Origin of the sequence: Paraburkholderia elongata (assembly GCF_013177735.1) — a bacterium.
In the GTDB taxonomy this organism is placed as follows: domain Bacteria; phylum Pseudomonadota; class Gammaproteobacteria; order Burkholderiales; family Burkholderiaceae; genus Paraburkholderia; species Paraburkholderia elongata.
Map to the genome: position 1 here is coordinate 1 of NZ_WOEZ01000117.1, position 57,671 is coordinate 57,671.

Here is a 57,671-nt window from a genome sequence, read left to right on the forward strand (position 1 = left end):
CGCGCGGGTACGCCAGCTTCAAAACCATGCGGACTGTGCTGTTCCTCATCGCCGGAAAGCTCGACTTCTCAGCCTTCAACCCACATGCCTCGTAAGCCGCATTACCCACTCCACTTTTGAAATAGCCATATTTTAGTTCGATCCGTATTCCATGAAACGACAGATCGGTAATTCCGCCGGCTGCCCTCGGGTGCTCTTCTAATTCCGACCCGATAGCGGGGATGCGTCGAAGCTCATTACGCACATCCGCCTGAAAGTCAGCTTCGCTGCAAGTTCGGCGGAACAAGGCGTCTTGGAGTGCCCGGCCCGCAAGACTGGCGAGCGGTGTTAGTACTGTCAAGACGTCAGAAAGCTCGACTGCCGTAATCAACGGCCGACCTCGTAGTAGATCCCTTACCTGTATCAGTTTCCTATCAATTCCCGCGTACCCAGTGATGGGCGCTTGGCGCAGGTCGAACCCCTCGATGCGCAGCGTCCTTTGTCCTACAACCGCTATAGGTTGCTCAGTCGCAATAGGGCTAAAGGAGGCGGTGTATCGAAACTCGAAGGGGCGAGCTTGCAGGCTCTGCGGCACTTTTAGTACGGCACGACCACGCTGCAACATCCGGAAGGGCGGATCGCCGGAAGGGCGGGTGAATTGAAATACAGGAAAATCGTAGTTCGATTTCGGCTCAATAGTCACGGGCGATAGGCTCAGAGAATCTGCGCTATCTGGCCATCGGGATACGCGAACCTCGATCTCAAGATCGTGCGCATCACCCGGCGAGAGAAAGTGCGTTTCGTCTGCAGGAACACCATCAATAACGAAACGCAGAAATGCGACGGCCAGTTCTGGCGGATCATCCATCTCCTCGGTCCGCTCTTCGTTCCGCCCGAGGAGACGTGAACCTACTTGCGCCTCAGCAAATACGCCGATTGGCAGCGGTGTGCATGCGACGCTGCGGCAAACTGCACCTACATTTTCGATTGAATCAATTTTGTCGACATCGGAGGCGGCTTCAAGCAATCGAGTTATGGCGTCCGTGCCGCTATATTCAGTGACCCACAATTGGTGTCGCGCCTTAGCCCCACGTAGAAAGCGGTCTGCATCGACGTCGGCGTTCAGGACAGCGGCACGCCACTCCACGAGCATCGCGACAGTTCTGAGCAATTCTGCGAAAGCTGCATAAACCACCGCTGTGGACGCTCTGCCGTAAAGGGGGCCCGCGCGATCTAACTCGCTTGCCGCGTCGCGCAGGTTTGCTGCGTTGTTTGTCCGGGTTTGAACCGCTTGAATTAGCGCCTCAACCGCGCTAATGCGCGCCGGGTAGGTCCGTGAAAGGACTGCGACGTTCTGCATGATTGGTCCGGTGCTCCTCGATTTGAGCTTCTGTCTGTCGCCATTCCTGTGCCAGCTCCGGTAGGATTGCCACCTTGCCCGAAGCAATGGCTTCTTCGTACTTTGTCGCGATACGGTTAAGGTTCGACCGCAGCTTCTGTGCACGCCTCTCCACAGTGTCCGGAATCCGTGAATAGATGGTCTCGTTAATCCGGGCCGCCTCTTCCCACGCACCGGCACCCGTGAGCGTCTCCACCAGAGCGTCGGAAAGGCTTCTGTCGATGGCTGGCGTAGTAGCAATCGCCTCGAGCTGCGCTTTGTGCTGTTGGATCGTGGAAACAGGGAGTTCGTTCAGAGCATTTAGTATCTCGTCTTGTCGATAGTGCGTTACATCCGGGTCAGCTAAAATCCGCAAAACTAGTTCGGCAAAGCCCTCGGCTGCACGCAAGTCGTGTCGAAGCCAACTGATCTTCTCGGCGACGACGTCGGACTTCATTCTCTCCATCAGTGCAACAAAATTTTTTCCGACATTCGTCTGCTTCTGTAGATCGGTCGAAAATCTGCGCAAATATATCTGAATGCATTGTAGGAGGAACCTGTCATCCATGCGGCTCACGGCATAGCTATCTATCCACGCAGCGACCGCGGCCCTAGATCGTTCGTTCAGCCAGTCGGGCAGGGTCAGGTGCTCGAGTGTGTCCACGGCGACACGGTGAACCATTACGTAGGGATCAAAAAGTAGGGACGTAAAGGCTTCATATAATAGTTCAGGCACATCCTCGAGCCCCCGGCGAGTCAACTTGCCGATCGCTTCGGCGGCCGAGCTCCGCGTACGAACGGACGTGCCGACCATTGCCGAATAGAGCGCGGGCAAGGCCGCATTCAAACCGCTTGGCGTTTGCATGAGCCTGTGTGCACTCCTGACCAGAACGCTGCGTAGCTGATCTTGGCCTTCGGGTAGCCTGCCGAGAATTTCGATGTATTGCTCAGTGGCGGAGTCGTCACCACTAGCTGCATTCGCGGCCCACTTTACGAGATCGCTCTGCAAGTTCACCAAAACGCCCAGACGATTCCGATGTTCCAGGCGGCTCAGGAAGTCGCCGTTTTCGATCGGCCCCGCGTCGAAGCGCTGAATCCGATCACCGAGCAACATCGCAGCCCCCAGCAGACCATTCAGTTCGCCACGCGCAACAGGAGTAAGCTCGCTTCCGATGAACGACAATGTATCGTGTATCTCACGCAGAACCCGCTCGTCGTCCGAGATGGAGGCAGCGCTGATTAACCGCTTTAGGGCCACCCTAGCGGTTGTGATCGAAACTGATCTTCCGTCGTCCCGATCGCGCCTGTTGTGCAGAACGTTGCCGTAAGCTTTGTAGATGCGTACTTCGCCCTCGCTCGCGGCGCTCGCAATAAATTGGGCTACTAACGCGTCAGTTTCCTCTGGACAGGATTCCAACGCCAATGCAAGGGCGTCCTGAAGTCGGTGAATAACTTCATCTTCACCGCTATAGCCAGTCTCGCGGGCGTCGATCAGCAAGTGAGCGCGGGCAAGCTTTGCTAGCAGGGAACGGGAGAAGTGACTGGCAATGGCCTTGTTCTCCGTCACAAGGGCCTGGATGGCGCGTGCGCCCGACGAAACTAGGTAGGGCGCTCGCTGATCCAGAAGCTTGCCGATTCCGGCCTCGACAGCGTCGGGCTGAGCCCGATACACAACGATCAGTGGAACCGGAACACGATCTCGCTCGCCCCCCCAAAAATGCATATGTTCAGGATTCGCGAGATCGATCAGCGCCGGCAGGGCGGTGTCTATCAACGATTCGTCAATGAGCGCGCTATTTACCTCTACGATCGCAGCTGCGACTCTGATGGAACGACGTTCGCCGAGGCTGCGGAGGGCGCAGCAAGTAAGACGCCTTTGATCGGCCTGCAATTTCTGCAGAAGGAGCAGGCCTGTTTCGTCGAACCAGCCCTCCCGACCTTCCAGAAGTGAAAAGCAGTGTTCGACGATGGTTGCCGTAAACGTCTCGGGAGCAAGTTGTGCCGCCCCGAGCAGTTGTGCCTCCGCGTCCTTTGAGGTGCCCTGATCGATCTCTTCCAAGTGATCGACTATGGCAGCGGATAAGGGACTAAGTTTTGCCCGTAGAGTTCGACGAGCGAACTGCCGCGCAGCCCGCTGGCCCGCCACCCTTTCCTCTCGTGCCTGGGTATCGTCCGCAGCGCGCTTCCGGTCGATGTCTCTCTGCTGTAGCAGACTCGTCAAATTCGGCAGTCGAACGGGCACGCGATGAGGGCAAGTAACGCAGTTTCGATCGTGAAAATCTAGCGCCGCGTCGGCGAGATCCCAAGTTGCTGAACCGCCTGCAGGAGCGTGGTCGCAGGCCATGTAGTGGTGACCGATGGGAAGCCCGGTTTCCATCTCGACTATCCCAGTGCCTCCATACTTCTCGACACGCGCGTGTGAGCACCAGTTGTGAACGAGCTCCATTACCTGCTTGTTTCTTTCACCGCTAGCGATGGCACGTTGAATGTGTCGGTCAGTGTCCACGGGGCGTCCTGTACACCTATCTCTTTGGGGGCACCCGCAGTTTATCCTACCTTTTTCATTGGCCCAATGCGCCGCCGGCCTTGGACTGTCAGTTCCGAGCTTTTACCCGATGCGCCCATAGGCCATTCATGCGGTCTGGCGAATTTGGCATTTCGATGCTTGACGCATAATTAATCTCCGTTCGCGTGAAGTCGGAACGCGGTGACACTGCGTTACAGTGCAAACATGCAGGTATATGACAATCGGCCTCAATACATTTTATGATGCGGTGTCGGACGCATCCGGGGGAAAAGTAATGATCGAGTCAATTGAGATCTGCGATGTCGCAACCTATGTTGAAGCACAGTCGCTCACCGGTTTGTCAAAATTTAATTTTATATACGGGTCTAATGGCTCGGGAAAGACCACCGTTTCGCGCGTCATTGCCGATGAAGGTGCATATCATAGCTGTCGGGTGAAGTGGAAAAGTGGCGCAAAAATGCAGGCGATGGTCTACAACCGAGACTTCGTCGAAAGGAATTTCGGCCCGTCGACCGAACTCAAGGGCATCTTTACTCTTGGAGAGAAAAACGCCGAGACCCTCGACAAGTTAGCAGCCGCGAAAACGGACCTCGACAAATTCGGAAAATCGATCTCGGAGCTGACTGAGGTTCGCGACGGCACTGATGGACTCGGGGGAAAACGAGGCGAGTTGACGAAGGTTGAGGATGACTTTAGAGATGCATGCTGGGCGCAAAAGAAGAAGCACGAGAAAACGCTCAAGAAGGCGTTCGAGGGCGTGTTGAACAGTTCAGAAAATTTCAAATTGCGAGTGCTCCGTGAAAAGCTATCGAACAACGCCCCTCTGCGGCAGTTGGACGAGCTTGAGGCACACGCCAAGACCGTTTTCGGACCGACTTCGTTGACCGAGCTTTCGGTTCCGATTGTTTCCGGTTCAAACCTGCTGGCCCACGAATCAAATGAGATATTGAAGAAACGCGTGCTTGGAAAGCAGGATGTCGACATCGCGGACATGATTAGAAAACTCGGCAACAGCGATTGGGTCAGACAAGGCCGGGCGTTTTACGAAGTGAACGATAGCACTTGTCCGTTTTGCCAACAGCGCACGGACGATGCGTTTGGCAAAAGCCTCGAAGATTACTTCGATCAAACGTTCCTCAACGACAGCGCGGCGATCGACGACTTGACAGCTGATTACGCGGTAGACGCCGAACGCTTTCAGGCGCAATTAGCGGTGATTCTCTCGAATCCATCCAAATTCCTAAACTCTGATGCACTTAGAATCGAGGCCGAATTGGTCGATTCAAGAATTATGGTCAACAAGCAACTCCTTGCGCAAAAGCAGCGGGAGCCAAGCCGAGTAATTGAACTCGAGCCGATGGGTCCGGTATTGGGGACGATCTCGACGCTGATCGCGGAGGCGAATAAAGCGGTCGCGACCCACAACAAGACGGTCACCAACATCGCACAAGAGAAGCAAGACCTGATCAGCCAGAGCTGGAGATATATTCTCGACGTGGAACTAAAAGCATCGCTACAGGACTACGAAACGAAGCGGCAAGGCCTGACAAAAGCCATCGACGCCATCGGAAAGCGGATCGATGAAGCGACGGATAGTCAGAAGTTAAAGGTAAAGGAAATCGCTGAGCTTGAAAAGCAGTCAACAAGCATTCAGCCTACGGTGGACGCGATAAATTCGCTGCTTACTTCGTTCGGCTTTCGCGGCTTCACGCTTGCTAAAGCGCAGAGTGGCAATTGCTACACGCTAAGGCGAGGGAACGGATCTGACGCCAAAGACACGTTAAGCGAAGGCGAACGGACTTTTGTCACCTTCCTGTATTTCATTCATCTTCTCAAGGGAAGCGAATCCGAGAGTGGGATGACTAGCGACCGTGTAGTTGTGTTCGATGATCCAGTGTCGAGCCTCGACAGCGACGTCCTGTTCATCGTCGCGAGCTTGATCAAGGGTGTGCTGCAGGAAGTTCGAGACGGAAAAGGCCATGTCAAACAGGTATTCGTGCTAACCCACAACGTTTACTTCCACAAGGAGGTGACTTTTAACGCTCGCCGCAACGACCGCGAAGCGATGCGCGGTGAGGAAACCTTCTGGGTAGTCCGAAAATCAGGAGCCAAGTCTAAGATCGAGTCGCACTCAAAGAATCCAATCTCAACGTCCTATGAGCTTCTCTGGACCGAAGTGCGACAGTCGGGGCGAACAAATCTCTCCATCCAGAACACATTGCGCCGGATCCTCGAAAACTATTTCAAGATTCTCGGCCGCATTGATCCCGACGAGATTTGCGACAAATTTGAAGGTGGCGAGCGCCTCATGTGCAGGTCGCTTTTCTCATGGGTAAACGACGGATCGCACTTCGCTCACGACGATTTATATATCGCCATCGACGAGTCGATGGTGGAGCGCTACCTCATAATATTCAGGGCTATTTTCGATAGATCCGGACACGGAGCGCATTACAAGATGATGATGGGCGATGCCTATATCGATCAGCCAACTGCTGCACTAGTCGATGAGACAAAAGGTGCTTCCAAGACCGCGTGAGACTTTCGGCGAACGGCGGGTCTCAAGCAGTGACCGGGCGTATCAACGTCGATTGACGAACGACCGCTCTGGCCGACCGGCGGTCCTCTGAAGTCCTACTATTATGCCCTGCACGTTGCAAAATCGCGCCAACGGCGCTTAGGGCACCCTGCTCCGCAACGCCTCGGCGAGCTTTGCCGCGATAACGGGTGTTATCACCGCGGCCCGACCATTCCGCGGTGGATTTCCCGCTGGCACGGTACCCTTTTAGGGACGTCGAAACCGGCATTCGCATGACCGGGGACCGACTGCCCCGTCGTTCAAGAACTTTGCATAAAAGAAATTTTCAACAACAAAGAACGGGCGCGCTTTTTCTATGTTTATTAGGCACACATTGACGCGACCGTCATCCTCAGCCAACGCTCGGTTACCGGGTCACGAAGTCGTTAACAGTCCGTCAACGACGAGTTGCGCGCCTTCTTCCACGCCACTGGCGATGTAGCCTTCGATGCGCTCCAGCGCCTAGCGGCTAGCGCCTGACAATCGGGCCCATTTCCGCGTCAACTTCGTTGCTGCCTCCGTACCATTTGGGATGCCGGAAATGTCATGGTGCTATCAATACTGCAGGTCTGCGACGAATTCAGGCACGACCGTGAACAGATCTCCAACGAGACCATAGTCCGCGACGCTGAAGATCGGCGCTTCGGGGTCCGTGTTGATCGCGACGATCACCTTCGAATCCTTCATGCCCGCGAGATGCTGGATCGCACCCGAGATGCCGACCGCCACGTACAGTTGCGGCGCGACGATCTTGCCGGTCTGGCCCACCTGATAGTCGTTCGGCACGAAGCCCGCATCGACTGCTGCGCGCGATGCGCCCAGCGCCGCGTTCAGCTTGTCGGCCAGCGGCTCCAGCACCTTCGTGTAGTTCTCGCCGTTGCCCAGACCCCGGCCACCCGACACGATGATCTTCGCTGACGTCAGTTCCGGACGGTCCAGCTTCGTCACTTCACGGCTCACGAACTGCGAGAGGCCGCTGTCCGCCGCCGCTTCGATCTTCTCGACTGCAGCGCTACCGCCTTCGGCCTCCACGGCGTCGAAACCGGTCGTGCGCACCGTGATGACCTTGATCGGGTCAGCCGATTGCACCGTTGCGATGGCGTTGCCCGCGTAGATCGGGCGCTCGAACGTGTCGGCCGAATCCACGGCCGTGATGTCGCTGATCTGTGCGACGTCGAGCTTCGCCGCGATACGCGGCGTGATGTTCTTACCCGAAGCGGTCGCCGACGCGAGGATGTGCGTGTAATTCTTCGCCGGGTCTTGCACAAGCGTCAGCACCGTCGCTTCGACGTTTTCCGCGAGACCCGCTTCGAGTTGCGGCGCGTCGGCGAGTAGCACCTTCGACACGCCTGCGATCTTCGCTGCCGCATCCGCCGCAGCCTGTGCGTTGTGGCCGGCGACCAGCACGTGGATATCGCCACCAATCTTTTGCGCGGCTGCAATCGTATTCAGCGTCGCGGCCTTGATCGACGCGTTATCGTGTTCCGCAATTACCAGATTCGTCATTTCGTCCGTCTCCTCACAGCACCTTGGCTTCGGTCTTCAGCTTCTCGACCAGCGTCTTCACATCCGGCACCATCACACCGGCGGAGCGCTTCGGCGGCTCAACGACTTTCAGCGTCTTCAGGCGCGGCGTCACATCAACACCGAGGTCTTCCGGCTTGATGACTTCCAGCGGCTTCTTCTTCGCCTTCATGATGTTGGGCAGCGTCACGTAGCGCGGCTCGTTCAGGCGCAGATCGGTCGTGATCACAGCGGGCAGCGTCAGCGACAGCGTTTCAGCACCGCCGTCCACTTCACGCGAAACCGTAGCCCTGCCGTCCGCCACGACAACCTTCGACGCGAAGGTAGCTTGCGGCAGGTTCGCCAGTGCAGCCAGCATCTGGCCGGTCTGGTTAGAATCGTCGTCGATGGCCTGCTTGCCGAGGATGACCAGTTGCGGCTGTTCCTTGTCGACCAGCGCCTTGAGCAGCTTGGCGACCGCCAGCGGCTGCAGTTCTTCGCCCGACTCGATCTGGATCGCGCGGTCCGCGCCGATTGCCAGCGCCGTGCGCAGCGTTTCCTGCGCTTGCGTCACACCGGCCGACACGGCGATCACTTCAGTCGCCACGCCCGCTTCGCGCAGACGAACGGCTTCTTCAACCGCGATTTCGTCGAACGGATTCATCGACATCTTCACGTTCGCGATGTCGACGCCCGTGCCGTCCGATTTCACTCGAACTTTCACGTTGTAATCGACCACTCTCTTGAGCGAAACCAGAACCTTCAAACTTTCCTCCCATAAGTTGTCACAGATTCTCTGGCCCTGTCTCGCAAGGCCACTGCAACAGGACCCATGATGACGACGCGGATGACTCTCCCACCACCAAGTCACCGGACCGTAGCCTGGCACACAGTTGCCGCCAGCCTCCAAAAGGCCTCGATCTTGCCTGTCACGACTTGGTACGAAGCCGCGACATCGCAAAAAAATTCGGCCGGCTTGTCCGGAACCGCTTTAACGCAACTTCGATTTTGAAGCGAAGCTGCGTCTCCCGTCGAGTCATCGAGGGACCTGACATACCTTGATTCAAAGCGGTGTACTACAGCGTCCGAGCGATCAACTCTTTCATGATTTCATTCGAGCCACCGTAGATTTTTCCGACTCGCGAGTTGACATAGAGTTTCGCGATTGGATACTCGGCCATGTAACCGTATCCACCATGCAGCTGCAGGCACTCGTCAATGATCTCGCAGCTTCTCTGGGTGCACCACCATTTCGCCATGGCGGCCGTCTCCGGATCGAGTTCACCACGCAGCACCTTTTCCATACAGCTATCGACAAACGCACGCGCAACGGTCGCATTCGTCTTGCATTCCGCCAACTTGAAGCGCGTATTCTGCAAACTGATAAGCTCCGCGCCAAACACCTTACGCTGACGCACGTAGGCGATGGTATCCTCAAGCGCCCGCTCCATTGCCGCCAATGCGGCTATGGCAATGATCATCCGCTCTTTCGGCAATTGCTCCATGAGTTGGGAGAAACCTTTGCCCTCTTCAGTGCCCAGCAAGTTCTCGGTCGAAACTCGTACATCGTCGAAAAACAGTTCCGTCGTGTCCTGTCCCTTCAGGCCGATTTTCTCCAATACGCGCCCTCGGCGGAAGCCCGGTAGATCTTGGGTCTCGACGACAACAATTGAGACACCCTTTGCCCCCATCCCCGGATCCGTTTTGGCGACGACGCAAACAAGATCCGCGTGCAGACCGTTTGAGATGAACGTTTTCGAGCCATTGATCACGTAGTGATCTCCGTCACGGACAGCCCTTGTCTTGATCGACTTCAAATCGGACCCCGCGCCGGGTTCCGACATCGCGATGGCGCCGATCATCTCCCCCGTGGCCATCTTGGGAAGCCAACGTTGCTTTTGTGCTTCCGTCCCGTACCTCAGGATATAGTGCGCGACGATGCCGCTATGCACACTGTTACCGAGGCTGCTCGCCAGCGCTTTCGCTTGCTCGAACATGATAATCGCTTCATGAGCAAACGTTCCTCCGCCTCCCCCATATTCCTCGGGAATGCTTGCGCATAACATGCCAACCTCGCCGGCCTTGCGCCATGCTTCTCGATCGACGTGGTGCTGCTTCCACCAGCGCTCTTCATTTGGTACGAGTTCGCGTTCAATGAATTTTCGGATCGCGTCCTGGAAGATCGCGAGATCATCCGTGATCCACGGGCTTCGACTTTCCGACATAGAATCCATCCCAGGTTAAGTACAGTTGTGGCTAGATACTCGGCCGTCGCTCAACGCGGATGCTGGCCGTCGTCAACCTTCAAAAATGTGCCGGTAACGAAATCAGACGATGGCGACACGAAGTACAGCAGCGTACTGTCAAGCTGCTAAGGGTCGCCCATCCGACGGCGCGGAAATCGATCTGTCACATCGCCGACCCGTTGCAGCATTTCACCCATCATCTCCGACTCAAACATACCAGGCGCAATGGCATTCACGTTAATACCGAACTTTGCCCATTCGACAGCCAATGCCTCGGTCATCCTTACAACCGCTGCCTTGCTGATTGAATATAGCGCGACCCCGTTCCCATCAAGAATCGCCGCGTCATGCCGTCGCTGTTGGATCCCGGCGTCCCCTTTACCAACCTTCCCAATCTCGTGGCGTACGACAGGCATCTATGATCAATGTGTCCCGCATCTCCTGTCTCCGTTGAAAACTACGGGTGACCAACGTTTCGCTTCACGAATCGTCAGTCTCGCTCCCAATCAATCGGAGTAGCAGACAAGTCGGTACATCTGGATGGCACTTGAACCATTCGTCACAACTTGCAAGATTCTACTTGCAGCTTCCCAGCGTGCCCGGATCGATACATTCCAACTATGGCGCCCGGCAGATTCTCGAAACCTCTACCACATCGCTAATGAGTTTTAGTCTTCCCTCATTTATCAGACGGGAACGATCGTCTTCCGCCCGCTGGCGATCGTGATAGAACGCATCGACAATCCACGCCTCCGATTTGATGTTGCGTCCGCGAAGAATGACTTCGATATCTTTTGTAATTCCGACCGCCTGACGCGGTGTCGCGGGTGCCCCGCCACTGTTCAGTTTGTCAGCAAATAGCGTGGCGGCCGCCCTGTAGAACACGATAATCCCGGTGCAATTCATCAGCCCAAGCACGGTTTCGGTCAGGGCGCCCACCTACACCGTCATAATTGACATCAATCCCATCTGGAAATGCGTCTGCGATTTCGGCCTTGAGGTTACCCGAGCGATAGTCGATGAAACCGTCCACGCACAGAAACCTCTGACGAGCGGGTACGTACAGCCATCACCGACTGTCGCCACGTGTGGTTAGAGGTTCGGCGTCGCCTCTCACAGACATGCATACAATGCGTCGATCAAGCCACGTCGACGCGGGTAAAAGTCAATTTGGTCGCTCATACGATTCATGGCGTAACCAACAGCTAGATCAGCGACCGGGTCGGCGAACGTTTGTCGAACATGATCAGATCTCGAAGAAAAAAAACCTTGTATATCAACGACAACAAAATTTATTCGCGTCTACCGTAAGATGAAATCTGATTTTCTGGCGAAAAATGGCTTGGAGAACGTTTCCTGGCCCTTTCGCCTAATGCACGACCGTCAATTCGCTTCTTATAACTACGTTTAATGATTTGACACCCTCGTGCGCTACCCTCGTGGAGTTCATACCCATGAACGCAAAGCATGAACTCGAAGCGCGTATGCAAACCCTGTCGATCCGCACCTACGATCTTCCCTTTACGTACCGGCCGATCTCGGGCGGGAATACACACCAGTTGCCGTCCTCGTGGTGAAAGAAAGCAATGGTCAGAGGGCCAGCGAGCCGCGCTACCTCGACGCACACATAGCGCACACCCTTGGTTGTGCGCCCAATTCTTGTGACGCGCAATGGACTTGCCTGCGTAGGCGCAAGCGCAAGCCATTTATCAACCTGCGAGCGTAAAGTTCTTTTACCTGTATCCATGGCCGAATTCTCATGCTACGCATTAACGAATATCTCAGTAGTTACTTTGTTATACGAATTATGTAGAACCAGCTTCGATCAGCTATCAAAGTCACTCGACGAACGTCACATTGGTAACTCCACCTTCCTCGCACATCGCCTGAAAACTGAACCTGCCTCGCCTTCGACGGAGGCCGTGCACCACAGTAATCATCCGATTTGGTCCCGATGCGCCGAGAGGATGACCAAGCGCGTTAACGCAACCACGGACATTCATACGGGCCGAGTCCGCCCCAACGGGTTTCAGCCATGCCAGTGGAATCGGGCCAACTCACCAACCATGACCAGCGAGTCCGAGAGAAAGGAGCATAGTCAACTAGATGCGGAGCTTTCCGCGCCCAATTCCCGTAGACACTCATTGTGTGCGCCGCCGATGCGTTCCCCTCGGATCACCAACTAGGACTAACGTGGCGCCATTCGAAGGGCGCCGTCCAAGCGAATAGTTTCACCATTCAGCATTGAATTCACGATGATATGTTCAGCGAGCATTGCATACTCTTCGGGACGGCCTAATCGCGCAGGGTGCGGGACGGATTGCCCAAGGGCTTCCCGTACCTGAGGAGCCACGCGCGCCAGCATCGGTGTATCGAAGATGCCGGGGGCAATACTGCATACGCGAATCGCCCGGTTCGCCAGGTCGCGTGCCGCAACGAGCGTCATGCCGACGATGCCAGCCTTTGCGGACGCATACGGGATCTGGCCAATTTGCCCTTCGTACGCCGCCACCGATGCCGTTAGAACAATTACGCCTCGTTCTCCTTCGATTGGATCCGCCTTTGCCATGCTGGCCGCAGCAAGACGCAATACATTGAAGCTGCCGACAAGATTTGTTGCTACGATCGCCGCATACGTCTCGAGCGATCCCGGTCGCCCATCCTTATCAAGCGTCCGCAACGCTCCACCACGACCCGCACAGTGAACCGTCGCCCGGAGCGGTCCAAACACTTCTGCGGCTGCGAACGCAGCCTCCATCTGACTCTCAGACGTGACGTCGGCTGCCACGAATGCCACCGCTCCGATTTCCGTCGCGACCTCTGCCCCATTCGTCCCTGGTAAATCGACGATTACCACCTTTGCACCGGCCTGAACAAGACGCTCGGCCGTAGCCCGACCGAGTCCCGAGGCTCCGCCGGTGACGACGGCAGTCTCCGTAATCTTCATGTTATTTCCTTTGCTCAAACGGTCTAAAAGAGATCCACACAGTCCAAACAGTCACCTCAACTTCAGGATAGACTCAACATACGTATATGTCAATGCATATGACCACGCGGGATTTTCATGCGACCGATCGGTAGACCGTTGAACGCGTACGAATCCGCTCATGCAGACTGCTTTCGCAGGCAAACGGCCGCCCCCGCTGAGCACTCCAGCGTGACGAAGCTCGCCGTGTGACGAGCCGAAGCTAGTTCGAATCATTCATCGACGACGCATTCGTAGACTTCATCAAACCTGGATTATCAGTAGGTATCGTCGAAAGTTGGGGATTGGCGCTGCACGAATCGTTCGCGTGTCGCATTGATCGTGTCCAGTTGCCAAGGCGCGGCTATTTTTCCTCGTTGGAGTGAAGACGACGCTTCGCGAATGCGTGCCTTCCGAATCGTTGTCAAGGTCGTAGGGAGTGGCCTCGGCAAAGCTGACGAATGAGCACGCAGGCGTTATCAGGCAGCATAGTCGGCCGCGATGCAGTTGTAGTTTCTCCTTTATTACCCACAGCCCCGGAAGACCTCAGTCTCCAGACTAGGGATGAAAGGCGGATGCCGCCTGTGCAGCAGGAGTCTTGTGATTCTCAGAGATGATCGATCAAGCACTCGTTGCGACTGTACCGGTGCCTACGTATTCAGGGAAAGGCGCAAAGCCCGCCCTCGCTCAGCCTTGACGAGACAGCAAGAGACGCCGCTTGCAACACGGGTCACCGACCAATGCCAGAGTTGCGGGCCCGCCCAGATGCAAACGGATTTGTCGCATGTCAGCTTCGTCGCGTAGCCCGGCGGTGCCGGCATGAACATCGAGAGATATCTGAATAGTAGGCCGTGCGATGGTGGCTGCGGATACCGATCGGCATATCGGCCGATCCGTGAATTAGTCGGCCCTTCCTAATCATCAAACATCCGAAATTACTGACCTTCAGACTACGTCAAACCTAGTCCAAGTTTTTCAGCGGTGGCCTTGGCCTGACGAATGGCGAGATCAAACGTGCCTTCTTTTGCCACACTCACGCGGTCGACACTCACCTGCCAACAATCGAACTGGAAGCGCCACCGAATGCGCCGCTCCTCTAACAACTCCGAAAACCATCGCCAGATGGACGCATCTTCTGCGTTTGCGGCCGCAGCAGCTTCGAAACGTACCTGTTGCATTACATCCATAAACAGCGCATTCGACATTCACATTTTAATAGTTACTACAGCTCTCGGCGAAGGTCCCTGAATCTGTCAATCGTCGCCCGCATCGGACCACACCGTGGCTCCGCGGCTTGCAGAGTGGTCACTCTAATATCGCAAGAACCGACTGCAACACCGCTGTGCCCAAGCTTGAACTTCTGAGCTTACGACGGCTCACACGCAGTCCGCGCCCCGTGGACCTGGCCCCGCAAGCCCTGAGTCGCCTAACGCGTAGCGTCGCGTACCATATTGCGCGCAATCACCAGTTGCTGGATCTGCGTCGTGCCTTCGTAGATGCGGAACAGGCGGACGTCCCGATAGAAACGTTCGACAGCATACTCGGACACGTAGCCCGCGCCGCCGTGAATCTGCACCGCGCGATCTGCGACGCGGCCACACATCTCCGACGCGAACAGCTTGCAGCACGACGCTTCCGTCGACACATCCTGCTTGTTGTCGCGGCGTCGCGCGGCATCGAGCACCATCGAACGCGCCGCGTAGATTTCCGCGCGGCTGTCGGCGAGCATCGCCTGGACCAGCTGGAATTCGGCGATCGGCTGACCGAACTGCTTGCGCTCCATTGCGTAGCGAAGTGCATCGTCAAGCATGCGCTCCGCCGCACCGACGCAAATCGCCGCAATATGCAGACGGCCTTTGTCGAGCACCTTCATTGCCGTCTTGAAGCCGACGCCCTCGTTGCCGCCGATGATGTTCGCCGCAGGCACGCGGCAGTTCTCGAAGATTACATCGCAGGTATGCGCACCTTTCTGGCCCATCTTCTTGTCGATCTTGCCAAGCGACAGACCGGGCGTGCCCTTTTCGACGATGAACGCCGAAATCCCGCCAGAGCCCTTGATGTCCGGATTCGTGCGCGCCATTATCGTGTAGATGCCGGCTTCCGGCGCATTGGTAATGAAGCGCTTGGTGCCATTGATCACGTAGTGGTCGCCGTCGCGCACGGCCGTCGTGCGCAGCGACGCGGCATCCGAACCCGAGCCCGGCTCCGTCAACGCAAACGATGCGATCAGTTCGCCCGAAGCGAGCTTCGGCAGATAGTGGCGCTTCTGCTCGTCGGTGCCGTCGATGATGAGGCCCTGCGAGCCGATGCCGTTGTTCGTGCCGATCAGCGAGCGAAACGCTGGGGAAGTCTTCGCTATCTCGAACGCGGCGAGCACTTCTTCTTCCATCGTGAGGCCAAGGCCGCCGTATTCCTCGGGAATCGTCAAACCAAACAGGCCGAGCGCGCGCATCTCGCTGACGATGTCGGCGGGAATCTCATCCGTTTCGGCGACCTCATTTTCGGCGGGAACGAGCCGCTCGCGTACAAAGCGCGACAGCGAATCGACAAGTAGTGTGAGTGTTTCGTTATCGCGAATCATCAGGTTTCCTGCATTGCCGTGGCGCGCGACCAGTGTATCGTCGTACGTTGCGCCGATTGCTCATGGCCGTCCTATGCCGACGTCAATCCGTGTCGCGAAAGGACTCTCGTGTATCAATACTTTTCCAACCTATCGTGGACTAGCACGCTTCAAGGGTACATTTCATCAATATGAACCTCAGCACCATGAACCGAAAAGAGGGCGTGACATTGAAAGAGGCACACCTGGTCATTGAGTGATCGGATGTACCTTAATTTCAAGAGGTGTACTACAGCGTCCGAGCGATCAACTCTTTCATGATTTCATTCGAGCCACCGTAGATTTTTCCGACTCGCGAGTTGACATAGAGTTTCGCGATTGGATACTCGGCCATGTAACCGTATCCACCATGCAGCTGCAGGCACTCGTCAATGATCTCGCAGCTTCTCTGGGTGCACCACCATTTCGCCATGGCGGCCGTCTCCGGATCGAGTTCACCACGCAGCACCTTTTCCATACAGCTATCGACAAACGCACGCGCAACGGTCGCATTCGTCTTGCATTCCGCCAACTTGAAGCGCGTATTCTGCAAACTGATAAGCTCCGCGCCAAACACCTTACGCTGACGCACGTAGGCGATGGTATCCTCAAGCGCCCGCTCCATTGCCGCCAATGCGGCTATGGCAATGATCATCCGCTCTTTCGGCAATTGCTCCATGAGTTGGGAGAAACCTTTGCCCTCTTCAGTGCCCAGCAAGTTCTCGGTCGAAACTCGTACATCGTCGAAAAACAGTTCCGTCGTGTCCTGTCCCTTCAGGCCGATTTTCTCCAATACGCGCCCTCGGCGGAAGCCCGGTAGATCTTGGGTCTCGACGACAACAATTGAGACACCCTTTGCCCCCATCCCCGGATCCGTTTTGGCGACGACGCAAACAAGATCCGCGTGCAGACCGTTTGAGATGAACGTTTTCGAGCCATTGATCACGTAGTGATCTCCGTCACGGACAGCCCTTGTCTTGATCGACTTCAAATCGGACCCCGCGCCGGGTTCCGACATCGCGATGGCGCCGATCATCTCCCCCGTGGCCATCTTGGGAAGCCAACGTTGCTTTTGTGCTTCCGTCCCGTACCTCAGGATATAGTGCGCGACGATGCCGCTATGCACACTGTTACCGAGGCTGCTCGCCAGCGCTTTCGCTTGCTCGAACATGATAATCGCTTCATGAGCAAACGTTCCTCCGCCTCCCCCATATTCCTCGGGAATGCTTGCGCATAACATGCCAACCTCGCCGGCCTTGCGCCATGCTTCTCGATCGACGTGGTGCTGCTTCCACCAGCGCTCTTCATTTGGTACGAGTTCGCGTTCAATGAATTTTCGGATCGCGTCCTGGAAGATCGCGAGATCATCCGTGATCCACGGGCTTCGACTTTCCGACATAGAATCCATCCCAGGTAAACTGCAGATTTGGTTCAAAATGAGGGACGACCACCGCATGCGGCCGCCTACACACTGTGTGGTAACAGATATAGCTAACGCTGCTGAAAGAGACAGCTGCAGTTAGACACCCTGTCGTCGCTCAACGCGGATGCTGGCCGTCGTCAACCTTCAAAAATGTGCCGGTAACGAAATCGGACGATGGCGACACGAAGTACAGCAACGTACTGTCAAGCTGTCGAGGGTCACCCATCCGACGACGCGGAAATCCTTCTGTCACATCGCCGACCCGCTGCAGCATCTCACCCATCATTTCCGACTCAAACATACCAGGCGCAATGGCATTCACGTTGATACCGAACTTTGCCCATTCGACTGCCAACGCCTCCGTCATTCTTACCACTGCTGCCTTGCTGATTGAATACAGCGCGGCGCCGTTCCCACCATAGTCAAAGGCAGTCATTGAAGAGATGTTGACAATCCGGCCGGGAAGCTTTGCGGCCATCAACCGGCGCGCAACTTCGCAGGAAAGGATGTAGGGAGCGCGCACATTCGTAGCGAGCACTCGATCGATTAATTCCACCGACATCTTGGTCGCACGAGTTGCGTCGGGAATCCCCGCATTGTTGACGAGTATCGATACGGGACCGAGTGCCTTCTCGGCTTCGCCCACTGCATCAACCAGCTGGGTGGCATCTGTGACATCAAGCTGGACAGCTATTGCCTCCCCCCCGGCGCTTCGGATGTCATTCGCCAGCTCCTCCAGTCGTTCAAGCCTTCTGGCTGCCAGTGCGACCCGCGCACCGCAACTCGCGAGAACCTGCGCGAAACGACGCCCCAGGCCCGAGGATGCGCCCGTAACAAACGCAGTCTGCCCGGAAAGATCAATTGAAAAGTTGATTGGCGGCAAGCTCATGTTGTTCTCCTCCTTGGTTTTTAGCGGAATTGGTCTGCTCAGCTGCGGCGTCCACTTGTCGGGATCTCGCAAAAAGGAATCGACTTATCCACGCGGATCTCGCTTGGTAGCCCAAGAACGCGTTCCGCGATGATGTTGCGCAGGATTTCGTCCGTTCCACCCTCGATTCTGGTTCCCGGTGAGCGCATTAGCATTGCCTGGAAGCGTCCGTCCGACACCGTTTCGTCCGCATCGGTCACCAGGCCCGTTGGCCCCTGCAAATCGAGGGCAAACATTGCGAGTTCCTGCATCGTCGTCCCCGCAACCAACTTGCCAATGGAGTTCTCGGGGCCTGGCAATTGCCCTTTGGACAAGGCGGTGATGGATCGCATCGCCGTATATTTCAGACCGTTCGCTCGCGTCGCAAAGTTCGCAAGCCGCGCCCTAACCATCGGGTTGTCGATCGCTGGACGCCCGTCAAGTTGAGCACTCATGCAGTACGAGAACAGTTCGGGAAAGCCGGTGGGCATTCCCGAACCAATCGACAATCTTTCATTCATGAGCGTCGTAAGCGAGACTTCCCAACCTTGGCCCACCGCACCTAGGCGCTGGGTATCGGGAATCCGGACGTCGGTAAAGTAAACCTCGTTAAAATCCGACTTGCCACTCACCTGCTTGATGGGGCGCACTTCGATACCGGCCGACCGCATGTCCACGAAGAACATGGTCAGCCCCTTATGCTTGGCCACGGTTGAATCCGTGCGAGTCAGCAACAGGCCGTAGTCCGCATAGTGCGCGCCACTAGTCCATACTTTCTGCCCATTGACGATCCAATCGCCGGTCCCATCCGGCGCCCGCTCCGCCTTCGTCCTCAATCCCGCAAGGTCCGACCCTGCCGTCGGCTCAGAGAAGAGCTGACACCAGATTTGCTCACCCGAGGCGAGCGGCGGTAGCAGCCGACGTTTATGGTCCTCGTTGGCCCAGGCAATCATCGTCGGTCCGCACATGCCGTGGCCAATGTTGAATAGCCGGCTAAGCGCAATGTAGATCCCTTCTTCCTGATTCCAGATTACGCGTTCGATGGGGCCGAGCCCTGCGCCGCCGTACTCCTTCGGCCATTGAAGACAGGCAAAGCCACCTTCGGACTTCTTCTTCTGCCAGGCTTTCGAAGCCAGAATCGGGTCCTCGCTCGTGACGCCGCTGTGTCCAAAGCTCGCCTTGAGCAGTTCTGCGTCGAGATGGCTCGGTGCGTTCGCATCGATCCATTCCCGGGCGCGTCGTCGAAAGTCCGCTTCTGTTGGGGTGTCGCTGAAATCCATGTCAATTCTCCTCAATTAGGCGCCAAATCGCGCTCACGGGACACCATTCGCTCAATCAAACGGTCTTCCCACGTCCAAAGCGAACCCACGGCGAGACCGAGTGCGTTGGAACGGCGGTAATAGAGGTGGCAGTCAAATTCCCAAGTGAAACCCGCGCCGCCGTGTACCTGAATACTGTTCTTGGCGCAGTGCTGAAACGCCTGCGTCGCGGACACCCGTGCGTTTGCCGCGGCGACCGGCAATTCCGACGCGTTTGCAGACAGCGCCCAAGCTCCGTAGTACGCGTTTGAACGCGCCAGCGTTGCCGACACGTACATGTCGGCCAGCATGTGCTTGATTGCCTGAAATGAACCGATCTGACGGCCAAAAGCCATTCGATCGAGGGCATAGTCACGCGCCAGTTCGATCGAACGATCGGCCCCCCCAACCTGCTCAAAGGCAATCAGAACGGCCGCTTGATCAAGGACACGTTCGATGATGGCCCGACCCTCGCCCGCATTGCCGAGAGGCTCCGCAGCCGCACCGTCGAATACCAATCTGGCCTGGCTTCGGGTTGGGTCTATGTTCTCCACGACCTCACGCCTAACGCAAGGCCCGTTCAAGTCCACAAGAAACAGCGAAATTTCATCTGATGCACCGCGTCCGTGCTCCCGTGCCGCCACTACCGCAACGTCGGCGATGTCACCATCAGGCACAGGAACCTTGACACCGCTTATGGTCCCGCGCTCCGCAATTGTGCGCATCGCTGCCGAACCAGCATGTCCCGGGTTTTCAGTCATCGCAAAAGTTCCAACGATGTCGGCGCTTGCGATTCCGGGGAGCCACCGCGACTTCTGCTCGTCCGAGCCTGCCAGCATCAGAAACTGAGCCGCAAGATAGATAGACGATGAGACCGGCACCGGAGCAAGACTCCTGCCGAGCTCCTCGGCCAGCACACACAACTCGAGATAACCGAGCCCCACCCCACCAAACTCCTCCGGAATTGCGGCCCCCAACACGCCGAGCCCCGCCAACTCCTTGTACAACACGCGATCGAAAGAACTGTTGCCCTCCAGGACCGATCGCACGGCCGATATCGGACACCGTTCTTTCAGAAACCGGCGCAATTGGTCGCGCAACATAATCTGTTCGTCGGAAAAATCCAGATTCATCTCTCTTGCCTCATTTCATTCCGGATACGCTTGGCCCATACGCCAAATTCACCCAGCGACACGCCAGATGTACGCTATGAATAGTTTGGTGGACGATTCTCCAGAAAGGACGCGATACCTTCCTTGTAGTTATCGTCGCGCGCGCAGAGCACCTGGTTGCGGTCCTCCATAGCTATCACCGCTTCCAGACCTTGCGCGTCGACCGCGCAATTAAGAGCTTCTTTCGTCAGGCGCAGCCCCAATGGCGTGGCATTCAGCATGTCTTTAACAAACGCACGCCCCTCATCCTCGAGGACGTCCGGTTCCACGATCCGGCTGAACAAACCGAGTTCCCGCGCTCGCTCGGAGTCCATGAAGCGCCCCGTCAACATGAACTCCGCGGCAATGGATGAGCCAACCATACGAGGAAGAAAGTATGAGACACCCATATCGCAGGCGCTAAGACCGATGCGGATGAATGCTGCGTTCATCCGGGTCGACGGTGTTCCAATGCGCACGTCGGACGCGAGCGCCAATCCAAAGCCACCTCCGCACGCAGCGCCATTGACAAGCGCCACGATTGGCTGGGGACAGCGCCGCATCGCGATGACAATTTCAGAAATGCCGCGTTGATAATCCAGATGTGCGCCGGTGCTGCTGAATCCGCCGGACCTGCGCTCCTTGAGGTCGAGACCTGCGCAGAATGCCCGACCAGCGCCGGCCAACACCACTACCCGGACATCGCGGCGCAAGTACAGTTCTGAAAAGAGCGAACGAAGCTCCTCAAGAAGCACCGGATTGAGCGCGTTCAATTGATCAGGACGATTCATTGTGACCCATAGCGCGGCCCCCTCCTCGTGAACGAGCAGGTGTACATACTCCCTCATGTTCCTATCTCCCAGTGGAAATTAACTCATTCATGCGACCAGGTTCTTGTCGCTTGAATCGCCCAGTCCAGCGCCTCCGTCGCAGTTGAGAATTGTCCCGGTGATATAGGAAGCGGCATCGGTGCACAGAAAGACGGCACTGTCCGCCACCTCTCGTGCTTCACCGAAGCGGCGCAACGGAACGCGCGCCGCTCTTTCGGCCACCGCTTCATCCGTCGGCGCCAATCGCGCCATACCTTCAGTTCCACGGATCGGCCCGGGCGATATGCCATTCACCCTAACGCCATGAGGACCCCACTCCATAGCCAGCACGCGCAACAGTTGGTTTATCCCCGCTTTCGCGGCACAGGCGTGTGCCTGCATCATGGTGGCGTTGACCGCCTGATTGGCTGTGATCGCAATCAGCGAAGCTCCAGGTCGATTCAACAGGTCATAAGACGCGCGGAAAACGTTGAACGTACCGTTGAGATCAATATCTACAACCGTCCGAAACCCGTTGGCCGAGATACCAACCGCCGGCGCCATGAAGTTTCCCGCCGCCCCGGAAATCACGATGTCGAGCCCACCAAACGCACTTGCAACATCTTCCAGGACGGCTCTGGTTGCATCGAAATCACGAACGTCACACGAACGACCGAGCGCGCCTTCGCCGATCTCCGCGGCTGCAGCTGCAGCCTTATCCGGATTACGGCCAGCCACCGCTACGCGTGCGCCGAGCTGCGCCATACGCTTTGCGATGCCCAGGTTGATTCCGCTGGTTCCGCCGGCGATAAACGCACTGCGTCCAGATAAAATGTTCTCAGAATAAACGTCCACGATGCCCACCTTTATTACAGAATTTAGGATTACAGATTTTTTATGAACTTTGACGATCACTGTGAACTTTCATCCGATACAGCCTCATTGATGACTTCATCCATGAAGCCCCTACCTTCCGACACAAGATACTCAAGGAGCGCCGCCGGCTTGAAGCGCTCACCATAACGGCGTTCAAATTCACGCATCTTTGCGAGAATCACCTCCAACCCCACCAGATCGGCCCAAAACATGGGCCCCCCTCGATACAAAGGCCAGCCATAGCGCTTGATCCATACCGTATCAATATCGGAAGCACGTGCGGCAATTCCCTCTTCCAGAATTTTTGCACCCTCATTGATCATCGGGTAAAGGCAGCGCTCAAGGATTTCCTGATTCGAAATCGAACGCCGGGTGATTTGTCGGTCCAACGCAAGATCGCGCACCACTCTCTCGGCAACTGCGGAAGGTCTTCTCTTACCGTTGTGGTCGTAGTCGTAATACCCAGAACCAATCTTCAAGCCCACGCGCCCCATTGCACAAAGGGCTTCGCAAACCGGCGAGGCTACGGCGGCGCCCTGATCCACGTCATCAAGGCCAGCCAAATCACGCCGGGCAAAGGGCCCCATGGGCATCCCGAAATCGTAGATGACGCGATCAATATCCCAGGGCAACGCGCCTTCGAACAGCAGGTTCTGTAGTTCGAGCGTCTGCTGCGCAAGCATTCGATCTCCGACAAGCCCAGAGCAATTCTTGACGACTACAGGTACCTTACGGATCTTCTTGCCCAGCTCAATAACCGTCGCGACGACCGTCGCGCCCGTTTCGGAACCGCGAATGACTTCAAGCAACCCCCTGTCGTTGGCCGGGGAGAAAAAATGCAGACCGATAACATCTTGCGCTCGACTCGTCGCTGCAGCAATTTCGTCAACGTCGAGGGAGGAAATGCTAGTTGCGAGAATTGTGCCCGGCGTGGCAAGGTTGTCCAGCTTTCTGAACACGTCGACCTTCAGATCCAGGCGTTCAGACACTGCTTCGATGACCAGTTCGCAGCCGCTCACGCTGTCTAGCTTCGTCGAGGTGTTCAACAGATTTATTCGGCGGTTAATTTCCTGTTGCGTCAACTGCCCCTTCTTTGCGGCAATCTCATAGCTCCTTTGTATCGCTGCGCAACCTTTTCGCAGAGCCATCTGATCCGTGTCAATCATGGTTACCGGAATCCCGACATTGAGAAAATTCATCGCAATGCCTGGACCCGTCGTTTCCGCACCGATTACACCGACATGTTCGATCTTTCGCCTCTCCGTTCTGTCGGGTATATCGGGAACCGTCGCGACCTTACGCTCTGCAAAAAATGCATACCGCTGCGCCTTTGATTGAGTCCCGTTCAGCAACATTCGAAATAGTCGCCGTTCCTCATCCAGACCTTCTTCGAACGATAGATTCACAGCAGCTTCGATGGCTTTGATGTTCGCTTCCGGCGCATCGAATCCTCGGAATCTCCGGGCGTTCTCCTCTCGATATTCGAGAAAGATTTCCGGCCTTTGGCGCGCTTCCTCGAGCTTGTCGTTGAGATCGGTTAATCTTGCTGCTTTGACGCCTTCGTCGATCATGCGCTTCGCGAAAGCAATGGCACCGCCACGCAGGCTTCCTTCGTCGACCAGTTCATCAAATAACCCCATTGCAACGGCGGTCTTGGCGGAAATATGCCGTCCGGTAGTTAGCAGATCCAGAGCTCTTTCAACGCCCACGATACGTGGCAGACGCTGCGTTCCCCCAGCCCCGGGCAAAAGTCCGATATTGACTTCAGGCCAGCCTGCCTTGGCTGACGGGACTGCCACGCGAAAATCTGCAACCAGAGCGATTTCCAATCCAGTACCGAGCGCCGTTCCGTGAATTGCTGCAATAACAGGTTTCGATATACGCTCCAACGTCTCCTGTACTTCCCGTACACTTGGCCCGACTAGAGGTTTGCCAATCTCCGTGATATCCACGCCGACCAAAAAGGTCTTACCTTTGCAGATGAGCACAATTGCCTGTGCCTCCGGATCGGCACTCGCGCGTCTGAATGCATTAACCAATCCTGTACGGACATCAGCCGACAAAGCATTCACTGGTGGTGAGTCTACCGTGACGATTGCAACATTGCGTTCAATCGAGACATCAACGACAGCATTGATAATATCCATGGCCTACCGTACTCTTCCGATGTTACGCAAGCAGCGGCGATTAGTTCGGTCAGTCCGCAGAGGCTTCTTCACGCTATTACCGAATCCGAGAGAGCGCTGCACGCCCCAATGCCTTCGCTTTATCGCCGCGCATTGCCTTTAAAGTTCGCAGGACGTTTTTCGCGAAATGCGGCAACACCCTCGTCAAAGTCCGGATTCTTGCCTGCAGTGCGTTGAGCTTCCCGCTCGAGCGCCAGCTGTTCGGAAAACGGTTCATCCAAAGCCGACCAGGCCAGTTTCCGAATCAAGCGATACGTATCAGTCGGCCCATTCGCGAGTCGAACCGCAATCTCGAGTGCCACAGAGACGGCTTCGCCATCAGGCACGACGCGATTGATCAGGCCCCAGCTCAGTGCCTGCTCGGCACTGATCTTTTCCGCTAGAAGCATCATCTCCATTGCCCGAACGCGCCCAGCAGCCGACGCGAGCAGATACGCAGACCCACCGTCAGGCACAAGCCCAACGCGCGAAAATGCCTGCAGGAAATAGGCGCTCTCTGAGGCAATGACAATATCGCCCGCCAATGCGAAAGCACATCCGACCCCAGCGGCAGCGCCATTGACTGCAGTCACAATAGGAATAGCGAGATTGCGAAGATGCAGCATGAGTGGATTAAACTGCCGCTCAAGTCGCTCCCCCGCATCGCGCTCATCGACAGGTTTGCTTGCCGCTCCGGTGACGAGGTTCACACCGGACGAGAACCCCCGTCCTTCTCCGGTCAGGACAATGGCGCGAGCCTCTGCTTCGGCGCGAGTAAAGGCTTCCTTGAGTTGATCGGCCATGCCCTCCGAGAATGCATTGAGGGTTTTCGGGTCGTTCAATCGAATGATCGCGACATCATGCTCGAGGGTATAAATCACCAATGCTTCAGACATCGAATGTCTCCTACTATCTGCTTTTCGAGAATCATTTAAATGCTCTGCCAGCGACCCGAACTTTCGCACAATGCGGTCGCTCTGGCGTCGGCGCCCATCTTGGGCTCGACCGGGAATGTGGGCGTGCAAGTACATAGTCCCGATATCGAAAGTCGATTCCGGATCAATACCACTGACGTGCTTGCCTCTATCCAAATTCAGCTACTGGCACGAAGAGATGGATAACCAGCGTTTCGCCCCACCCTTTGGCAATCTCATGCCTAACCAGCCGGAGTAGTACACAGGTCGACAGTTCTGTATGGCATTTCACCATTCGTCACAATGTCCCGAATTCCACCTGCTGTTTCCCGGCATGTCCCGATCGATACATTTCAACAATGGCGCTCGGCAGATTCTCAAAACCAGCCACCACATTGCTGATGGGCTTTAGTCTTCCTGCGAGCATCAGACGGGACAGATCGTCTTCGGCGCGAAGGCGTTCGTGATAGAACGCATCGACAATCCAGGCCTCAGACTTGATGTTTCGTTCGCGAAGAATCTTTTCGATCTCATCTGTAATACCGACCATCTGACGCAGTGTCGCGGGTCCGGCGCTACTGTCCAATTTCTCGGCATAGAGCGAAGCGGCTGCCCCGTAGGACACCATCCGCGCATTGCGATTCATCAACCCGACTACGGCTTCGGTAAGCGCCCCACCTACACCGTCAGAATAGACGTCAATCCCCTCGGGAAAGGCTTCGGCGATCTCGGCTTTGAGGTTATCCGAGCGATAGTCGATGCAACGGTCGATACCCAAGGTATCGACAACCCATTGGCATCGGTCGGAACCACCGGCGAATCCGACCACGTAACTTCCGGCAATTTTCGCGAGCTGCGCCGCAATCGAGCCAACGGAGCCGGACGTACCTGCTACGGCAACCTTATAGGAAGGCATAAGCGGACCACACTCTCGCGCCCCGAAGTACGCAGTCATGCCAGAGGTACCGAACATTTCCAACAGCACCGCAGGCGACCACATCTTCACCAACTCGGGCCTGAACTTGTATGTCCATTGTGAGTTGGTGCCGTTTAACGCCTTGACCAGTTCACTCGGGGATGGGTAACCGATGGCTCCGTCGAAGCTCGAAATCACTTGATAGTCTTGCCAACCCGTCTGGCATGTAATCACATCACCTTCATTGAATGCAGGATCACGTGACTTGATCACCACCGCACATGCATAGTTTGACAGGTCAGTTTCGCCGAGTTTTGTAACTCCTTTGGCCATGCGCATGCGAGCAGCCGAATGTACATTGACGAGAATCACACGAACCAGAGCTTGTCCCGGCTCAAGTTCCGGAATCGCACATTCCCGCATCTCGAACTGTTCCAGTTCGAGCGTATCGTTCACCAAGGGTTTGGCGTATATCCACTGCCTAAAGGTCTGAGGCATTTTTGACTTCCTTGAGGTCAATCCGTGTCGGGCGGCTACTCACAGCCGCCTCCGACGCCCCCCCCACGTATGGGGAAAGGTTCGGCGTTGCGTCTGCATGGTATGTGCCTTTCACAGACAGGCATAGATCGCGTCGATCAGGCTACGTCGACGCGGATCAAGGTCAAATTGGTCGCTCATTCGATTCATGGTGTAACCAACAGCCAGATCAGCAACTGGGTCGGCGAATGCAAACGAACCGCCCCAACCACTGTGCCCAAATGCTTCCAGATTCGGTCCGTATAGACGCCCCGGATTCAACCAGAATCCGGCGCCCCAACGCGTATGACTACCCTTGACCAGGTCTTTGCCATCGAATCGACAACGCGCCGCCTGTTCTACGGCCGCACGTCGTACCAGGACCTTTCCGTCTTTTCGCGGACGCAGAAGCAGATCGTACAAACGAGCCAACGCGCCCCCATTGGTGTATCCGTTCGCAGACGGCAGGTCCGCAGCCCGCCAAGCTGCATCGTTTGAAAGAGAGGCGGGCGTGTACGGATTCGTGAACGCTGCGTATTGAGCCCGATTTTCAGGATCCAGCTTTAACGCATCCAGACTTGCCACGGGCAACACTTCAGCCACACGATCCTCGTCTTTGGGGCCCACACCAATCGAAATGTCCAGGCCAAACCCAGCAGCGAGTTCCTCGGCGACGAACTGCTTTATCGATCGCCCCTCAATGCGGGAGAAAAGCGCTGTAGCAAGGATTCCGAGAGTCATGCCGTGATAGCCCGCCGTGGTCCCCGGCTCCCAAAAGGGTGCCTGAGCAGCCAGCCGCTGTGCAGCCACTTCTCCAGACAAGAGATCATCTATCGTGGCCGGCGTCGTGAAACCACTCAGCCCGGCCTGATGCGCAAGCAGCATTCCGATCGTCACGTTCGACTTTCCTGCTTCCCCGAACTCCGGCCAATACTTTCGCACCTCGTCGTCGTACGAAATGAGACCGCGATCAACCAGAATTGCAAAACACGCCGCCATCACACCCTTGGTTGCAGACCAGACATTCGTGATCGTGTTGCGCTCCCACGGGTGCTGGCGCGCCGCATCCCGATACCCCGCCCACATATCGACAACTACTTCTCCTCCGACTATCAGAGTGAAGTCAGCACCCAGCTCCTCATGTTCGCGGAAGTTCTCGACGAACGCCTCCTGGATGCGGTCAAATTTTGCAGAACAAAATCCGTTTATATCAACGACAGGCGAATTCATTCGTGTCCACCTTAAGATGTAATCTGGTTTTCTGGAGGATGGCGCTTGACAATCGCCATTCTGTCCATTCGTTCAATGCACGACCATCAATTCGCCTTTTTTTACTGCGAATTGACTTTATTCTTGGCGCCCCTTCTTACCCACGGTCTGCTCGCAGCGGCTCAGCAATCACGATTTCCATGCGTGAACCATGAGCTTATGCAAGCTTTGTCGATTAGCGTCTAAGCGCTTCTTTTTTCATACCTACCGGTCTCGGGCGGGAACACACACCAGTTCCCGTCCTCGTGGTGAAAGAAAGCAATGGTCAAAGGGCCAGCGATCCTCGCTACCTCGACGCACACATACCGCACACCCTTTGCTGGGCGCCCAATCCCGGTGACACGCAACGGACTTAACTGCGTAGGTGCGAGCGCGAACCATTTATCAACCTGCGAACGCAAGGACCTTTTGCCTGTATCCATGGCCGTAATCTCATGTCATGCATTTACGAATTGTTCGATATTTAGTCTTGTTTGTTTAGAACCGGGGTTGTCAAATTTCAAAGGCGTTCGACTATCGTGACATTGGCAAGCCCACCGCCTTCACACATCGTCTGTAAGCCGAACCTTCCTCGTGTTCGATGAAGGCCGTGCATCAAGGTAGTCATCAATTTTGTGCCCGATGCGCCGAGAGGATGGCCAAGCGAAATAGCGCCGCCACTGACATTCATACGGGCCGAGTCCGCTCCTACATGCTTCACCCATGCCAGCGGAATCGAGGCAAATGCCTCGTTCACTTCATAGAGATCGATGTCATCGATGCTCAAACCCGCTCGCCCGAGCGCTCGTTCGGTCGCAAACAACGGCTCCTCGAGCATGACAACAGGATCCCCTGCGGATACCGTCATATGGTGGATACGGCCAAGCGGGCGCACACCAAGCGTTTTAAGCCCCCGTTCGTTGACAACCATAACGCCCGAAGCACCGTCGCAGATCTGGCTGGAACTCGCCGCAGTCAGTCGTCCATCCTCTCTCAGCAGCTTTACGCTCCGTATGCCCTCCAGCGTTACGTCGAACCGAATTCCTTCGTCGATGCGATGTACCGACCGGGTGCCATCCTCAAGAGTGATATCCAGCGGCAATATCTCAGCATCGAACGCGCCGCTCTCGACGGCAGAGATTGCTCGACGGTGACTCTCGAGTGAATAGGCATCCAACGCTTCACGGTTGAGATCGTGCTTCTGTGCAATCAGCTCTGCGCCGACGAACTGGTTGAACCGAACATCCGGAAAGCGACTCTCCATCTTCGGGCTTTTTGGCTGGCCAAGCCCGGCCTTCGCCGCAAGCCCTGCAGCCGTTCCGATAGGGACACGAGTCATGCTTTCCACGCCCGCCGCGATTACTACGTCCATGATTCCCGACATAACAGTCGCGGCAGCAAAATGGAGTGCCTGTTGGGACGATCCACATTGACGGTCGACCGAAGTCCCCGGCACGCTTAACGGCAGTCTGGATGCCAAAACCGCGTTACGCGCAACGTTGATTGCCTGCTCTCCCGCTTGCCCGACACAACCCATGATGACATCCTCGACCAGGACCGGATCTGCACCACTTCGGTCAATCAAAGCATCGAGTACTGCAGCGGCCATGTCCACGGGATGCCATCCCGCCAGTCGCCCCCCGCGACGTCCGCCTGCGGTTCTGGTTGCTGCGACGATATAGGCTTCGCCCATCATGTCTCCCTTACTTCGTGTTCGACATCGTCGAATTCGGATTGAAGAGCGGCCCTGCCTCCGAGAGGAAACCCGTGAACCATGAGCGGCGAGTCCGAGAGATAAGACCGGAGTCACCTCGGTTGCAGAACTTTCTGCACGCGCTGCCAAGGACTCACGATGTCTGTCACGGCAAGACGTTCCTCTCGGATCCTCAACTCGGACTACCGTGGCGCCATTCGAAGTGCGCCGTCCAGCCGAATAGTTTCGCCATTCAGCATCGAATTCACGATGATATGTTCGGCAAGCAGCGCAAACTCTTCGGGCTGACCCAGTCTCGCAGGGTGCGGAACGGATTGTCCAAGCGCTTCCCGTACTTGCGGAGCCACGCGCGCCAGCATCGGCGTATCGAAGATGCCGGGTGCAATGCTGCATACGCGGATTGCCCGGTTCGCCAAGTCGCGTGCCGCAACGAGCGTCATGCCAACAATGCCAGCCTTTGCAGACGCATAAGGAATCTGACCAATCTGGCCTTCGTAGGCCGCCACCGAAGCCGTCAGAACAATGACTCCCCGTTCCCCGTCGATCGGTTCCGCCTTTGCCATGCTGGCCGCTGCAAGGCGCAACACGTTGAAGGTTCCAACGAGATTGGTCGTCACAATCGACGCATACGTCTCGAGTGACCCCGGTCGCCCCTCCTTATCAAGCGTCCGCAACGCGCCACCACGACCTGCGCAGTGGACCGTCGCCCGAACCGGTCCGAGCAATTCGGCCGCCGCGAATGCAGCCTCCATCTGACTCTCGGACGTGACATCGGCCGCCACGAATGCCTCCGCCCCGATTTCGGCTGCGGCCGCCGCCCCATCCGACCCTGGCAAATCAACGATCACCACCTTTGCTCCGGCCTGAACAAGGCGCGCAGCCGTAGCACGACCAAGTCCCGACGCTCCGCCTGTGACGACGGCAGTCTCCACAATCTTCATGATTTTCCTCTTTTCCAAGCTCTAAAAAGGATCCGGGCAGTCTAATCAGCCTTTCAACTTCAGGATAGTCTTAACATACCTATATGTCAATGCTGGTGACTACACAGAATCAATGGTTGCCTGGTTGGCAGTCGCGAACCGAGGCGCCGGGATGGCGAAGGGATCGATGCGGGGGCTTGAGTCGACGTACAACGAGAGCGCTTCAGACTCGGTTGATGATCAGTTACACCGAAGATCAAAGCTGGGTGACGGAGCGGCAATGACTCCCGGCACATCGCTGATGACATTCAGACGCTTTCGGTGCGAATCGATGTGATGTCCGTATGGACGCATGTTCAGAAATCGCCACCAGCCGAGTCTCGATGGCGATAGGACGCTGTACGCTGACTAGCGCTCATACACGCCGCCAACGCCACAGCGCGTCTTCGCGACACACCATGTAAGCCAAAGCGCTATCGACGGCAACGGATCGACGGTCGCTGCGCATATCACCGCATATTCCGGTGATTAAAAGTTCCTTGCCAACAGTGTACGAACCACGCAAAATGACTTGGCGAGAGATGGCAGAACAATCCGTTCTGGTCTACGACCAACCTAGACCTCGCGACCCTTGGCGCATTTGCGTAACACCACACATTGGGCCGTAACGCAGCTTCTACGGCTCGGAACATAGAGCATGCTCTACAAGTTCGGAGTCCAAAGCACAGATATCACAATGTGATTCGGCCAAAGTGCATTGACATTTGCATCGAACCAGTCTGTGTCTCTTACGGCATTGAAGAAACACTTCGACCGGGAGGTAGCAACTTAATCACTTGCATCGGTTCTTCAATGGTTTTTTGACGGGACCTACGAAATTCAACTTTCCGGTTGCGATTCTTAGTTTGGGAATGTGATGCGGTCATTGGCAGACGAAGCGCGTGCAGCGCGACACATGGCTGTCCTCGATGAAGCGACAGTGGAATTTAATCACTCTGGCGTTGCTGGAGCCAGCCTAACCGCCATCGCCCGTCGCGTTGGGCTCGGCCGAGCTGCCCTCTATAACTATTGCATCGATCGGCAGGATCTTGTGTATCAGTGTTATTCGCGAACCAACGCATTGCTTCGAAAGGATCTCGATCGTGCGGCGCAAGCGAATGCAAACGGGTTAGGCAAGGTTGTAACATTCCTTCGCCTAGCGCTTGACTCGAGCAACAACCAGCCCCGGGCCGTCCTGACAGAACTTGCCTTTCTTACGAAAACGCAGCAGGCCACTGTCCAGAAGTTGAGGTCAGGAAACGTCGCGGCACTGGCAATGCTGATCAGAGAGGGGATCAAGGACGAGTCCATCAGAAACTGCGATGTTGAGGTTGTCTGCCAGGCTATTTTTGGCATTTTGTCGTGGGCAACGTTATCTCTCTTATGGATAATTTTTCCTGATGAGGACTTCGCGAGTCGTATGGCAAACGCCATTCCAGATCTTGTAACAGACGGAATGGCGTCTGAAGGAATGGAAGTCCTACCGTCGCGAAAGCGTATCAAGGACGTGATTAGAAATCCGCGCGGCTCCGATTGGGACGATCGTCGCGAGTCGCTCGCTCTGGTGGCGTCGCGGCTCTTCAATAGCCGCGGAATAGACGGCGTTTCCTTGGACGACGTTGCGCTAGAACTGGGCGCCACGAAGGGCGTTGTTTACCATTACTTTCAAAGTAAACCAGCCCTTGTTGCCTATTGCTATGAGCGCGCCTTCAACATCTATGAACAGATCATGTCGGCGGCGGAGAAGGGTCTGACAGGTCTCGAATGCACGGTGATGGCTATTGAATTGAACGTGGAAGCTCAGCTTGAAAGCATTTCCCCCCTATGGATGAGTACTGGCGCAGAAATGTTGCCCAAGCAGCTTCAAAGGGCGATCGTTAGGCGCGCGGGTGCCTTATGGGCGAGGTCAGTGAAACTGGCCGAGCGTGGCGTCAAGGACGGAAGCTTGAAGCGCTTGGATTTCGAACCTGTCAAGCAAGCATCGGCTGGTTCCTTCAACTACTTGATATCCTCGAAGGATAACGGCAAACGCTCGGTGTCTGAGGTTGCAGCTGAGATCAGCCGGCTCCTGCTTCTCGGGCTTCGCCCCCGCAAGGCCCGCTTGAATGGCAAGCAGGCGTCTTACGAGACGCTCTGATTCCAGTAACGTCGTCGCGTCCTTGACCTTCTGCAATCTCGTAGCGGTTGAAGACGCGGCGACGCCCCTGATATAACGCCCCTTGATTCTGTGCTCCACAAATGCCCTAGCGGAAAACTCCGCTGGCGTCGTCCTCTTTAATGGGGGGTGAGGACGCGCGCCGTTACACTACCCGCCTGTGCTAGTCCCCTGCTCAATCGCACATTCGAGCCACATCCGGCGAGGGGCAATGCACTGGTAATTGTAACGTCGACCGAAAGAGACATCTATCATTGATAGCGGAATCGCTACGACAGCATGACGCCTCCATCAACCACGATCTCTGCACCCGTGATAAAGGACGCGTCTGGCGAAAGCAGGAACGACACCGCCTTGGCGATTTCGACCGGCTCGCCCATTCTCTTCATTGCTGTCATCGCCGTGATGGTATCGATTTGTTCCTTCGCCCCTCTCGTCAGCGGCGTCAGGATTGGACCCGGCGACACGGCGTTGACCCGGATATTGCGTGTTGCATACTCGATCGCCACGGAGCGCGTCAAGCCACGCACTGCATGCTTGCTTGCGGTATACGCATCAAATCTGCGAAGACCGAGGTGAGCGTAGATAGATGCAATATTTACGACTGCGCCGCCACCGCTCTTTTCGATCGCAGACAGTTGGTACTTCATACCGAGAAACACCGCGTCGATATTTACACTCATCACGTTGCGCCACTCATCCACTTCGATGTCCGTGATCGCGTCGAACCGCCCGCCAATACCCGCGTTGTTGACAGAATAATGTAAAGAGCCGAACTCCCGTTCCGCTTTTTCTACTGCAGCTCTGCATTGCGCGGACACCGATACGTCTGCACAAAAACTCACGGCTTTGCCTCCGCGTTCACGAATTGCCCCCGCAACTACTTCCGCATTGGGGCCGTGGATATCTACGACCAGTACGCTCGCTCCGTTCATTGCGAGATCGTGCGCGACCGCCTCCCCGATGCCGCCGCCCGCTCCGGTAACAAGTGCCACTTTTTTCTCAAAGCCTGCCGTCATGTTGTCCTCCTCCATGTTCTTTGGTTACCACTTACTCTTCCCAGATACAGCGTGGAATCGCTAGGTACTGCCCGAGTCCGGCCAATCTTGCAGCGACGTGCCTTCCACGCAGCAACCCGTTGACCAGACATCCGCGCTTGCATCTGAACACGATCGATCGTAAGCGGAGCCTATGTGGTCGAATTCATCCAACCGAGAAGAGCAGCTGTTGTCGTTGAGCCGTCCTCGCTCAATTCCGCATTCACTGGTACTGCGCGCCCAGATTGGCTTCATGGCAGCTGAAATGGTCATTCAAAGGCAGAATCTCAACGGCTGATCCCAGCCTCGAAGAGATCGCGCGTCTATGCGAAGTTTTCTCTGGGAGGATAACTAGTAGGTCGTTGAGAGCGTCGCGAACAGAACCGCGGCGCCGCATACGGCACCAACGAACGTCAATGTGTCTTCGTCGGCGCCACACCGTCTCGCCATCACTGCGGCTAGGATCGACGCGACGCCCGTCAGGCTGAGGAATTGCGCATACGACGAACCGGCCGCGCAAATCATGCCTGGGAACTCTTCGCTCCATTCGCAGGCGCGAGTACCCGCCACGCCGAATCCGATTAGCCCAAGCAGCACGAGTACAGCAACTTTCAGCCAGTTTCTCGGCGGTTTTTTCATCATCATTGCGTTCCTCCTGTGGCCGTCGTACGCTGTCCGTCTGGTTCCCTACGGTTGATGCCAGCCTCGAAAAGATCGCGCGCATATGCAACGTTATTTCGGGACGGCATATTGGGGCGTTGCCCTCACCATTTCTTCGATTACCTTCTTCGCATCACCGAAGACCATCGTGGTCTTGACCATGTAGAAGAGATCGTTGTCGAGACCGGCATAGCCTGCCGCCATCGAGCGCTTGTTGACGATCAACGTGCGCGCCTTGTACGCCTCGATGATTGGCATGCCCGCGATCGGCGACTTCGGATCGTTCTTCGCCGCCGGATTCACCACATCGTTTGCGCCAAATACCAGCACTACGTCGACTTGGCCGAACTCGCCGTTGATGTCCTCCATCTCGTGGACGATCTCATACGGCACTTCGGCTTCTGCCAGCAGCACGCTCATGTGAACTCCGGCGGCATTTTTCCAGGTACCGCACACCAGCAACTGAATGGCCCTTAAGATGTGCCAGCCGCCATCACGCCGATTGACGTTGATATACGCTCAGCCAATGCCGCCATCGACAGTCACTTCGGCCCCTGTTACATACGAAGACGCGTCCGATGCGAGGAACAGGACCACTCGAGCGACCTCGTCGGGCGTACCTATCCTGCCCATTGGAATCATGCCCTCATACACTTTCAGCCGCTCAGGTGTGTTTTGTCCGAGCATTGGCGTATCTATGATGCCTGGATAAACACAATTCACACGAATTCCGAGTGGCGCAAGTTCCGAAGCCGCCAGCTTTGTCATGCCGCGAACCGCCCATTTGGTACTGGCATAGGCAAAGATGCCGGGAATGTTGTTTAGGCCTGCATTGGAAGAGACGTTCACAATTGCGCCGCCGGTCTTCGACATTACTTCGGCGGCTGCGCGCATGCCTAGGAAAACACCAAGCTGGTTGACCCGATAGTGCCGATCCCAAAGTGCCGCGTCCGATTCCAATAAGCTGGCAGGCTGATAGATCCCTGCGTTATTGACAAGCACGTCGATCTGGCCAAACCGGTCAAGCGTTTTTCGAATCACCTCGGACCAGCCTGCCTCTTCCCCAACGTCATGGCGAAGAAAGTAGCCCGCACATCCCAGACCGGCCGCCAGCGCGGCGCCATTCTCGTTGACATCCGTGAGTACAACCTTGGCACCCTGCTCCGCAAATAGCGTCGCCTCGGCAGCGCCTTGTCCACTGGCTGCTCCAGTAACGACTACGACCTTGCCATGCATGCCCATCATGCGCTCCCCCCTGGTTGTAATGCCGTACGTTCAACGGGTGGCACTCGAGCCAGCAGAAAGTGTGATAGTGCGGGAATCAGAATCAACGCGCCAATCATGTTCCATATGAACATGAACGCGAGCAGAACACCCATGTCGGCTTGAAATTTGATTGGCGACCAGATCCAGATTCCGACCCCTGCAGCAAGCGTGATGCCGACAAGCGCTACCACTCTACCCGTGAACCCGACGGCAATCGCGTACGCTTCTCTTAACGGAAGACCTGCGCGCTGCTGCGCCAACTGCACGCTCAGCAGATAAAGCGCGTAATCTACCCCGATGCCAACTCCGAGGGCAATCACTGGCAAGGTTGCAACCTTTACACCTATGTTCAGCATCACCATCAATGCCTCGCACATAATCGATGTCAGCGCCAGTGGAATAATCGCGACAAGGACAGCACGCCAATTGCGAAACGTCAGCAGACAAAGAACGATGACCGCGCCGTAGACCAGATACAACATGTTTGTGTTGGCCTTCTCCACGGTGATGTTCGTCGCCGCTTCGATCCCCGCCGATCCCGCCCCGAGCAGGAACTGGAACTGACTGTTGTCGTGGGTATGGCTAAAGCCCTCGACAGCATCGACCACTTTGCTCAAGGTCTCTGCCTTGTGATCCGTCAGATAGGCAATCACCGTTCCGACGGACCAGTCCTTGTTGATCAATTCGGGATTACTATCCGACACGACATTGATTGCCGGTGCCACCACTGACGGGTCACGGTTAATCGTGAGCCATTTCGGCGAGCCCTCGTAGTTGCCAGCGGTCGCAAAGCGTACCAGGTTCGACGCCGAGATGGCCGTCTGCACGGATGGTAGGCCGCGGAGCACCTGCTCGAGACGATCTTCCTCGATTAAAGTCCGATAGGTTCCGACACCGCCAGGAGGCGTCTTGACGATAACGACGAACTGGTCGCTGGACAGACCATAGTGCTGTGTGAAGAAGGCGTTGTCACGGTTATAACGCGAATCCGCGCGCAACTCCGGTGCCCCGGCATTCAGGTCACCCACTTTGAGGTGCAGGCTGATCGCGTATGCGCCAGCGCCCAGGCATGCCGCGACCAACAATGCACATGTGGCATATCGCCTCTGCGTAAAACAGGTCAATTTCCCGATCCAGGATGATCCGCCCGACTCTACCGACCGCTGCATCACGCGCCGCACCGCGACGGGGCTCACGCCTGTGAACGACAACATCACCGGCAGCAGTACGAGATTGGTGAACACGAGAACGGCAACGCCCACGCTTGCGGTAATCGCCAGATTCCGAATGACCGGAATATCAATGACCACGAGTACCGCGAAACTTACTGCATCGGCAACCAGGGCGGTAAGCCCGGCGAGGAATAGGCGCCGAAACGTATATCGGGCGGCAACGTATTTGTGTGTACCCGCTCCAATGTCGAGCATGATCCCGTTCATCTTCTGTGCACCGTGCGATACACCAATGGCAAACACAAGGAACGGCACAAGTACCGAATAGGGATCGAGATCGAAACCGAACAGACGAGTCAGCCCCAGTTGCCAGAGCACGGCCATCAGCGAACATGAGAGGATGAGCACCGTGCTTCGCGTGCAGCGTGTATAGAACAGGATGATGACGCCCGCCACGACCAACGCGGCAGCGAAATAGGTCATCACCTGCGTGAGACCATCGATCAGGTCCCCCACAAGCTTCGCGAAACCAACGATGTGAATGTTAACTGAATCCGTTCGGTTGACGCGAATCTTATCGTCAAGGTAATGCGAAATTTTCGCGTAGTCGAGGGGCTTGCCGGTTTGCGGATCCTTGTCCAAAAGCGGCACAAACACCGTACTCGATCGCTGATCGCTAGCAACCAAGCTTCCGATCAGTCCCGCACGGGCGACATTTAGTTGCAACCTGCGGCTCATTTCTTTCGTGCCATTGAAATCGCCAGGCATCACCGGACCGCCCGTAAAACCCTCTTCCGTGAAATCCGTCCATCGCACCGACGGTGTCCACAGCGATTTCATGAAGGCGCGATCCACACCAGGCATCAGATAGGCCGCGTCGTTGACGCGTTGCAGTACCTGAAGATAGCGCGGATCGTAGATGTCGCCCTTGGTGTTTTCGACGTCGATGCGAATCGCATTGCCAAGACTAGCCAGCGAGGTTCGGTTCGCAAGGTAGTTCTTGATATATGGCTGCGACTGAGGGAGCATGTTCTCAAAGCTCGTATTGACTCGGATCTTGATTGCCTCGTAACCCAGAAACAAGGTCAGCAGCGCACAAAGAATCACGACCAGGTGGCGATTGTTAAAGATCAGGCGCTCAAGCAAGATACCGGACCCGCTATCGAACCGGTTCGGATCGCTAATCACAGACATCGAATCCCGTTTGAAGACGGCGACCATTACGTTCTACCTCCGGTCAAATTCTGTTTGTGGCGAAATTCTTTACGTTCGATACCCTGAAATCCCGCGAAGACAAACCAGGCGCCATTGCTAGCCACGACATCGGCAAACAGCATTGGCTTATCCACCGGGAACGGGCTGAAGCTGCGCGCGTCGTCGATGCTACACAGCACCTGACCACCCTCCCCTGTCAGCACGACGACCTTGTCATCGACAGATAGAGCGGCGGAAGTCAGACTGGTGTGTACGCCCGTCTTCACGGCCTCCCAACTGTGACCGCCGTCGACACTGCGAAATGCCGTCCCGTTCAGTCCGACTGCCAACAAAAAGCGATCGTTGCCCACAATATGGAAGAAACTGCCCTTGTAGTTCGGAGAAATTCCGACGAAGCGTTGCTGTTTGCGGTCGAGGCGGTAAACGGTACCTTGCTCGCCGGCAATATAGATATCTTGACCGATCTTGCGAATATCGTTCAGGTTCAGAAATTTGTCGTTATCTATATGATCGAGCCAAGGCTCCCATGTTTTTCCACCATCCACTGTCTTTACAATCATCCCAAAGGAACCAACTGCATAACCAATTTGTTGGCTTTCGAAGTAAACGCTGAGGAATGGCCAAGTCGCTCCGCTTTTCGTGTTCAGTTCGATCTCGTCCAGGAATGGCTGAAGCCCCTTCTCACCCTTGGCAACGCGTGCCTTGTAGAAACTTGTGAGGGCGTCGTGGGCGAGCTCGCCGTCAAACTGCTTTTTCCATGTCTCGCCACCGTCACCCGTATGGAGAATCACCCCGTCGTGGCCGACCGCCCATCCTTGTTTTTCCGAGATGAACGACAGTGAAACGAGGTCAGACTGAACCGGAACCTGGGCCTGCCGCCAGTGCATTCCGTCGTCATTGGAGAATAGAATCAGGCCATGTAGTCCTGCGGCAACAAATCGTTCACGCGTCCCTTCGTCGACTCTTGCCAAAGCGAGAGTCGGTTGTCTAGAAAGATTCACTGTCGCAGCAGGCCGGGCATCGGCCGGCGTAACGAGAGGGTCCTTGAATACGTTGTTCAAGCTGCTGCCCGCAGCATGTCCCTCGACTGCCATACAAAGGAACGTCGCAGCCACAGACAAACAGGCGAATAGGAATCGCATGTGAAAATGCCCGGAAAGATCAATTGTTTCGGTATCCATACCGTCTAAGATATCCGGCGCTATCGTCGAATATCCGTGACATCATCCACCCGCCATCACGCGGCGCCGGCCCGTTGCATTAAGTTCCGCCGTAGTGAGCAGAAGTTCTTGCACCGGTCACCTACGCACTATGTTTCGACGTGTCTGACTATCGCAAACCACTCGCTGTCATTGCCGATGGCGTGAATTTGCTGATGTCGTCGATATGCTCAGAGGCCTTGATGAAGTCATTAGGTCGAGACTGCGCTTCAATGTATGTAGAGCGCTTGCTAAGATCGTAAAAAACGATGCCTTGGGCGAACGCCTCTTTATCCCAAAGCGGTAGGACCGGATAAAAGCCCGCTTTAAACAGTGCCCCGGCTTGGTCATAGGCATCAGATGCGACACAAGCCCATGTATCTTCATCGATGTACAGTGTCCGCCGCGGCTGTACGTGGCGTTTTCCCGCTTTGAGTGTCGCCTCTACCACCCAAACCCGATGGAGCTCCCACCGCGATACGTCCGGATTGACAACGCTCTTGACAAGCATCTTATCGACCGGGGCGAACAGCATGCGACTGGAGTTATACATGACATATAGCTCCTTCTTCCCGACGATCTTGAAATCGTACCGGTCCAGTGAACCGGTAAATCCAAATAGCTCGTCATAGTTAATCGCTCCACCGTCCGCAGCGATCGGCGTGTCATAGGCATAATCAGGAGCGACTCGTGTGCGTCGCTGACCGGGGAAATAGACCCAAGTGAGCGCATCGGTCTTGTCATAGTTCACTGGAAGCCGCTGCAGAATTTTCGAACCGACCTGCGAAGGCGGCCCCATCCAGGTCCCGATCCGAAATTCGATGGCTCCGCCGTCCAGTGCGTCCCTTTTAGGATCTTGATAAAGTTGGGCGAAGTCCCCGTCAAGTTGGCCGACGTCTGTGAGATGCCCGTCCGCGTCGATGTACCAAGTCGACTCCCGGATATTAGTGTGAACTCCCCAGAGGTCCGTAGTTGCCATATTCCAAATGACCTCTGCCCCTGTCGTCGGAATCGGGAACGGCACGCACGAATACGCGTCGCTGAAACCGTTCCCGTTGGAACTGATCTTCGCTTGAGCAGCGTTGGTCTTGCAATGGGAAAGCCAGTTACTACTATGCGTAACGCTCCGGTGCGTCGGATAAACATCTACGCGGAACTCCGGGTACTTTTTGAGCATCGCGATCGTACCGGCTGACAGCCGATCCGCATATTTTTCGTAGTCGCTCGCAGTGATCGAGAATAATGGCTTCTCGCCATCATACGGGCCCACATCATATCGTCCGCTTCCTTTGACCCATCCGGGGGGGGCGGTAGTGTCCGGCAATCCCCCCGTATACGCGGGGATCGTCTTGTCGGCGTTGCCGGCCGGATCTGCTCCCCACATAGTTAGCGATTTGCCGAGCTGGTCCGCTTGCTGCTGCGACGCCCCCGCCGATGCGGTGCCAGCGGCAAGTGCGATGCCCATTCCGACAATAAGCTTTTGCAAGAGTCGCATTTACTGTCTCCGATTAGAATTGGGCGGACAAAGTAAGGGAAATCCAACCTTTGTCGTTATAGAAAAACGGTCCATTTCCGCCGGAGTAGTACGCTGGTCCGCCCGGACCGAACGACGTCAAACCTCCGCTTGTGTGAGCGTGGTAGCCGTTGTACTGCAACGTTACGTTGTATTTCTGCTGAATCAGCGCGTGCAGACCTACCGTATAAATCAGCTCGCCCTGATAGGTGCCGTTCAGGCTTGGAGTGTTGCCGAAGATTCCATACTCAGCGAATATCGGCATGTCGAGGTCAATGCCTGGAACAACCTGTAGCCACTGAGGGTCAAAGGAAATCGCGGCAGCAACCGAATTGTTCGTCGAGCACCCGCTCCATTTACTCCCCGTTGGGCATGCGGCAGCGTTTCCAACCCCGTTGTAGAGAGCGCTGTTACTTGTGGTCCGTAGTTTCTGGGTGAACGCGACCTCGGCGATGGCAGTGCCGGTGTCCCAAAGGGGTGATCGACTCAGGCCGGCAAGGACATTGGCGACGACGTTCAGCGTGTCACCACGTGCGCCAGCTTCCCCGCTCGGGTCGCTGGGTAACGGGCCCAGACCACTGTTCAGCGCTGTGTTGTGCCGATACGTCACATCGAGGCCGGCGCTGTAAGCGCCTATCGGCAAATCGAGACTGTATCCGTATAGCTTGACGTTCGGCGCGTATGCCAGGTGATAGTTCGTCGCGCCTGTTACAGGATTGACACCCAGTAATACCCACGGCGAAGTCTCCGTTAGATTACGGTAATAGAATCCCATTGTTCCCCCGGGAAGCCATTTGGGCGACCATGAGAATTTAAGGCCATAGTCGTCGTGAAAACCGTTGTTTGGCTTGACGTCCGCACCTCGCGGAATGTTTCCCTCAAGCAGATTGGGACCGTTAAACAGGAAACCGGCGGTGCCGAGATACGTTCCCCCTTCAGGGAAGCGGCTCGCGGCGTATTCGAAGAAATACTCCGCCGCAACCGACGTAGTTGGAGTCAATTGTGTCTCGAACAACACTTGGGCGCGTGGGATCGCGAGCTGTTTGGCTTGCGTCCCAGGTGTTGCCGCTCCCTGGATGCCGTCCGAAGCGTTCTGCCCATAGCTGACACCCTGCGTGCCAAAAAACAAGGCGGTACCCCAATACTGCGTCAGGCGTCCGACCTTTAGAGATGCTGGTTGACCGTCTAACTTGAAGTTCCAGAATCCGAAGGCGTCAAGGAGTTCTCCACCCTGTTGATAGTATCGCTGGGTGTAGCTACCGTATTGATTGCCAGAGTACGATCCCAACGCCGAATATGGCACTCCGAAAACCGCATCACCCGGATGATTCGCCACCCCGCCACCGTAAGCGAAGTCCTTCCAGAAAGATGCGCTTAGCCTGAACCCGTACTGCTTCTCGTGGCTCGCGTCGAATTCCATCAGGTCCGACACGCGATTGGTGACCACGTCGCCGGCGTGAGGGAATTTGTAGTCGGATTCGCTATACAGCGGATTATTGCCTATGGAGGGATTGATCCCTTGTGCGCGCACACCAAGGTTGTAAGCGATGGTGTTGTCCCAATTGATATCCCAGTCCGGCAAAATCGTGAGCGGAAATGCGTTCGCGGAGCCGGTGTAAGCGACCAGCACGCACGCTACGGTGCTCCCAAGTCTCCAGTGTGCCGACTTCAGCCGGCGTTTAACGTGACGCATGACTCCTCCAGGCTGTGAAGCCTTATTTCAGATTTATTCTCCGAGAGCCACGATTCCATCCAGGCACAGCCATACCGAGACGGCAATTGTCTGCCGATTCGGATCGGTCGCCGCGGGATGCTCCAATACCTTGGCTCACTCGCTTGTTATGTAAGCAGCTCTTGCAATCAATTCCTTAGGTACGTCTGTGAACGACTGACTGCCCCCCTGAGAATCCACTGCAGGTCCTACGATTAGGAAACGCGATCTGACAACGCCAACCTAGAAATCGCGGACATTCCCCAACCACCTCGACACTTCCAAACTCGGTACATCCACGCTCACAATGTACGCCAGCGACACTTGCAATGACATTCGGGTATGCCCGAACTGACGTGAACTTGATGACGAATCAAACATCCAGGCTAACCGCGGAGGTAGGTTCTATCAGCTACTACGTGTACTGCACATAGATCTGATGTAAATACCGATGTGTAAATTTTATTGTCTATGGGGTATTCTTGCCGTGTCGAGGAAAGAAGAAGTGAAACTATGGCTATCTCCGGTCCGCTTAGAGGTGTCAAGGCTCTTGATCTTGCAAGTATCGATCCCTTGCATGATGCTGCCGATGTTGGCGCGAATGTGCTGCGAATCGAAAGCAATGGCGCGCCCGATTCAACTCCTGACCGGCTCGACGCCAGAGGACGATGCAGCCTTACGCTCGACCTCAAGCAGCAGTCCTCGATATCGGGTTGTCTCGAACGTTGCGAGTCAGCCGAAATCGTTATAAAGGGAAGCCGCCCAGGAGCGATGGACGACTTGGACTTTGGCCTGACGTGACACATAGACGATGCCACGGGTTCGTCTACGGACACCTAACCGCCTTCGGTCGGTAGCGCCCTCGAACTCGTATGACATCAACTGTTTCCCTATCTCCGGAGCATTGTTCAATGCAGTATGTATGCCCCTCTCATGCCAGTCAGTGGATCTGTTCTGGCATCACGTCCCAACTCGACATTGCGGTTGACACCGCAGTGTCGTCTAGTTGACATCCAACCTAAAACTGACAGGAGCAGAGTGCAATGGCTCATTTTCTAGTCGAGATCCAATTCAAGGCTGCGGCGGATCAACAAGATCTTCTTGAACAACGCGTCTTTCTGGAACGGATTGCCAACGATCGGTCGCTGTTATTAGCAGCTGTGTTGCCACAGACGCCGGGCAAAGGGTTAGCGATCATCCGGGCGCCTTCGATCGAGGCAGCGAAGGCGATCTACGGCGAAGCGCCTCTTTTCAAGAAGGGAATCATCGGCTGGAGCATGACCGAGATTGTGCCCACCTATGGAATCCCGGCCCTTCTTGAGGAGGAGCGCGATGAATGATCAGTCTGAGCAACTCTATCGTCCCTGGGCGCGCCGCCTCCATTGGATCACGGCTGCGTTGGTGCTCACGATGCTAGTCGCCGGGCAGCGATTCAGGTTGGACTTGCCAAAAGCCCAACACATCTTTTCGCTTGCGGGGCACTCGGCCTTGGGCGTGAGCCTGCTGGTGGTTATGCTAGTCCGCGTCGTGTATCGGTTGCGCAACCCGCCACCGCCGTTCCCGACGGAACTTTCCGGCTGGCAGCATCAGCTGTCCGCACTCGTTCACGGCGCGCTATACATTCTGTTGTTCGCCGTACCGGTGCTTGGCCTAGTCGCCGCCTCGGCCTCACCACTTCCGGTCCAACCAGCTTACCTGTTCAATCTCACAAACCTTCTGGGCAATCCCAATGAAGCGCGCTTCTCCGTGATGCGCCACTATCATGATTTGAGTACCTGGCTGTTGGCTGCGCTGCTAGCCGTTCATATTGCTGCAGCCCTACTGCACCACTACGTCTTGAAGGACAGTGTGCTCGGGCGGATGTGGCCAAGGTCGGCGCGCAGGCGTGCCTAAGAGGGTGCCGAATTTGAGCATGGTGCGAGCGGGCCATTAGGACGATGTGTTAGAGAACGGGCACCGAAGCGACTCACGGGGGCTGTTCAGCGCCCTCCAAGCGGGCAACGGCGCATCTGACACGGCTGTTGCGTCCGTTGCTGCTGAGGGTGCTGTGCCCAGTGCGCAGAGAGCACTTGTTGAGGGGAGCAGACGCATTACAACCTGCTGTACCGCTGGTTTGTCGATCTGGCCATCGAATATGCTGTATGGATCCACGTGGTGTTCTCGAAGATCCGGGTCGGCTAATCGAACACGAAGTGGTCGAGGCGCTCTTGCCGAAAGTCACGAGCCTGGCCGACAAACAGGGATGTTGTCCAGAAAGCACTTCGCGATCGATCGTGACCTGACCTCACGAAGTTGGACAGTTAAAGGGTAAGCACCTGCGGTGCTGAGTCCTGTATTGCACGGGGCTCAGCAGCACTTCAACAACCCGCTAGGAATATCGGCTGAGCAAGTGCTCTCTAAGAACCGTATTTGCTTGCTGGCAAGCTATCGAACACGCCAGCGTAGAGTCACGAGGGCGAGCCTGAGGCCTTTGGCTTCCCTGGTCGAAGCAGGTGGCGAATCCACACGCGTGGCGTGCTTACCACTAACGTCGTTATCCGATCGTGAGCGGTACCAAGCAGCGAACCTCAGCCCGAATCCCGCGTGGATTGCGGAAGCGGATTGAGGTCAGCCAAAGCCCCGGATTAATGCAGGATAGTGGAAATATGCATCTCTGTGATTTCAGTTCGCGGCGCAGAATCTTGCCCGCCACATTGCGCGGAAGAGCGTCGACGAAATCGACGCTCGTGGGTGCCTTGAAGTGCGCCATGCGTAATCTGGCGAAATCGATAATTGCGCTTGCGTCAACCGCTGTGCTTGGATGTAGCACTACGATCGCCTAGACGGCTTCTCCCCATTTCTCGTCTGGAACGCAGATCACCGCGACGTCAGCCACTGCTGGATGATCATGAATGACATTCTCCGCTTCGACTGGGTAAATGTTCTCGGCACCAGAGATGATCATGTCCTTTATGCGATCGCTGATGTACTGGTAGCCGTCCTCGTCCAGATACCCGGCATCCCCAGTTCGCAATCAGCCGTTGGCATCGAACGTGCCAGACGTGGCTTCCGGCAACCCCCAGTAGCCGACCATGTTGGTCAGGGTGCGCGTAACGGCCGCTCCGACGGTGTGGGGAGGCACCTCGTTGCCTCGTTCGTCGACGACCTTGAGCTCTACACCGGGCAACGGAATGCCCGCCGCGCGCATGCGTTGGTTCCCCGCCGGATCGTGAATTCCCGGCGGAAGGTAAACGATCGGATCGTTCCTGACGTCTCCGTCATCCCGTAGGTTTGGCAGAAACCGCATCCGAACACGTCTACATATTGCCGAAGCAAATCGAGCGGCATCGGCGAAGACCCATAGACGATATAGCGCAGCCGACCAAAGTCCATCTGGCGTGCACGTGGCTGGTTCACGACGATTCGCAGTACCGCCGGACCCATGAAGATCTTGGAGATCCCGTCCCGCTCGATGAACTCCAGAACTTTAAAAGGACCAAACTCCCTGGCGGCAATTGTCTTGGCATCGTTAAAGAGGCCGACGACGCCCCAAACTCCGCCACCGACATGGGCCACTGACATCGGTGCGAGGCTGACATCGTCGAGGCCCCAGGTGTTCCAGTTCATCTTTGCCTTGGCGACGCGGCGGCGCACGCTAAGGATGCTTCGATGCGCCAGCATTGCACCCGTCGGACGCCCCGTCGTGCCCGACGTGTGGAACTGCAGCACTACATTCTCCTCAGTCGGGCGCCAATCCACGTCTATTGGATCTCCCTTGCTCCGCCAGCTCTCGAAGTGCTCGGACGAAGCACCTCCCGGCTCGAGCGCGATTACCTTCGCAGAGCGACTGAACAGACGTGGGACCTCCGGCATCTGGGTCTCGACTTCGGGTCCGGCAAAGAGCAATTTGGCACCGCTATCTTCGAGCATGTAGGCCATCTCGCCCGCAGCGAGTCGCCAGCCGATGGGACAGAGGACGACGCCAATCTTCGTAGCTCCGAACAAAAGCTCGAAGAAGTAATTGTTGTTTTTGCCAACATAGGCGACGCGTTGCCCTTTCGAAATGCCCTGTTCGAGAAGCGTATTTGCCACCTGGCACGAGTGGCGTTCGAACGTTCCATAGTCGGTGTCACGCCCTTCGACGCTGAGCGCCACGGCCCGAGGACGATGATGCGCATGGCATCGGGCTATGCCTCCAAGCGTCCGCAAGGCATCGAAGTCGACGGCTTCACCCATCAGGACCTGGATCCGAAAGCGGATGCCACATGCCAGTCCGCGGCATGACTTCTGTTACTAATCTCCGGCCATGCATCCATCATGGCCTTTCGACAAGGACGTGTCATCATGCTTATCTTCTCCTCTCCCTTGCAACAGTCAAACCCGGCATAGCGAAACAATACCGTATAGACATTTCACCTGACACTGCGGTATCTTATCGATGCAGGCTATCAGGCCGCAGACCGGAAGAATCAACAGGAGAAGGAAAATGACAGTCAGTGGTCCACTCTCTGGCGTAAAGGTGCTTGAATTTGCAGGTATTGGTCCGGCGCCATTCGCAGCAATGATGCTCTCCGATATGGGGGCCGACGTCATTCGCATCGAACGCCCAGGTGCAAAGGACCCGACTCCCGATCGGATCGACTTGCGTGGACGTCGCACAATCACTCTCGACCTGAAGGATGCAGTCGCCGTTGCACTCTGCCTGGAGCTCTGCACCTCCGCCGAAATCGTCATCGAAGGGGGTCGTCCGGGAGTGATGGAACGGCTGGGACTTGGACCTGAAGTCATGCTCGTAAGAAATCCGAAACTGGTCTACGGGCGAATGACGGGCTGGGGTCAATTCGGTCCCCTGAACCAGGCAGCAGGACACGATATCAACTACATCGCCCTGACTGGCGCGCTCCATTCGTTCGGTACAACGGACAAGCCGGTCCCACCGCTGAACCTGGTTGGCGACTATGGCGGCGGCGCAATGTTCTTGATTTCGGGCCTGTTAGCCGGCCTCATCCATGCACGCTCCACCGGGCTGGGCCAAGTCGTCGACGCTGCCATGACGGATGGCACGGCCTATTTGTTGACGCTGTGCTACAGCTTGCTAGCCGGAAAGCGATGGGTCGATCAGCGGGGCATCAACTTGCTAGATGGCGGTGCCCCGTTCTACGACACCTATCAGTGCTCCGACGGGCACTGGATCTCCGTGGGCTCCATAGAGCCCCAGTTCTACTCACTGCTGCTCGAAAAGTCTGGCGCAACCGAGCTAATGTCACAGCCGCAGATGGAACGTTCCGCGTGGCCGGAGATGAAGCAGACCTTCGCTGCCATCTTTCGCACGAAAACCAGGGATGAATGGTGCGCCCTCATGGAGGGCACCGATGTCTGCTTCGCGCCTGTTCTCTCACTGCGCGAAGCACCACATCATCCTCACAATATCGCACGCCAAACCTTCATAGAATTGGACGGTGTGACCACGCCCGCACCGGCACCACGCTTTTCTGCAACACCGTCCACCATCCGGATCGGCCCCTGTACCGCCGGCCAAGGAGCAAGGGAGACCTTGCGCGACTGGGGCATTTCCACACCCTGGATTGAGGAGCTCGTTTCGGGAGGGATCCTTTCATGACCCGTTTCGGCCCGCAGCGGTTCTAGTTACCGCATCGCCAGCATCGACCAGTCGATCTGCGGCTGGCGCTTTATTGGGCTCGCCCGATCATGTCAAAACGGTGCGCAAGCGGGTGGAGAGTCAACTCGGTGGGTTGGCGATCCGTGATCTGGACGCTTCCAAAACCGTGTTGTGCATATTGCCGGCACCGCTGCTCACAACTAGGATTTGTCCAATGCCGTTCAAGACCATCCGCTTCGAGGCCGCCCGCGGGATCGCAACGGTGACCCTCAACCGGCCGGAAAAGCTAAACGCGGCCAATGCCGACATGTTCAACGAGCTGATCGAAGCCTTCGGCAGAGTCGATGCCGACGATCAAATCCGTTGACTGCGCGTGCCTGGTCCTGCAGCCCACGGGCGAGCCTGTCTTTGACTCGGAGATGGAGAACGTGGATAGTCTGCTGCGTGTGCCGATACGGTTGCTCCTCCGCATAGGCACGCTTTGGACTTCCCCTAAAAAATCACAGCATCCGGGCTGCGCTGTCTACACCCGCCATTCATCCCCGGGCCTGAAGGCCGAGGTCTTCAGGCAAATCGCCGATACTGTAGGGCTTCGCGCTCGGCAACAGAATCTGAATCAACGGGCGCGCTAGCACCACGTCTCACCCTGCCCTCGCGTCCCGGTAATCCCGCGCACGTAGAGGCGCTAGCGATAGACCGGCATCATCCCCGAAGATGTGAGCAGCCCTCCAGTCTCTTTCAATCTACGGCCAAGCTCAGCGATACGGCGCTCGCCGGCGACGAGCGCTTCTGCGGACGTGTGCACAGAGTAGGCTCCAAGATGCAATGGATAAGTATGCGGCCGCGCGGAGCCAAGAACGAAAACGGCAGGTTCACTGCCAACTGCCTCCAGAACAATTGGCTTCTCGTTGTGTTCGAAGAGCACCATCTCGCTAGAGCCGATCGGTTCGCCCGCATCCAGCGCCCCCTTCGCGACGGCCAGCCAACCGACGGAGTGCGCGTTCGGCGGCTGGTAAATCCAGCGCTCACCGACCTGTAGAGTAACCAGCAGATAGTTGATACCTGCTGGCGCCGGTACGGGGCTCTCAACCTCGTCATAACAGCCGACGATGACACGAGCGGGCCCGGCCTGCCTTATGTGTTCGGTTTCGAAATAGCGGCTTTCCGGTTCGCCGTTTTCGAGTTCGGGTGTCAGCGCAAGCCAAAGCTGAAAACCTTGAATATGAGGTACGTCACCTGGCGACAACTCGTGACCGTGCCAGACCCCGCCACCCGCGCGCATCCACTCAACACCACCGTACGAAATCACGCCCGTGCCCGCCGCCGGATCGTCGTAGCGCATGTTTCCTTCGGTAAAGACGGTCACGGTAGCCACGCCCGAATGCGGATGGATCGGCACGCCGCCACCCGCTGTCATCGCGTCCATCGTGCGACGATCGGCGCTAAATATATCGAGGAATACGAATGGTTTTAGAGTAGAACCTAAATCCGACGGACTCATCAGGCGGGCAATCGGCCCGTATCCGTGGCCGCGCGTTCGATGCTCAATACGTCTGCGTGGTGTGCGGGCGCTGGCCGCCCCTTCAAACAAGTTGGTAAGCGTTGCGTCAAGATTCATTTCCTTCACCGCTCCTTCTGATTGCATACGGCGGCACGCCGCAATTCTATCGATCGCCGTCGCGGCAGACTCCACTGCCGCCCCGCGATTTCGACGTAACCCCAATGAAACCGAACAGACCTTTGACATAACTTTCCCGGCAGTCGAAGAAAGCTGCCGTTGCTTCTCCGCTGTAGAAGCCCCCATGCGATGAACCAACGATAGTCCGATTGTTTCTCGAGAGTTCTTCCACCGCGCGCGTTGTAGCGGAAGGTCCTACCTGTCACGACGAGTCGATGCAGCCATGCCTTGGGCGAGACGCCAACGAAAAGTAATACATCGGCGCATCGCCCCAGAGGTCGATTAGCGCCCTATAGACAAGGCTCGCTTAATGGTGCTCCGCCAACTGCTGCCAAACGCGCAAACCGCCCTCCACGAAGACGAAGGTCAAACCCAGCGCCGCGAAACCACGTCCGGGAAATAAGACGACTGTTAAGCGTGGCGAGCAACATGACCGAAATGCAGCCGTTACTCTTCCTTGCGCGGCCTTACGGTCATCACAAGGCTACGGGGCCGGACGGTTGCCCAAGCCACCGTCCGTACTGTCTGCCCCGGGGCGAGTTCCAGCCTCCAGCGCCGGAGCATGGTAGCGAGGGCAGTGATCATTTCGGTCATTGCCAAGCGTTCCCCCATGCACCGGTGGACGCCTCCGCCGAACGGCACGAACGCGCCAGGAGGAAGCGTCAGGGTGCCATCCAGCCAGCGGTCCGGGTTGAACGTCAAGGGGTCGGAGTATAAGTCGGGATCGCGGTGCAACGCGTGCTGGCAGTAGGCCAGTTCGGTGCCTGCGGGGAGAGTCCAGGTGGCCAGGCGGGTTTCGGTCACGGTGCGGCGTGTGATAATCCAGCCGGGATGGTGCAACCGCAGAGCTTCAGTAATAACGCTGGACAAATACGGTAGTTGGTCCACCGCATCGAACGTCATAGGGCGATCACTGAGGATCTGATCGAGCTCGGTGAGTACTCGGGCCTCGATCTCCGGACGACTAGCCAGCTCGTACAGGACCCAGGACAAGACCGTGGCAGTGGTCTCGGTGCCGGCCAGTGCCAGAGTCAGCACTTCCGAGCAGACCTTGTCCGTAAGCGGTCGGCCGATCGCCTCGTCCTCGGCGAGCAGAAGCATGGACAGCATGCCCCCGGCGTCGTCCTCGGAGGACTGCAACGCGGCGATGGCTTCACCGATGGTGGCCCGGATGTCGTCACGCGCCTTGAGGAAACGACGGTTGAAGGCAATCGGCAGACGTTCGACCCAGTCGGGCATCATGAGACGCACACCGATGCCGCTCAAGATCACTGAAAGGTTCTCGCACAGCCGGGCGAAGACAGCGGAGTCCAGGCTCCCGGCGAAGACGGTCTTGACGAGCATGTCGAGCGAGAGTTTGATCATCGCTTCGCGGACATCCACGGCTTGACCCGGCACCCACTCCTCGATGGCGGCGTTCGCCTCGCTGCGCATCACGTCGACATAACTGGCGATCTTCGGCCTGCTGAAGACCGGCTGGAGGCGCCGCCGTTTCTGGGTGTGCTCCGATCCGGCCACCGTGATCACCGCCTCACCCACCAACTGACCCATCTTCTCGTAGAACCGCCCCTTGTCCAGACTCGGCCCCAGTTTGGTGAGCATGGTCTGGATGAGCTCGGGGCCTGTACCACGATCGTGCGTGTGCCCGGCTGCAGGGTGATTTCGACCAGCGGGCCGTAGTCCTTGCGAAGCGACGCGATGAATGCGAGGTTGTCCCGCCACAGGTGCACTGCGTGCCCCAGCAGCGGCAGCGAGCCCGCGGCCCGGGGGATGATGGGCGCTTTCGCCAGTGTCATGGTGGCCAGACTCCTTATCAGCTGGTGGTAGTTGCGTCGAGGTCGGTGAGGCATTGCCACCACCATCGGACCGAAGGGACGGGGATCGGTTCGAGAGTGGTCTCGCGAGCCTGAGACGTCAGGGTGATGCGAGAGCGGCTTCCATCGGTGGCGTTGATGTAGCGACCGCAGTTGGCGCTCCAGTCGATGTTGCCACGGTTCCACGCGTCCAGGTCGGCGATGAAGCGGGCCAAGTGTGGGCTGGCGCCGCCGAGTATTTGGTCGCGCAGGGCGAGGTACGCGTTCAGGACCCTATCGCGGAGGGCGACGGCCTCCGTGAGGGCCTGCCCGAGGCTGTAGCCGTGCTCGTGAGCAAGGACCGCGACTAAGTTGTGCCAGTCACCACCGCGGCGGGTCTCCTTGGCATAGGAAAAGATGTCGTTGTCCCAGCCGACGATGGTACAGGTCATCTCTATAAGCGCCTGCACATGCGGGTGGCTAGTCTGATCGTGTGGGACCTCGAAGCCGTTGCCCACGTCCTGGAGGAAGATGGTGGCCCGCAGGGATCCGCTGTCGATGCGCGAGGCCGCGTATTGGTCGAGTGTGGGAATGACGCGGTTGGCCCGATTGAGTGCCTCCCATGCCTGGCACATGAGGTAGGCACGTACGGCCGCGCCCCACCGCGCGATCTGCACGGGTGAGGCAACATCCTCCAGGCGCCGCCGGATGTCGGCCAATGCCGCGACCACCGGAAGGTATCCCCCTTCAGCTGGGTTGGGACGCGGTGTCTCTACCACGCGAGCCAGTTGGAGCGCAAGTTCCATCATCGCACCGGGCTTGTCGCTGTGGACCCCTTCGTCACAGTAGGTATCGTCGAACACAAACAGCCACATCAGGTAGTCTGTGGCGACCTGCAATGCCGACCGCGAGTTGCTGCGCGGCATGATCCGCCCTGCCAGGTCGCCGGCCAACGCCCGTACAAGTCGCTCCCGCTGGACCGGATCAGAGCACAACCCGAAACGGTCTGCCCAGGCCAAGGCTCGGGCGTCGAGTTCCCGCCAAGCCGGATGGATAGCGGGCGATATCGGACACCACACGGCGGGAAACACCAAGTCTTCAGGGTCGATTACATTCACGACGGACATCAGCAATTCCCTCCGCAACCAGTCTTCGGCCAGTTATGCATGGAATCGGCCTTATGTCCGAGTTTCTGGTTGTACAAGATTGATTGGATATGCCTGAAAGCGGCTTGAGACGCGCTCTGCGGATTGTTCATGCGCGCGTCGCGCTTCTAGAGCGTCTTGAATCCCCGTCCCTCGGCCACGAGCCTTTCGAGCAGCGGCGCCGGCTTGAAGTCGTCGCCATGGATCTTCTGCAGTTCGCGCAAGCGATCCAGTATCCTTTTGAGCCCCACCAGCTCTGCCCAATGCATCGGGCCGCCGCGATACACTGGCCAGCCGTAGCCCTTCACCCAGACGACGTCAATGTCGGATGCTCGCAACGCGATCCCTTCCTCAAGGATCTTTGCGCCTTCATTGACCATCGGATACAGGCACCGTTCGAGGATCTCTTCATCGCTAATCTCGCGCTGGGCGATGCCGCGCTGGGCCGCAAAGTCGCGAACGACCTGCTCGACAAGCTCGGAGTTCGATCGATTGCGATTGCCGTCATAGTCGTAATAGCCAGCGCCAGTTTTCTGACCGCGCCGCCCCAAATGGACGAGGAGCTCCCGCACTGAGTTCGGCGTCTTGTTGTTCGGGTCAAGTCCGAGGTCGATGCCCGCGAGGTCGTTCATGGCGAACGGCCCCATCGGCATCCCGAAGTCGTAGATAACGCGATCGATATCCCAGAGTTTCGCGCCCTCCAGCAACAACTTCTGCACCTCGCGCTGTCGCTGGGCCAGTAACCGGTTGCCGACAAAACCATGACAATTGCCGACCAGCACCGGAACCTTGCCAATCTTCTTGCCCAGCGTCATTGCGCTCGCGATCGCGTCCTTTGCAGTGGCGCTGCCCCGGACCACCTCCAGCAACGTCATGACGTTCGCCGGTGAAAAAAAGTGCAGGCCGATCACGTCCTGAGGCCGAGACGTCGCGGCCGCAATTTCATCCAAGTCAAGATAGGAGGTGTTGGAGGCCAGGATGGCACCCGGTTTGGCGATGCCATCGAGCTTTTCAAAAACCTCCTTTTTGATATCCATCCGCTCGAAGACGGCCTCTATGACCAAGTCGCAGTCGGCCAGCTCGTCGAACTGCAGGGACGGGGTCAACAAGCCCATCCGGGCGGCAACATCCGACGGACTCAGCTTACCCTTGCTCAGGCTGCTTTCGTAGTTGCGCTGAATTGTCGCAGTGCCGCGATCAAGGGCCCCCTGGTCAGCCTCGACGATTATCACGGGCAGGCCGGCATTCAGGAAATTCATCGCAATACCGCCGCCCATGGTGCCTGCACCCACAATGCCGACCTTCCTTATTGGACGCGTCGGAGTGTCCTCCGGCACTTCCGGAATCTTGGATGCCTGACGCTCCGCGAAGAATACATGCCTTTGCGCGCCAGACTGCGTGCCGGCCACTAGCTTGCGGAACAGACCGCGCTCGATCTCCATCGCCACTTCGAACGATTCGTTGACGGCCGCCTCAATGGCCTGGATATTGGCTTCGGGCGCGTCAAAACCTCGAAAGCGCTTGGCATTGGCCTTACGAAACTCCGCGAAGATTTCAGGGAAGATCTTTGCTGCGTCGAGCTTCTCGTTGTTGTCACGAATGCGAAGCAGCGGCTTGCCTTCCGCCACTACCGAGCTTGCAAACGCGATCGCGCCCTCGCGCAAGTCCCCGTCGACCAGATGATCGAAGAGGCCCATGCGCTGCGCCTCTTGTGCTGGCACATGGCGGCCGCTCGTCACCAGATCAAGCGCCGTTTCAACGCCAACGATCCGCGGCAGCCGCTGCGTTCCGCCCGCCCCCGGCACAAGTCCGATGTTAACCTCGGGAAGTCCGGCTTTAGCGCTTTTCGTTGCCACCCGGTAGTGCGCCGCCAGTGCGACCTCGAGCCCGCCGCCAAGGGCTGTGCCGTGGATCGCTGCGATCACCGGCTTCGGTGCAGCTTCCAGCAGGTCCTGGATATCACGAATCGTGGGGCCTGCACTGGGCTTACCAAACTCGCTAATATCCGCACCGGCGATGAAGGTCCTCCCCTCGCAGATGACCACAATCGCCCGCACCGAAGTATCAGCATTCGCGCTGACAAACGCCTTATATAACCCCTCTCGCACTTTGGCAGACAGCGCGTTCACCGGGGGTGAGTTCACTGAAACGACCGCAATGTCGCCTTTCGGGCTTAGATCGATAACTTCGTTGATGGAAGCCATTAGTACTCCATATATAAAATCGCGCTCTTTAGCCAAAAGAGTCGTCGATCACTTCGCGCCGCCGGACCAGGGCGTGTACTATTCCTTAGATGCGGCCATCCCCACTTCGAAATAGGTACTCAGACCGGTCACGCGTTGCAGGTGTCGCTTGAAAGCCAGTTGCTTACCAACGTTTGCTTCGAGCGCGAACCTCGCAAGACGCCGCGTCAGATTCCGGGTATAGGTCGGACCGGCGGCTGCGCGGCTTATTTGTACTCGACTGGAGATCCAGACATCCGGCGGTCTCCGGACCCTGGTCAGAGGCGCTCGATGATGATCGCCGGTGCCATGCCGCCCGCCGCGCACATGGTGACCAGACCGCGGCGGAGGTCTCGCCGTTCGAGTTCGTCGAGCATGGTGCCGATAAGGATGGCCCCTGTAGCACCGATCGGGTGGCCAAGCGCCATGGCGCCGCCATTCACATTCACCTTGTCCCGGTCGAGCTTGAGGTCGCGGATGAATTTCTCGGCAACAACGGCAAAGGCCTCGTTGATCTCGAACAGGTCGATATCGTCGAGTGTAAGCCCGGCCTTCGCGAGAACCTTCCGGGTTGCGGGCACCGGGGCATTCAGCATCAGCGTAGGACAATCGCCCATATTGGCCGCCGCAACAATACGTCCGCGCGGCTTAAGCCCGTGGGCGGCAGCATAGGACGGCGACGCCAGCAACAGGGCCGCAGCGCCGTCGACCACGCCGGAGGAGTTGCCCGCGTGATGCACGAACTGGATGTCTAGACCGGCGTACCGGTCGTTGATAAGCTGGCGGAAGGTCTTACCGGTTGAGTCGACGGCAACGTCAGCGAGCGCCTCGAACGCCGGCTTCAGCCCGGCGAGGCCCTCCAGTGTCGTCTGCGGTCGCGGATACTCCTCGTGGTCAAGGGCAAGCGTATCGTCATCGTGATAGACGGACACCAGGCTCCGAGAGAAATGACCGCCGGCGATCGCCTTGGCTGCGCGTTGCTGGCTCTCGTAGGCCAGCGCATCGAGATCGCTGCGCGGAATCCCCTCGATGGTGGCGATTGCGTCGGCACAGATCCCCTGATTCGATTGCGGATGGAGCGCGCGCAGATGTAGGTTGCCGTTGTCAAAGACGTTAGGACCATCTTCGGGGCGTTTGCTTGCGTTGTTTACCGACATCATTTCCGTACCACCGGCAACTACAAGATCCTCAAAGCCCGCACGTATCGAGGCTGCCGCGATAGAGACGGCCGTAATCCCCGAGCCGCAGAACCGGTCCAGCGTGACTCCGCTGCAGCGGATGTCATATCCTGCATCGAGCACGGACATGCGACCAAGGTCATTGGCTGACTTGCCGCGCTGCGCATTGGTACCCCAGACAACGTCGTCGACGTCAGCAGTGTTGATTCCTGTACGCTCCGCAAGTGCCTTGAGCACCGTTGCTCCGAGTCGCTGCGGGTGAATTTCACAAAGCGCGCCCTTGCCCATTTTGCCGGTGCCGCGAGGCGTCCTGCACGCGTCGATGATTAGTGCTTCGGTCATTCCGAGAACTCCTCGTTTAGTACGTAACAAAACACATGAAAACATACTCATTAGTCAATGCATATTACTATGTCGGATGTTTCATGGAAAAGCAACAGCCAAGTTTGAAAAAACTTAGCGGCGGGTTATCTACCTTGCAATGGCGTGGCATGCCGCCACGAATGAGATTGATAATCTTCGCAATGCGATGAGTTAGTTCCCCAACCACACCGCGCGACTGAATCATCGCTTCGGCGGCGAGGGTTTCCGTTTGTCCGATGGTATATTTGGCAGCGGGCAAGTCTAGGATCAACTTGCAATTGTCCTGGGGCCTATGGCCGCTGCTGCCGAGGCCTGCGACTTGAAACGCTCAGGCGTCTCAACCGAGTAGCCGCCCAAACCAGATTGGTACGCTCTGCGCGCATGTCGGCGAGTCGCAAGGAAGTACGTTCCGTACCTTCCTGTCGTCCGCATAAGGCAGAAAATCATGTTGGAGTGCTGGGCTAGGCATGATCCATGCCTTCTGGCCATTGACAATGAACCTTTTGCCATCACGCACTGCGCGCGCCCCAATTACAGGGAAGCCCGAACCGGTAGTGCGTCTGGAAAAGCCCTACGTCTACCAGTCGCGATCGTCGAGCACGCGCGGCAGCCGATGCCTGCGTTGTGCTGCGGATCCGCACCTAGTGAGCACGGGTCCGAAGCACCTCAATTCTGTAGAGAACGATTCGCCCCCCCAAAGACAAGGGCCGACTCGTTGTCGAATATGAAGGGCCGCACAACAGACCGACCGATTCCGCCATAATTTGGTATCCAGTCCGCCCTGCCGCCTAAGGATGTGATGCCACGACGCCATGTACTCCCGCGACAACCGCAGTTCGTCAGCTACCTTGCTCGCAAATCGCACCGGCACTTCTCCGCGCAGGAATTCCCGCGCCCGGCCTTGAAACCGCTTCTCCGCCAGACTGCATCCAGGTCCATCGTTGCCGTCTTCACATGCGCCTTACTTCCAGCATGCGAGGCTCACTCATAGAACATACCTCGATGTTTTTTTTAACGCCATTGTGGTATGTTCTACTCCTACCTACGCTGAGGGTACTAGTGCGGTGCCCTTTTGGGACGCCATGGCGAACCTG

The 57,671-nt window shown here is 56.8% G+C and carries 45 protein-coding genes and 2 pseudogenes; 9 read left to right on the forward strand and 38 right to left on the reverse strand.

The window, feature by feature from the left end:
- On the reverse strand, nt 1–1,339 hold a 1,339-nt coding region (locus GNZ13_RS21735; protein ID WP_172167971.1), incomplete at its 3' end, for a hypothetical protein.
- A complete protein-coding gene (locus GNZ13_RS21740; RefSeq protein ID WP_172167972.1) occupies nt 1,293–3,734 on the reverse strand; it encodes a hypothetical protein in 2,442 nt (813 codons plus the stop codon). The genes GNZ13_RS21735 and GNZ13_RS21740, both read right to left, overlap by 47 nt.
- A 364-nt stretch (nt 3,735–4,098) precedes the next feature.
- Here GNZ13_RS21740 and GNZ13_RS21745 point away from each other — a divergent pair, with 364 nt between their 5' ends.
- A complete protein-coding gene (locus tag GNZ13_RS21745) occupies nt 4,099–6,423 on the forward strand; it encodes an AAA family ATPase (RefSeq protein ID WP_236002124.1) in 2,325 nt (774 codons plus the stop codon).
- A gap of 594 nt (nt 6,424–7,017) precedes the next feature.
- On the opposite strand, the gene GNZ13_RS21750 is transcribed toward GNZ13_RS21745, so the two are convergent.
- The 5 genes from GNZ13_RS21750 to GNZ13_RS21770 form a co-directional block, all read right to left on the reverse strand.
- Nucleotides 7,018–7,968, reverse strand: a complete 951-nt coding sequence (locus tag GNZ13_RS21750) for an electron transfer flavoprotein subunit alpha/FixB family protein (RefSeq protein ID WP_172167973.1) — start codon at nt 7,966–7,968, stop codon at nt 7,018–7,020.
- 13 nt (nt 7,969–7,981) lie between these two features.
- Nucleotides 7,982–8,731 carry an electron transfer flavoprotein subunit beta/FixA family protein gene (locus GNZ13_RS21755; protein WP_172166840.1) on the reverse strand — a complete coding sequence of 250 codons (750 nt, stop codon included), beginning with the start codon at nt 8,729–8,731 and terminating at the stop codon, nt 7,982–7,984.
- Nucleotides 8,732–9,041: 310 nt separating this feature from the next.
- Nucleotides 9,042–10,190 (reverse strand): acyl-CoA dehydrogenase family protein, encoded by a 1,149-nt coding sequence (locus GNZ13_RS21760; protein WP_172167974.1) that lies wholly within the window; start codon nt 10,188–10,190, stop codon nt 9,042–9,044.
- A 146-nt stretch (nt 10,191–10,336) separates the two neighbouring features.
- Nucleotides 10,337–10,627: an SDR family NAD(P)-dependent oxidoreductase gene (locus GNZ13_RS53530; protein ID WP_216674907.1), complete on the reverse strand. Its 291-nt coding sequence runs from the start codon at nt 10,625–10,627 to the stop codon at nt 10,337–10,339.
- A gap of 202 nt (nt 10,628–10,829) precedes the next feature.
- The gene (locus tag GNZ13_RS21770; protein WP_172166838.1) at nt 10,830–11,150 is read right to left on the reverse strand and encodes a hypothetical protein; all 321 of its coding nucleotides are present in this window, start codon (nt 11,148–11,150) and stop codon (nt 10,830–10,832) included.
- 515 nt (nt 11,151–11,665) lie between these two features.
- Here GNZ13_RS21770 and GNZ13_RS53875 point away from each other — a divergent pair.
- Complete coding sequence (locus tag GNZ13_RS53875; protein WP_328807249.1) at nt 11,666–11,788, forward strand: hypothetical protein; 123 nt, start codon at nt 11,666–11,668, stop codon at nt 11,786–11,788.
- Between the two features lie 261 nt (nt 11,789–12,049).
- Here the strand turns inward: GNZ13_RS53875 and GNZ13_RS21775 are convergent, their stop codons facing one another.
- The 16 genes from GNZ13_RS21775 to GNZ13_RS21850 all read right to left on the reverse strand — a co-directional run bounded on the left by GNZ13_RS21775 (nt 12,050) and on the right by GNZ13_RS21850 (nt 30,653).
- A complete protein-coding gene (locus tag GNZ13_RS21775) occupies nt 12,050–12,259 on the reverse strand; it encodes a hypothetical protein (protein ID WP_328807272.1) in 210 nt (69 codons plus the stop codon).
- A gap of 140 nt (nt 12,260–12,399) precedes the next feature.
- Nucleotides 12,400–13,158 carry an SDR family NAD(P)-dependent oxidoreductase gene (locus GNZ13_RS21780; protein WP_172166835.1) on the reverse strand — a complete coding sequence of 253 codons (759 nt, stop codon included), beginning with the start codon at nt 13,156–13,158 and terminating at the stop codon, nt 12,400–12,402.
- A 968-nt stretch (nt 13,159–14,126) separates the two neighbouring features.
- A complete protein-coding gene (locus GNZ13_RS21785) occupies nt 14,127–14,381 on the reverse strand; it encodes a hypothetical protein (protein WP_236002061.1) in 255 nt (84 codons plus the stop codon).
- Between the two features lie 221 nt (nt 14,382–14,602).
- On the reverse strand, nt 14,603–15,757 hold the full coding sequence (locus GNZ13_RS21790) for an acyl-CoA dehydrogenase family protein (RefSeq protein ID WP_172166833.1): 1,155 nt from the start codon (nt 15,755–15,757) through the stop codon (nt 14,603–14,605).
- A gap of 268 nt (nt 15,758–16,025) precedes the next feature.
- A complete protein-coding gene (locus GNZ13_RS21795) occupies nt 16,026–17,174 on the reverse strand; it encodes an acyl-CoA dehydrogenase family protein (protein ID WP_172167974.1) in 1,149 nt (382 codons plus the stop codon).
- Between the two features lie 139 nt (nt 17,175–17,313).
- Nucleotides 17,314–18,087 (reverse strand): SDR family NAD(P)-dependent oxidoreductase, encoded by a 774-nt coding sequence (locus GNZ13_RS21800; RefSeq protein WP_172166829.1) that lies wholly within the window; start codon nt 18,085–18,087, stop codon nt 17,314–17,316.
- A 38-nt stretch (nt 18,088–18,125) separates the two neighbouring features.
- Complete coding sequence (locus GNZ13_RS21805; protein WP_172166827.1) at nt 18,126–19,385, reverse strand: acyl-CoA dehydrogenase; 1,260 nt, start codon at nt 19,383–19,385, stop codon at nt 18,126–18,128.
- A gap of 11 nt (nt 19,386–19,396) precedes the next feature.
- A complete protein-coding gene (locus tag GNZ13_RS21810; protein WP_172166825.1) occupies nt 19,397–20,536 on the reverse strand; it encodes an acyl-CoA dehydrogenase family protein in 1,140 nt (379 codons plus the stop codon).
- A gap of 74 nt (nt 20,537–20,610) precedes the next feature.
- On the reverse strand, nt 20,611–21,402 hold the full coding sequence (locus tag GNZ13_RS21815; protein ID WP_172166823.1) for an enoyl-CoA hydratase/isomerase family protein: 792 nt from the start codon (nt 21,400–21,402) through the stop codon (nt 20,611–20,613).
- A 30-nt stretch (nt 21,403–21,432) separates the two neighbouring features.
- Complete coding sequence (locus GNZ13_RS21820) at nt 21,433–22,221, reverse strand: SDR family oxidoreductase (RefSeq protein WP_328807250.1); 789 nt, start codon at nt 22,219–22,221, stop codon at nt 21,433–21,435.
- Nucleotides 22,222–22,274: 53 nt separating this feature from the next.
- Entirely contained in the window at nt 22,275–24,386 is a 2,112-nt protein-coding gene (locus tag GNZ13_RS21825; protein WP_172166820.1) for a 3-hydroxyacyl-CoA dehydrogenase NAD-binding domain-containing protein, read from the reverse strand.
- 119 nt (nt 24,387–24,505) lie between these two features.
- On the reverse strand, nt 24,506–25,300 hold the full coding sequence (locus GNZ13_RS21830) for an enoyl-CoA hydratase-related protein (RefSeq protein ID WP_172166818.1): 795 nt from the start codon (nt 25,298–25,300) through the stop codon (nt 24,506–24,508).
- 316 nt (nt 25,301–25,616) lie between these two features.
- Nucleotides 25,617–26,732: an MDR family NADP-dependent oxidoreductase gene (locus GNZ13_RS21835; RefSeq protein ID WP_172166816.1), complete on the reverse strand. Its 1,116-nt coding sequence runs from the start codon at nt 26,730–26,732 to the stop codon at nt 25,617–25,619.
- A gap of 111 nt (nt 26,733–26,843) precedes the next feature.
- Nucleotides 26,844–27,980, reverse strand: a complete 1,137-nt coding sequence (locus GNZ13_RS21840; protein ID WP_172166814.1) for a serine hydrolase domain-containing protein — start codon at nt 27,978–27,980, stop codon at nt 26,844–26,846.
- A 538-nt stretch (nt 27,981–28,518) separates the two neighbouring features.
- The gene (locus tag GNZ13_RS21845; RefSeq protein ID WP_172166813.1) at nt 28,519–29,691 is read right to left on the reverse strand and encodes an acetyl-CoA C-acetyltransferase; all 1,173 of its coding nucleotides are present in this window, start codon (nt 29,689–29,691) and stop codon (nt 28,519–28,521) included.
- A gap of 203 nt (nt 29,692–29,894) precedes the next feature.
- Nucleotides 29,895–30,653 carry an SDR family NAD(P)-dependent oxidoreductase gene (locus GNZ13_RS21850; RefSeq protein WP_172166811.1) on the reverse strand — a complete coding sequence of 253 codons (759 nt, stop codon included), beginning with the start codon at nt 30,651–30,653 and terminating at the stop codon, nt 29,895–29,897.
- Between the two features lie 934 nt (nt 30,654–31,587).
- On the opposite strand from GNZ13_RS21850, the gene GNZ13_RS21855 reads away from it, so the two are divergent.
- Complete coding sequence (locus GNZ13_RS21855) at nt 31,588–32,808, forward strand: TetR/AcrR family transcriptional regulator (protein ID WP_172166809.1); 1,221 nt, start codon at nt 31,588–31,590, stop codon at nt 32,806–32,808.
- Between the two features lie 287 nt (nt 32,809–33,095).
- Here GNZ13_RS21855 and GNZ13_RS21860 read toward each other — a convergent pair whose 3' ends face one another.
- The 8 genes and pseudogenes from GNZ13_RS21860 to GNZ13_RS21895 all read right to left on the reverse strand — a co-directional run bounded on the left by GNZ13_RS21860 (nt 33,096) and on the right by GNZ13_RS21895 (nt 42,581).
- Nucleotides 33,096–33,845 carry an SDR family NAD(P)-dependent oxidoreductase gene (locus GNZ13_RS21860; protein WP_216674906.1) on the reverse strand — a complete coding sequence of 250 codons (750 nt, stop codon included), beginning with the start codon at nt 33,843–33,845 and terminating at the stop codon, nt 33,096–33,098.
- Nucleotides 33,846–34,214: 369 nt separating this feature from the next.
- Entirely contained in the window at nt 34,215–34,508 is a 294-nt protein-coding gene (locus GNZ13_RS21865) for a hypothetical protein (protein WP_172166805.1), read from the reverse strand.
- An 87-nt stretch (nt 34,509–34,595) separates the two neighbouring features.
- Nucleotides 34,596–34,946: pseudogene (locus tag GNZ13_RS21870) on the reverse strand (NAD(P)(+) transhydrogenase (Re/Si-specific) subunit beta); the annotation flags it as partial.
- A 96-nt stretch (nt 34,947–35,042) separates the two neighbouring features.
- Nucleotides 35,043–35,768 (reverse strand): SDR family NAD(P)-dependent oxidoreductase, encoded by a 726-nt coding sequence (locus tag GNZ13_RS21875; RefSeq protein ID WP_172167975.1) that lies wholly within the window; start codon nt 35,766–35,768, stop codon nt 35,043–35,045.
- Nucleotides 35,765–38,182 (reverse strand): efflux RND transporter permease subunit, encoded by a 2,418-nt coding sequence (locus GNZ13_RS21880; RefSeq protein ID WP_172167976.1) that lies wholly within the window; start codon nt 38,180–38,182, stop codon nt 35,765–35,767. The genes GNZ13_RS21875 and GNZ13_RS21880 overlap by 4 nt, the downstream gene beginning before the upstream one ends.
- On the reverse strand, nt 38,182–39,357 hold the full coding sequence (locus tag GNZ13_RS21885; protein WP_172167977.1) for a WD40/YVTN/BNR-like repeat-containing protein: 1,176 nt from the start codon (nt 39,355–39,357) through the stop codon (nt 38,182–38,184). The genes GNZ13_RS21880 and GNZ13_RS21885 overlap by 1 nt, the downstream gene beginning before the upstream one ends.
- Nucleotides 39,358–39,505: 148 nt before the next feature.
- Nucleotides 39,506–40,870: a DUF1329 domain-containing protein gene (locus GNZ13_RS21890; RefSeq protein ID WP_172167979.1), complete on the reverse strand. Its 1,365-nt coding sequence runs from the start codon at nt 40,868–40,870 to the stop codon at nt 39,506–39,508.
- A 13-nt stretch (nt 40,871–40,883) separates the two neighbouring features.
- A complete protein-coding gene (locus tag GNZ13_RS21895) occupies nt 40,884–42,581 on the reverse strand; it encodes a DUF1302 domain-containing protein (RefSeq protein ID WP_172167981.1) in 1,698 nt (565 codons plus the stop codon).
- Between the two features lie 531 nt (nt 42,582–43,112).
- Between GNZ13_RS21895 and GNZ13_RS21900 the strand changes: the two genes are divergently transcribed.
- From GNZ13_RS21900 to GNZ13_RS52550, 4 genes and pseudogenes are all read left to right on the forward strand, one after another.
- Nucleotides 43,113–43,400 carry a CoA transferase gene (locus GNZ13_RS21900; protein WP_172167983.1) on the forward strand — a complete coding sequence of 96 codons (288 nt, stop codon included), beginning with the start codon at nt 43,113–43,115 and terminating at the stop codon, nt 43,398–43,400.
- Nucleotides 43,401–43,642: 242 nt separating this feature from the next.
- Nucleotides 43,643–43,939, forward strand: coding sequence for a hypothetical protein (locus GNZ13_RS21905; protein WP_172167985.1), 297 nt, complete (start codon nt 43,643–43,645; stop codon nt 43,937–43,939).
- Nucleotides 43,932–44,492 (forward strand): cytochrome b, encoded by a 561-nt coding sequence (locus tag GNZ13_RS21910; RefSeq protein ID WP_172167987.1) that lies wholly within the window; start codon nt 43,932–43,934, stop codon nt 44,490–44,492. Before GNZ13_RS21905 ends, GNZ13_RS21910 begins: the two co-directional genes overlap by 8 nt.
- 89 nt (nt 44,493–44,581) lie before the next feature.
- Nucleotides 44,582–44,880: pseudogene (locus GNZ13_RS52550) on the forward strand (transposase); the annotation flags it as partial.
- Nucleotides 44,881–45,417: 537 nt separating this feature from the next.
- On the opposite strand, the gene GNZ13_RS54320 reads toward GNZ13_RS52550, so the two are convergent.
- Both GNZ13_RS54320 and GNZ13_RS21915 read right to left on the reverse strand, forming a co-directional pair.
- On the reverse strand, nt 45,418–45,543 hold the full coding sequence (locus tag GNZ13_RS54320; RefSeq protein ID WP_407945652.1) for an AMP-binding enzyme: 126 nt from the start codon (nt 45,541–45,543) through the stop codon (nt 45,418–45,420).
- 209 nt (nt 45,544–45,752) lie between these two features.
- Entirely contained in the window at nt 45,753–46,814 is a 1,062-nt protein-coding gene (locus tag GNZ13_RS21915; RefSeq protein WP_268959180.1) for an AMP-binding protein, read from the reverse strand.
- 250 nt (nt 46,815–47,064) lie between these two features.
- On the opposite strand from GNZ13_RS21915, the gene GNZ13_RS21920 reads away from it, so the two are divergent.
- On the forward strand, nt 47,065–48,198 hold the full coding sequence (locus GNZ13_RS21920) for a CaiB/BaiF CoA transferase family protein (RefSeq protein WP_172167989.1): 1,134 nt from the start codon (nt 47,065–47,067) through the stop codon (nt 48,196–48,198).
- A gap of 214 nt (nt 48,199–48,412) precedes the next feature.
- Nucleotides 48,413–48,565, forward strand: coding sequence for an enoyl-CoA hydratase-related protein (locus GNZ13_RS21925; RefSeq protein ID WP_172167991.1), 153 nt, complete (start codon nt 48,413–48,415; stop codon nt 48,563–48,565).
- A gap of 318 nt (nt 48,566–48,883) precedes the next feature.
- Here the strand turns inward: GNZ13_RS21925 and GNZ13_RS21930 are convergent, their stop codons facing one another.
- The 5 genes from GNZ13_RS21930 to GNZ13_RS21950 all read right to left on the reverse strand — a co-directional run bounded on the left by GNZ13_RS21930 (nt 48,884) and on the right by GNZ13_RS21950 (nt 56,556).
- Complete coding sequence (locus GNZ13_RS21930) at nt 48,884–49,816, reverse strand: pirin family protein (RefSeq protein ID WP_172167993.1); 933 nt, start codon at nt 49,814–49,816, stop codon at nt 48,884–48,886.
- Nucleotides 49,817–50,323: 507 nt separating this feature from the next.
- Nucleotides 50,324–51,598 carry a cytochrome P450 gene (locus tag GNZ13_RS21935; protein ID WP_328807269.1) on the reverse strand — a complete coding sequence of 425 codons (1,275 nt, stop codon included), beginning with the start codon at nt 51,596–51,598 and terminating at the stop codon, nt 50,324–50,326.
- Nucleotides 51,599–51,689: 91 nt separating this feature from the next.
- Nucleotides 51,690–52,796 (reverse strand): terpene synthase family protein, encoded by a 1,107-nt coding sequence (locus GNZ13_RS21940; RefSeq protein ID WP_172167995.1) that lies wholly within the window; start codon nt 52,794–52,796, stop codon nt 51,690–51,692.
- Nucleotides 52,797–52,942: 146 nt separating this feature from the next.
- A complete protein-coding gene (locus tag GNZ13_RS21945; RefSeq protein ID WP_172167998.1) occupies nt 52,943–55,018 on the reverse strand; it encodes a 3-hydroxyacyl-CoA dehydrogenase NAD-binding domain-containing protein in 2,076 nt (691 codons plus the stop codon).
- Nucleotides 55,019–55,314: 296 nt separating this feature from the next.
- The gene (locus GNZ13_RS21950; RefSeq protein WP_172168000.1) at nt 55,315–56,556 is read right to left on the reverse strand and encodes an acetyl-CoA C-acetyltransferase; all 1,242 of its coding nucleotides are present in this window, start codon (nt 56,554–56,556) and stop codon (nt 55,315–55,317) included.
- Nucleotides 56,557–57,671: the final 1,115 nt, after the last annotated feature.

Excerpts from the sequence above, each read along its gene's own strand:
- GNZ13_RS21910 (WP_172167987.1), top strand. The coding sequence starts at position 43,932 with ATGAATGATCAGTCTGAGCAACTCTATCGTCCCTGGGCGCGCCGCCTC.
- GNZ13_RS21940 (WP_172167995.1), bottom strand. The coding sequence starts at position 52,796 with ATGTCCGTCGTGAATGTAATCGACCCTGAAGACTTGGTGTTTCCCGCC.
- GNZ13_RS21845 (WP_172166813.1), bottom strand. The coding sequence starts at position 29,691 with ATGGGCGAAGCCTATATCGTCGCAGCAACCAGAACCGCAGGCGGACGT.
- GNZ13_RS21880 (WP_172167976.1), bottom strand. The coding sequence starts at position 38,182 with ATGGTCGCCGTCTTCAAACGGGATTCGATGTCTGTGATTAGCGATCCG.
- GNZ13_RS21825 (WP_172166820.1), bottom strand. The coding sequence starts at position 24,386 with ATGGATATTATCAATGCTGTCGTTGATGTCTCGATTGAACGCAATGTT.
- GNZ13_RS21875 (WP_172167975.1), bottom strand. The coding sequence starts at position 35,768 with ATGATGGGCATGCATGGCAAGGTCGTAGTCGTTACTGGAGCAGCCAGT.
- GNZ13_RS21750 (WP_172167973.1), bottom strand. The coding sequence starts at position 7,968 with ATGACGAATCTGGTAATTGCGGAACACGATAACGCGTCGATCAAGGCC.
- GNZ13_RS21885 (WP_172167977.1), bottom strand. The coding sequence starts at position 39,357 with ATGGATACCGAAACAATTGATCTTTCCGGGCATTTTCACATGCGATTC.
- GNZ13_RS21920 (WP_172167989.1), top strand. The coding sequence starts at position 47,065 with ATGACAGTCAGTGGTCCACTCTCTGGCGTAAAGGTGCTTGAATTTGCA.
- GNZ13_RS21790 (WP_172166833.1), bottom strand. The coding sequence starts at position 15,757 with ATGATTCGCGATAACGAAACACTCACACTACTTGTCGATTCGCTGTCG.
- GNZ13_RS21800 (WP_172166829.1), bottom strand. The coding sequence starts at position 18,087 with ATGAGCTTGCCGCCAATCAACTTTTCAATTGATCTTTCCGGGCAGACT.
- GNZ13_RS54320 (WP_407945652.1), bottom strand. The coding sequence starts at position 45,543 with ATGATCATCTCTGGTGCCGAGAACATTTACCCAGTCGAAGCGGAGAAT.
- GNZ13_RS21840 (WP_172166814.1), bottom strand. The coding sequence starts at position 27,980 with ATGAATTCGCCTGTCGTTGATATAAACGGATTTTGTTCTGCAAAATTT.
- GNZ13_RS21740 (WP_172167972.1), bottom strand. The coding sequence starts at position 3,734 with ATGGAAACCGGGCTTCCCATCGGTCACCACTACATGGCCTGCGACCAC.
- GNZ13_RS53875 (WP_328807249.1), top strand. The coding sequence starts at position 11,666 with ATGAACGCAAAGCATGAACTCGAAGCGCGTATGCAAACCCTGTCGATC.
- GNZ13_RS21915 (WP_268959180.1), bottom strand. The coding sequence starts at position 46,814 with ATGGGTGAAGCCGTCGACTTCGATGCCTTGCGGACGCTTGGAGGCATA.
- GNZ13_RS21860 (WP_216674906.1), bottom strand. The coding sequence starts at position 33,845 with ATGACGGCAGGCTTTGAGAAAAAAGTGGCACTTGTTACCGGAGCGGGC.
- GNZ13_RS21945 (WP_172167998.1), bottom strand. The coding sequence starts at position 55,018 with ATGGCTTCCATCAACGAAGTTATCGATCTAAGCCCGAAAGGCGACATT.
- GNZ13_RS21865 (WP_172166805.1), bottom strand. The coding sequence starts at position 34,508 with ATGATGATGAAAAAACCGCCGAGAAACTGGCTGAAAGTTGCTGTACTC.
- GNZ13_RS21815 (WP_172166823.1), bottom strand. The coding sequence starts at position 21,402 with ATGAGGGAGTATGTACACCTGCTCGTTCACGAGGAGGGGGCCGCGCTA.
- GNZ13_RS21745 (WP_236002124.1), top strand. The coding sequence starts at position 4,099 with ATGACAATCGGCCTCAATACATTTTATGATGCGGTGTCGGACGCATCC.
- GNZ13_RS53530 (WP_216674907.1), bottom strand. The coding sequence starts at position 10,627 with ATGCCTGTCGTACGCCACGAGATTGGGAAGGTTGGTAAAGGGGACGCC.
- GNZ13_RS21830 (WP_172166818.1), bottom strand. The coding sequence starts at position 25,300 with ATGTCTGAAGCATTGGTGATTTATACCCTCGAGCATGATGTCGCGATC.
- GNZ13_RS21805 (WP_172166827.1), bottom strand. The coding sequence starts at position 19,385 with ATGGATTTCAGCGACACCCCAACAGAAGCGGACTTTCGACGACGCGCC.
- GNZ13_RS21785 (WP_236002061.1), bottom strand. The coding sequence starts at position 14,381 with ATGTCGAATGCGCTGTTTATGGATGTAATGCAACAGGTACGTTTCGAA.
- GNZ13_RS21930 (WP_172167993.1), bottom strand. The coding sequence starts at position 49,816 with ATGAATCTTGACGCAACGCTTACCAACTTGTTTGAAGGGGCGGCCAGC.
- GNZ13_RS21905 (WP_172167985.1), top strand. The coding sequence starts at position 43,643 with ATGGCTCATTTTCTAGTCGAGATCCAATTCAAGGCTGCGGCGGATCAA.
- GNZ13_RS21835 (WP_172166816.1), bottom strand. The coding sequence starts at position 26,732 with ATGCCTCAGACCTTTAGGCAGTGGATATACGCCAAACCCTTGGTGAAC.
- GNZ13_RS21900 (WP_172167983.1), top strand. The coding sequence starts at position 43,113 with ATGGCTATCTCCGGTCCGCTTAGAGGTGTCAAGGCTCTTGATCTTGCA.
- GNZ13_RS21925 (WP_172167991.1), top strand. The coding sequence starts at position 48,413 with ATGCCGTTCAAGACCATCCGCTTCGAGGCCGCCCGCGGGATCGCAACG.
- GNZ13_RS21795 (WP_172167974.1), bottom strand. The coding sequence starts at position 17,174 with ATGTCGGAAAGTCGAAGCCCGTGGATCACGGATGATCTCGCGATCTTC.
- GNZ13_RS21950 (WP_172168000.1), bottom strand. The coding sequence starts at position 56,556 with ATGACCGAAGCACTAATCATCGACGCGTGCAGGACGCCTCGCGGCACC.
- GNZ13_RS21895 (WP_172167981.1), bottom strand. The coding sequence starts at position 42,581 with ATGCGTCACGTTAAACGCCGGCTGAAGTCGGCACACTGGAGACTTGGG.
- GNZ13_RS21855 (WP_172166809.1), top strand. The coding sequence starts at position 31,588 with ATGGCTGTCCTCGATGAAGCGACAGTGGAATTTAATCACTCTGGCGTT.
- GNZ13_RS21850 (WP_172166811.1), bottom strand. The coding sequence starts at position 30,653 with ATGAAGATTGTGGAGACTGCCGTCGTCACAGGCGGAGCGTCGGGACTT.
- GNZ13_RS21890 (WP_172167979.1), bottom strand. The coding sequence starts at position 40,870 with ATGCGACTCTTGCAAAAGCTTATTGTCGGAATGGGCATCGCACTTGCC.
- GNZ13_RS21780 (WP_172166835.1), bottom strand. The coding sequence starts at position 13,158 with ATGAAGATTACGGAGACTGCCGTCGTCACCGGCGGAGCCTCGGGACTC.
- GNZ13_RS21810 (WP_172166825.1), bottom strand. The coding sequence starts at position 20,536 with ATGAATCTGGATTTTTCCGACGAACAGATTATGTTGCGCGACCAATTG.
- GNZ13_RS21760 (WP_172167974.1), bottom strand. The coding sequence starts at position 10,190 with ATGTCGGAAAGTCGAAGCCCGTGGATCACGGATGATCTCGCGATCTTC.